A 56,127-nucleotide genomic window follows, 5' to 3' on the forward strand; every position below is an offset into this window, starting at 1 on the left:
TCGGAGGAGTGGTAGCTCTTTGCGAAGCCTCCATCGGGCCCGGTGACGAGCGTTTCGTCTCCAACCGTTATCTCCCTCTCCCCCAGGGGGTTGCCGTAGTAGTCAATGAGCTTTCCGGAGACGGTGAGGCTCTGGTTCAGAAAGGCGCTGTAGACGTTTTCGACCAGAAAGACGGAGGGTATCTTCCTCACCGTCACGTTGATGGTGTTCGACCTGAGCCCTCCCTGGGTGGCGTACACCGTGTAAGTCCCGAGCTCCCTGAACCGGTACATGGTGGCAAAGAGCCCGTTCTGGGGGGTGACTATGAGGAAGGACGTGAAGTTCCCTTTTGTGATGACCACTGTGACAGTCTCGTTGCCCGGACAGGAGCCGAAGATTGTGACTGACTGGTAGAGCATCGGCTCTGAATCCGAGATCCCTATCTCGAACTTCCCGCTGGGGGGAGTCCTGGAGACGAGTTTATCTATCTCGCCGAGGTACTTTCTGACCTTCTCCGTATTGAACTTCAGGATTTCGGTCCCGTTCATCAGTTCCAGAGAGTCTATCTCATCCAGGAGGGACTCCATGTTGAGGACTGTGCCCCGGATTCCGGCTGTAACCGCGGGTGTTGGATTTTTGCGGAACTCAAGTATGAGCTCGTTCAGAATCATCAGCTCTCTGGAGAATTCGTAGAACGGCTGGATAACTTTCATCACCGTGGGGTTAACTCCTTTCTCCTGGTAGTACAGCGCCTCCAGGTGGATGAGCTCCAGCTCGTTTAGGGTGGTGTTGGCGAGAGTTAGGCCGTAGCTCTCGTTAACCAGGACGTACTTCAGGGAGTCCTCAAAGCGGAGGATAATCTTGGAGAAGTACTCATAGAGAAAAACATCCCTCTGGGTCGGCTCCTCAACGGCCTTCCCGGAGGCGAGTGGAACGGAGCCGACGATTAGAATTAGGGTTATTATTAAAAGCAACGCTCTCCTCATCGCCATCGCATCCATAAGGCATAAAAACCTTATTAAGTTTATTCGTTCCGGTGTTAGAATGGGGAGGATTTTGGGAAGTATCCTTTTAGCGGCTGGAATCGTCCTGTGGTACCACGGGGGCGTATCTGGAATAACATCTCTGGTCAACCTGGGAATCGGGGCGATAATTCTTGGTCTGGTAATGGCTGCTATGCCTTCCAGGAACCACGTTGACAGGGAGGCCCTTTTCCTAGCGTGCGAACCTTCATGTGAGTTCGTTGAAAAGCTAAGGAATGACCTCGAGCTCAGGGGGAAGCCGGTGATCATACCGCCCTACGAAAACCTCCCTAAAGGTGGCATCTTCCTCCCCAAGTCCGAAGCTGTCTCCTTTAGCCTTGGAAAGCTCGACGAGGGAACCGTATTTGTTACGGGCACCGAGGAGGAGAGCGGCGTTCTGATAAGTCCTCCTGCTGGATGGGCGCTTGTGAGCTACATTGAGGAGAACGTCGGTGGGCTCTCCGGGACGGGCCTCGGATACGCTTCCTCGGCCGTTTCCTCCGGCTTAAGCGCCCTGGGCCTCGGTTCGGCGGAGGCCTTTGAGAGGGAAGACGGGACGATAGAGATCTTCGTAAAGCCCCTCTGCGACGGCCCTGTCTACGCTGACCCCGTTGCCTCGGCCGTTCTCCTCGGAATCGCCGCCGGAATGGAAGAACTCCTGAGGATAGAATCCGTTGAGAGCGTAAAGGACTACGTCAAGGTGATCCTTGAGCGGCTCGGTGGGATCGAGAGATGGCTATGAGGGAGAACGTCGTCCTGTTCCTTGCGTTGTGGATAATCACGGCCGCACTCGTGAGTCCGTCAGTGGAGATATTCCTGACCATAGCCCTTATTGGGATATTGATAACCCTTGAGATAGGTGAGTTTTATCTGCCGAGGGACGTCAAAAGCTCTCTGAAACTCTCCGCCTATCTGCTCCTTCTCGCCTTCGCCTTCATAGTGGCAAGAAAAGTGTATGAAGTGATAAAATAAGTCAGATGGTTGAGAGAAGCTCCCTAACCGTCCTCCTTACGGCTTCGTAGCTGTTGAGCTTCGGCTCCCAGCCGGTTTTCTTCGCTTTCTCTATGCTCAGGCGCATGAACTTGACGTCGCCCTTCCAGCCGCGGCCACCGTCGACTCCACCTGTGAACCTGAAGGCTGGATTCAGCCCCATCTCCTCGCTGACTATCTCGGCGATTTCCCTGACGGTTATCCAGTCGTCGTTTCCGAGGTTGTAAGCGTCGTAGGTTTTGCCTTCCTTCCTGAAGTGCTCGAAGATGTGGAGCATCCCATCAACGGTGTCGCTCACGTGGAGGTAGCTCTTCCTCTGGGTTCCGTCGCCCAGAATTTCCAGTTCATTGGGGTTCTTCCTGAGCTTGTTGATGAAGTCGTAGATGACGCCGTGGTTGGAGCGCTCGCCTATTATGTTGGCCAGCCTGAAGACGAGAGCTTTGAAGTCGAAGGTGTGGGCGTAGCCGCTTATCAGGGCTTCAGCCGCGAGCTTCGCCCCGCCGTAGACGCTTATCGGCTCGAGCGGGGCGTAGTCCTCTGGAGTGGGGATGACCTCGGCGTCGCCGTAGACCGTCGATGACGAGGTGAAAACGAGGTATTTGACCCCGGATTTCCTCATTGCTTCAAGGAGGTTGTAGGTTATAACGACGTTGGTCTCGTAGAGCAGCTCCGGGCTCTGAGAGCCGATCCTAACCTCCGGATTGGCGGCGAGATGGAAGACCACCTCTACGTCTTCAACGGCCTTCTCCACGATTTCCCGATTTCTCATGTCTCCCTCTATGAACTCGAACCTCTCATGCTTGAGCCAGCGTTTAAGGTTGTCCAGACTGCCGGCGCTTAAATCGTCCAGAACCCTGACCTCGTATCCGAGCTCCATGAGCCTGTCCACAAGATGGGAGCCTATGAAGCCTGCACCGCCCGTGACCAGAACCTTCATTCATACCACCACCCATGATGAAGCGAAATTATTTAAATATGTTAGGGGTAAACCCTGTGGTTGAAGTACGTTGGAACGGTGAGCGCCATGAAGGTTCTGATAATGGCCGGCGGCTACGCGACGAGGCTCTGGCCCATAACCAAAGATAATCCTAAAGCTTTACTCCCTGTCGGGAACAAGGTGATACTGGACTACATTCTGGAAAAGGTCGACGAGCTTGGTCTCGAAGCCTACATATCGACCAACAGGTTCTTTGAGATGCACTTCCGTCCCTACGCTGAGAGGAATGGCATAAACCTCATCGTGGAAGACACCCTCCACGAGGAGGAGAAGCTCGGAACGATAGGGGCTATGAAAAAGGCCGTGGAGGAGCTCGGTTCAGATGACTACCTCATCATAGCCGGCGACAACCTGTTCTCCTTCAGCCTGGTGGACTTCCTGAAGGCCTACGACGGGAGGACCCTCATAGCGGTCTACGACGTCGGCGACCTAGAGCTGGCCAAGCGCTACGGTGTGGTCGTTCTTGAAGGCGACAGGGTCATCTCCTTCCAGGAGAAGCCGGCCGAGCCGAAGTCGACTCTCGTCAGCACGGGCGTTTACATCTTCCCGAGAAGGGTAATGGAGAAAATCGATGAGTACCTCTCCGACGGAAACAAGGATTCACCGGGCTACTTCATCCAGTGGCTCTTGGAGAAGGGTGAGGACATCAGGGCCTACCGCTTCTCCGAGTACTGGTACGACATAGGAAGTGCGGACAGCTACCTGGAGGCCCTCAAGACTCTCCTCAGAGAGAGCCACGTCGAGGAGATTCAAATAAGCCCCTACGCCAAGATAATCCCGCCGGTGGTCATAAAGAAGGGCGCCAAAATACTCGGCAGGTCGATAATAGGGCCGTACGCCTACATAGGCGAGGAGTGCGTCATAGAGAACTCCGACATCAGCGACTCGATAGTATTCAGAAAGACCATAATCAGGAACTCGACGATATGGCGCTCCATCATCGATGAGAAGTGCGAGATAAGGAACCTTGAACTGAGAAAGAGCCTCGTCGGGGGTCACGCAAAGATACAGAGGGGCGAGTGAGGCTTGCGTGGACATGAATTTCCCTGCTTATTATTATTGCCAAAGATTTCGGGGAGGTTCAATATGGAGCCCCGCGTTCATTCCACTTTGTGAGAGCTGGGATAGTGGACTATTTTTCTTTTTCCTATTGAACTATCATTTCCCTGTCTTGGAAGGGACTTCCTGCCCATGCGGTTAAACTTAGAGAATTCACACCCTGCCTGAAACAGGTGGGGTCTCAATGCTTTTTGACACCAGAATACTGGGAGCTAGTTGAGAAAATCGAAAACGGAAGGAACTTCTTTGTCATAACTGGTCCAAGGAGGATTGGAAAAACTACCTTCCTCACAGCTGCACTGAATGACCTCTATGAGAAATACGAAATACCACACATAATCATCGACGCAAGGACCATCTCAACCGTTAACTCGAAGAACCCTCAAGGGCAAATTGTGAGAGAAATCCTTTAGCATTAAAAAGCATTCCAAAAAAAGGCCGCTCTCAAAAATAACAGACTCCATTGACAGCATCACTATCAAAGGAGTTAAACTAAAGCTCAAGAAGGACACCGAGTATACCTTGCCAGACATTCTACGGGAGCTCAACAACTCCAACGACGTGCTCATCATAGCGTACGACGAAGCGCAGTACTTCAGGTATGCAAACGAAGACTTTACAAAAATCCTTGCCTGGGTTTACGACAAGCTCCCCAATATAATCACGATTGTGACGGGCTCACAGGTGGGGGTTCTTGAAAACTTCCTGCGCTTTGACGACTACAAAGCCCCCCTTTACGGCAGATACCACGTGAAAATACCGCTAACGAGGTTCACTCCCTCCTAGAGTTTCGAGTTCCTTGAGAGAGGTTTTGAAGAGTATGGATTGCCTGTGAATCCAAAAGATATACTCTCGGCCATCAAGGCTCTTGATGGGGTACCTGGCTGGCTGACGCACTACGGGGCAAGCAGAATTGATGGAAAGACCCACTGGGACGCTATTCATGACGTTCTCACTGAGGCTGAAGGGTACATTCGTTCGGAGTTCGAAGAACTTGACAGGGCTTCTCCGAGGTACAGGCGGATTATGGAGATTGTAGCAAGTATCACTTCCCGGAAAGACTCTGCCTCTTGGACTGAGATAAAGAACGCCCTTGAGCTCAGGGAAGGTAAGGAGATTGATGACAAAAATATTAACCTACTCCTTAAAAAGCTCGTTAACTACGGTTTCCTTGAACATGTGGGAAGGGAATACAGTATTCCAGACCCAGTAATCAAGAGAATCTTCCAAACCTGACTTTTTCCTTAGCCCTACTAAGTTTTGAATCAGTGATATGAGAAGAAGTGAGGAGCGCCATACAGACGAGTCTGGAGTGAAGTTTCACTCTTGACAGACCTCTCCCTGCTTAATAGTGGCCCATGACCCTCTCGGATCATGGAATCACTGTTCGGGTTAGGTCTGCCTGGGGTGAAGCTTTCGCTTCAGTCTCCCCTGCAGGCACTCCTCATATAGTATTGGGTGTTTTAACTATATAAATCTTTGCTTTTATTTAAAGCAAAATTTTTTGACAACTCCTTGAAATAATTTCAACCATGCTGGGATCTGAGTTGGAAGCGGAGGGTATTCATGTAAGAATAGAAATTGAATCAGGCGCGAGAAGATAGTGAGGAGCACCTTGAAATCGGGACCTCGGCGAAAATCCCATCCTCAAGGAACGCCAGGCTTGTGACTCCAGCCCTCCGGACTTGTGGAACACGTTAGGCTTAGCATCCATCAAGGGTGAAACTTTCGCTTCGGTCTCACCAACAGGGCACTCCTCATATAGTATTGGGTGTTTTAACTATATAAACCTTTGCTTTTATTTAAATCAAAATTTTTTGGCAACTTTCCGAGATAATTTCAATCAGGTTGGGAATTCGGTTTGAGATGGAGTGTTTAGTAGTTAGCTAAAATGGAAATCGAATCGTACATTGAAAAGACGGAGAAATAGAATTTCCTGCTTTTTCAAACCCAACCCTTAAATTCTTCGAGAACCAAAAGTTAATGATGGGGTGTGGGTAATGGGTGAGAAATTAATTAAGGTGCTGACGGTTCTCGTGGTTGTTCTGCTTGTCTTCAACATCGGCATGGTCTACGGTGCACTCAAAGCCAGGAGCATAGCGCTGGAGGAGATAGAGGGCGTCATAACCCTTGTGGATGGCATGAAGAGCGAGAGGATAACAATCCAGTATCCGTTCGACCAGGAGATACAGGTCCCTCTCCGGATGAACCTCAGTGTTCCTGTTTCCATGGTGACGAGGGTTCCGGTAAATGAGGAGATTGCCGTGAAGGTTCCTCTCGATACCTACGTTGACGTTCCCGTAAACAAGACTGTGAAAGTGCACATCGCCCAGAACATAACCACCACCGTCGAAGTGAACGGCAAGCAGGAGACGGTGATAATTCCGCTTGATACCTACGTCGATGTCCCGATAGTCACGACGGTTAGGGTTAGGGTCAGGGACGTTGTAGACACCACAGTGCCGCTCAACATGACCCTTGAGGTGCCGATAAACCAGACGGTTGTTGTGCCGATAGACGAGACGCTGACCGTTCCGATTAAGATGAACCTCACCATCAAGACGACGCCGGAGGAGATGGGCCTCGGAGATCTGATTGATAGGGTTGTTAAGATGCTCGAGGGGATGAAGGCGGCGATTGGGTGAACCGGCCTGAGCATAACGTTACATTTGGAATCCTATTCATCCACCCTCTGAGGATGTTGGCCGTTACGACGGCCACGATAAGTTTTTATTTTCTGGGATAGTATTGACGGCGGTGGATGATCATGAAGGCCCTTATTCTCTCCGGAGGTCACGGAACCAGGCTGAGGCCCCTCACCTATTCCCAGCAGAAGCAGCTCATCCCAGTCGCGAACAAGCCCGTCCTGTTCTACGCCATTGAGGACGTCATCGAGGCCGGCATTCACGAGATTGGGATTATCATCGGCCCAAACAAGGAGCAGGTGATGGAGACCGTTAGGAGCGTTGATTGGGACGCTGACATAGAGTTCATCTACCAGGGCGAGCCGAAAGGTTTAGCACACGCGATAAAGGTCGCGAGGGATTATCTCGGTGACGATGATTTTGTGATGTACCTCGGTGACAACATCCTCAGGGAAGGCATAGTGGAGCACCTGAACCACTTCAAAGAGGGAAACTTCGACGCCAGCATTTTGCTCTGTGAGGTTTCCAATCCCCAGCGGTTCGGTGTGGCCGAGCTGAGTGAGGACGGAAAGACCATCAAACGGCTGGTTGAGAAACCCAAGGTGCCGCCAAGCAACCTGGCGCTTGTGGGAATCTACTTCTTCAAGCCCGTCATCCACGAGGCAGTCGAGAACATAAGGCCCTCCTGGAGGAACGAGCTTGAGATAACCGACGCGATCCAGTGGTTAATCGACCACGGCTACCGCGTTGGGTGGACGAAGGTCCAGAACTGGTGGAAGGACACCGGAAAGCCCGAGGACATACTCGACGCCAACAGGCTCATCCTGGACGACATCCAGACGGATATACGGGTCGAGACGAAGGCCAGAATCCATGGAAGGGTGGTCATCGGGGAAGGAACCCGGATCGACGGGAACACCGTCATAAAGGGCCCCGCGATAATCGGCAGGAACTGCATTATCAGGAACGCCTACATCGGCCCCTACACGAGCATCGGCGACAACTGCATCATCGAGAACACGGAGATTGAGGACTCCGTTATTCTTGAGGGAAGCGAGATTAGATGCGGCGGCAGGATTGTGGAGAGCCTCATAGGGAAGAACGTGAAGATTTTAGAGGGGAACAACCATCCCATTGGGAGGAAGCTGGTCGTCGGTGACAATTCCCAGTTAATGCTGTGAGGTGGAATGATGAGACTCTTAGTGACCGGTGGAATGGGCTTCATAGGGAGCAACTTCATCCGCTATATCCTGGAAAAGCACCCTGACTGGGAAGTGATAAATCTCGACAAGCTCGGCTACGGGTCGAATCCGGCAAATTTGAAAGACATCGAGGACAATCCGCGCTACACCTTCGTCAAGGGAGACATAGCGGACTTTGAGCTCGTTAAGGAGCTAATCAAGAAAGTTGATGCGGTAGTTAACTTCGCTGCTGAGAGCCACGTGGACAGGAGCATCTCAAGCCCTGAGCACTTTCTAAAGAGCAACGTCATCGGTGTTTACACGATTCTTGAAGCAATCAGGAAAGAGAACCCCGAAGTTAGACTAGTTCACGTGAGCACCGATGAAGTCTACGGCGATATCCTGGAAGGCTCGTTCACCGAAAAAGACGCGCTTATGCCCTCATCCCCATACTCCGCTACTAAAGCTGCCAGTGATGTTCTCGTGCTTGGCTGGACGCGGACTTACAGTCTGAACGCTTCCATAACGAGGTGCACCAACAACTACGGCCCCTACCAGTTCCCGGAAAAGCTCATCCCCAAGACGATAATCAGGGCCAGCATGGGGCTTAAGATTCCGATATACGGAACCGGCCAGAACGTGAGGGACTGGCTCTACGTCGAAGACCACGTCAGGGCAATTGAGGCCGTTCTGCTCAAAGGGGAGCCCAGGGAAATCTACAACATCTCCGCCGGCGAGGAAAAGACTAACCTGGAGGTCGTTAAGACAATCCTTGAGCTCATGGGCAGGGACGAGTCGCTTATAGAGTTCGTCGAGGACAGGCCCGGCCACGATTTGAGGTACTCCCTCGACTCGTGGAAGATAACGCGTGACCTCAAGTGGAGGTCAAAGCACAGCTTTGAGGAGGGTATTAGAAAGACTGTCAAATGGTACCTCGAAAACGAGGCCTGGTGGAGGCCGCTGGTCAACGAGAAGGTCCTTCATCCAACGCCCTGGAAGCTGGGGTGGTGAGAACATTTAAATATGTGCATACACATAATTATGTATGGTGATGATATGCCAACTATGACCCTTTCAATACCTCCGGAGCTCTACCGCAAGATGAAGAAGCACCCAGAAATCAAATGGAGCGAAGTGGCGAGAAAAGCCATAGCCGAGTACCTCAGTGAGCTTGAGAACTCCCGAACCGAGATGTCCATGTTGGAGTTCAGAGAACTTCTGGGGGATGAGACCCTCAGGGAGATGGAGTCCATTCCGGACGAGGCTTACGAGGAATACTACAGGAAAATGAGGGATCTGGAATGGGAGAGGACAAAAAGAAACTCTACGACACGAACGTCCTGATCGACCTAGTTAAAAGCGGCGAGAACCCCGGGGACGGCTATACAACGGCGCTGAATCTTGTGGAATACCCAAAGGGAGTCTCTCTGGATCTGGGAGTCCTCATACCATCGCCCAAAGAATACGCTCTGGCTGTTAAGCTCTCAGAGAAACTTGTAAAGGCAGGCACCCCTGTTCCCGCCGTGGACGTGATAATCGCCGCCGTTGCAATATCCAGGGGGATGACCCTCGTGACAAAGGACAGACATTTCTCGCGGATAAAGAAGGTTGCCCCCGAGCTCAGACTCGAACTGGTTGAATAAGATGGGTTATTAATCACTTGGCAGTAAGCAAAAGGTAATTAAGTTCCGCGAGAATGTTTAGGATGGTGAACGTGATGGAGGACGCTTACAAGCTCTTTCAGCAGCTCCCAGATGACCTCAAGGAGGAGGTGCTGGACTACATCGAGTTTCTCCTGGAGAGGAACGCGCGCAGGAGACGCTCCCCCATGAAGTTTGGATGGCGCGGGGGGCTGAAGGAGCTCAGGAAGAAGTACACTTCCGTGGAGCTTCAGCACAAGACCCTTGAATGGTGGGGCTGATGTATCTAGTTGATACCAACGTGTTCCTTGAAATCCTTCTTGATCAGGAAAACGCTGATAACGCGGAGAGGTTCCTTAGAGAAACTCCACCCAGCGAGCTTGCCGTCTCGGATTTCTCGGTTTACTCAATAGGGATAATACTCTTCAAGCAGAAGAAACACGGGGTCTTCCGGGAGTTCGTTGAGGACGTTCTCCTGCGCGGTGGGCTCTCCCTGCTGAGACTCACTCCCTTTGATTTTGAATCCCTGGTTGAAGCCTCCCGTAAATTCCACCTCGATTTTGACGATGCGTACCAGTACACCTTGGCCCGTAAATACGGCCTCCGCATAGTCAGCTACGATTCAGATTTTGATGCAACCGATATCGGTAGGGTTACGCCACTTCAGGCGATGAGGTGATGTTATGCCGTTCGAATTTAAAAGGCTGGAAATCCCTGATGTTATCCTGATCAAGCCCAAAGTCTTCGAGGACGAGAGGGGCTTTTTCATGGAAACTTACAAGAAATCAGATTTTGAAAAGGCCGGAATCAAAGGGGAGTTCGTCCAGGACAACCACTCAAAATCGAGATATGGAGTGCTCAGAGGCCTGCACTTCCAGCGCCAGCCCTACGCCCAGGCCAAGATCGTGAGGGCCGTTAGGGGAGTTATTTACGATGTGGCAGTTGATTTAAGGAAAAACTCGCCGACCTTCGGCAGATGGGTCGGTGTCATACTCTCGGAGCACAACAAATATCAGCTCTACATCCCGAGGGGCTTTGCCCACGGATTCCTAGTGCTGAGCGACGTTGCCGAGGTCGTATATAAGGTGGATAACGTCTATGCACCGGATTATGAGGGCGGAATCATCTGGAACGACCCGGATATAGGCATAGACTGGCCGATTGATGGCCCCATAGTATCAGAGAAGGACAGAAAGTGGCCAACGCTGAAGGAAGCCATCGAAAAGGGATGGGTGTTCTGAGACACTACTATCGCAAAACATTTTATAACGCTATGATAAAAAATACACCGACGGTGGTTGGATATGGGAAAAATCGCCATTGAGCTTAACATCCCTGACGAGATACTGAAGACGATTGACCTCAAGCGGCTGAAACGAATCGTTGAGAGGGAGGTTATTATAGAGTACAGTGTCCAGAAACTTCACGGAAAGTTCAAGGACATGGATCTTAAAAAACTCCTCAGAGAGGTCGAAGAGGAATGGGCCATCTGACGGCCTTCGTGGACACCAACGTAATAATTGAGCACCTGGGAGGCAATATTGACCTCCTCGACTTAAGGGAGAGGTTTGACGTCCTGTATTCTAACAGCATAGTGTTCAGTGAGGCGCTTATGGTGTACCTAAGGGCATTAACTGGCGAACGCCCGTATACACTCAAACACAACCCCGATATTATCAGGAACCTGAGGGAGGAGCTCCTGGACTTCTCAAGGCTTTTTGAACTTTTCCTTGATCTGGAAATAAACAGGACTGTTGAAACCCTTGCCGTTGAGTACATGATAAAATACGGCCTGCTGCCGAATGATGCACTCATTCTCGCAACCTGTAAGTTTTACGACGTCAAATATCTAATTTCGTTTGACAGCGATTTTGCCAATGCCTGTGAGAATGAAGGGATATCTCTTCTCAGTGATCCAGAGGAGATAACTAGGCTTGGTGATGTCCCGTGAGGGTAGCAATAATCGGGGCCAGCGGCCAGCTCGGAACCGACCTGGTGAAGGTCTTTGGGGAAGACCCGTCTTTTGAGGTCATCCCACTGACCCACAGAGACCTTGACGTTACCGTTCCCGAGACCCTGAGGGTGCTGAAAGAGCTGAAGCCTGACGTCATCATCAACACAGCTGCATATGTGAGGGTTGATGACGCCGAGATTTATCCGGAGAAGGCTTTTGCGGTGAATACCATCGGCGCGCTGAACGTTGCCAGGGTTGCCAGCGAGATTGATGCCATCAACGTCTACATCAGCACGGACTACGTCTTTGACGGCGAGAAGGGAGAACCATACACTGAGGACGACGTTCCGAACCCGATAAACGTCTACGGGGCGAGCAAGTACGCCGGCGAGATTTTCACGAGGAATTATTCTAGGAAGTACTACATCATCAGGGTTGCAAGCCTTTATGGGAAGGCGGGGGCGAGCGGAAAGGGCGGAAATTTCGTCAACTGGGTCATTGAGAAGGCAAAGCGCGGGGAGGAGCTGAGGATAGTTGACGACCAGTTCATGAGTCCGACATACACGATGGACGTCGCTAGGACTCTGAGGGAGTTTCTGGAGATTGGGCCCGAGTGGGGCGTTTATCACATGGTCAACGAGGGATACTGCTCGTGGTATGAGTTCACCAGAGCGATATTTGAGATCCTGGGCTGGGACGTTGAAGTGAAGCCTATAAAATCGAGCGAGCTCAACAGGCTGGCGAGGAGGCCGAGGTTCTCAGCATTGAGGAATGAGAAGCTGGAAAGAATTGGGTTGAGGATGATGGATTGGGAAGAGGCGTTGAGGGAGTATTTGTGGGAGAAGGGATATATTCAGTAGTCCACCTAAAGAGATATTGGAGGAACTCAAATGAACACCGTCCAAAGAATAGCAAAGAACATGGCTGTGCTATTTCTTGCCAGAATCGTTAGTATGCTATTTGGATTTTTCTATGTGGTGTATACTGCGAGATACTTGGGACCCGCAAACTACGGTATTTTGTCTTTTGCCTTAGCCTTGAATGGTATATTTGGAGTTATCACTAATTTTGGCCTTGATCCTTTGACCGTTAGGGAGGTTGCAAGGGATAAAAGCTTAGCTGGGAAGTATTTAGCTAATGGGATTGTTTTAAAACTGCTTTTTGGAACTCTGACCTTTTTGATTGTCTTTGTAGTGGTGAATCTCCTAGGCTATCCAGAAATCACGAGAAAGGTTGTATACATAATAACCCTGTCTACTATCATTGCAGGACTAAATAATCTGTTCAATGACATCTATCAAGCGTTTGAGAGAATGGAGTTTATGTCCATCGGGCAGATTCTGCAGAGTGTGCTTTCTTTGGTTTTTGCAATAACTGCGATAAAGCTCGGCTTGAATGTGGTATATTTTGCAATGATTTATTTAAGTGTGAACTTGATTATTCTGGGATATCACGTTGTTGTAACAACATGGAAGTTTTTGAAGCCAAAAATTGAGGTTGATTTCAGCTTTTGGAAAAGCGTTGTAAGAGAGGCGTGGCCATTTGCACTTACTGCTATCTCAATATCACTTTATTTATGGATTGATTCTGTTATGCTTTCCTATATGGAGGGGGACAGAGCGGTGGGTCTGTATAATGCTGCATATAGATTAGCGTTAATTTTTTTATTTGTTCCCACCATATTCAATACAGCCATTTTTCCACTAATGTCTAGGTTATATATTGGCTCTAAAGAGAATTTAACGAAAATTCTTGAAAAGCATTTTAAATATATGGTGATCGTTGGTATTCTTATTGGAACATGGATAATATGTTTACCTGGAGAATTTATTGTGATAGTTTTTGGTAAGGACTACCTTGGTGCGACTAATGTTTTGCGAATATTTGGGTTAACCCTGATATTCATCTTTTTTAGAACTGCTTTTGAGAGAGTGCTAGAAGCGTCAAATAGACAGGCAATTGTAACTAGGACATTTGTAGAAGGCGCCGTTTTAAATATTTTTCTTAATTTAATTTTGATACCAATATACAGTCTAAACGGGGCTGCAATAGCTACTCTCATTACTGACATTTTTGTTTTCGTAGTTCTCTATTTGAGGGGTATGAAACTTGGATATAGACTTCGGAGAAGCTCTTTTATTAATGTAATAAAAATAGTAGTGTCCGGGATAATCTTATCAGGATTTCTAACTGTATTTGCTCATATAAACTTAGCTATATTGCTTAGTATGTCAAGTTTACTGTACATTGGATTATTAAGATTGTTAAAAGTTATTGATACAGAGGATTTGATGATAGCCAAAGGGGGATTGTGAAAATGTTGGAGGATCAGTATGTTTGTAGAATCTGTGGCAACTCTCAAAACAATAAAGTATACAAGGTTAAAGAAATGATGTTTGGTTTTGGTGACGAGTTTATATATTTTGAATGTTCTAAGTGTGGAGCATTGCAAATAGCAGAAATCCCAAAAGATCTTGGAAAATACTATCCCAAGAATTATTATTCTTTTAACCAAGGACATAATGTTAATCCTCTAAAGCAATTTTTAAGAAATAGACTTGCTAATTATCTGATATGGAAAAAGGATATGATTGGAAGGTTTCTTTCTTTGTTTTTTATAGTAGTAGATTAGCTAGTATTGGGATGGTCGAGGGAATAAGTAAAACATCAAAAATTCTAGATGTTGGATGCGGAAATGGAGATTTATTGTTTATTTTACGGGATATTGGGTTCAGGAATCTTTTGGGTGTTGATCCATTTATAGAACGTGATATAGTTGATAATGGTGTTACTATACTAAAAAGGACAATTCATGAACTCCCAGGAACCCAAAAATTTAATTTAATAATGTTTCATCATTCTTTTGAGCATCTTCCTGATCAGTTGGAGACTCTAAAAAAAGCTAAACAATTATTGGCAGATAATGGCACAATATTAATACGAATGCCAGTCAAATCTGATGAGATATGGAAAAAATATGGAGTAAACTGGGTACAAATTGATGCTCCAAGACATGTTATTGTCCATACTGTAAGAAGTTTCGAGATTTTGTCTGAAAAAGCAGGATTAAAAATCAATAAAATCATCTTTGATTCTACTGCATTTCAATTCTGGGGGAGCGAATTATATAAACGTGGCATTCCTTTAGAGATTGGAAGAAGGAATCTAAAAAAGTACTTCAGCTACAAACAAATCAAAAAATGGGAGAAAGTAGCAAAAGAGTTAAATAAAGCCCAAAGTGGCGATCAGGCTATATTTTACCTAAAAAAACGGTGAGGGATATGAGATCTCCAAGGATTTCAATAATCATTTTAAATTGGAACGGCTGGAGAGATACGATTGAGTGCTTGGAGTCACTTTATAGGATAACGTACCCGAATTATGATGTTATTGTCGTGGATAACGCTTCTCAAGATGATTCAATAGAGAAAATTAAAGAATATGCAGAAGGAAAGATTGAAGTAAATTTAAAATTCTTTAAGTATAATCCAAATAATAAACCGATTAAGGTTTTTGAGGTTAGTGAGGATGAAGCTAGGCAAGGAAAGTTTAATAGGCCGCTTTACGAGAAGTTTGATGTTGATAGAAGAATGATTTTAATCAAAAAACAAGGACAACTATGGATTTGCTGGTGGGAACAATGTTGGAATAAAGTTTGCTTTAAGTGTTTTGGATCCAGAATACGTGTTACTTTTAAACAATGATACTGTAGTTGATAAGAGATTTTTAGATGAACTTGTTAAGGTCGCAGAAAGTTATGAGAACGTTGGAATAGTTTGCCCTATGATTTACTATTATGACAAGCCTAAAAATATTCAAGTGGGAGGAGCTAAGATATTTTGGCAATTAGGAACTCCAATAGCGTTAAATCCAGATAAAATACACATTCAGATATATGATAGTGAATTTGCTTCGGGTGCAGCTATGTTTATAAGAACAAGTATTTTTAGAGAAGTGGGGCTACTTTCTTCGATATATGGCATTGGGGGGTGGGAGGATTATGATATCTCTATAAGAACCCTAAATAAAGGGTATAAAATTAAGTACATCAAATTATCCAAAATTTGGCATAAACATTTTAGATCAAGAAAAAAAAGTATATCATACTACAATATGGTACTCTACTAAAAAATAAAATAATGTTCTGGAAAAAATATGCCCCAAGGTCATTTAAGATAATTGGTCTTCTATTTGTAATACTTTTCGAAATTATTGCCATGATCAGAGTGTTTAAGCGTTTGAAAAAAGGGAAAATAATCCAAGAATATGTATCTGCTATACTGGCTGGATTGTTTGATAGTTGTTAAAAAATTTTAAATTTGTTGCGACGTTAAATAGTAATTATAACTACTACTGACTACTTACACTTCTATTATGATTATATTCCTTGAGTCATATATTCTATTTAGTCTAAAATCGCTGTCAATAACTTCTAAGTAATACTGCCAAGATTTAGTAGTTACCCATGCATCAAATTCGAGAGTATTTAAACGTATGTTTAGTATATAGTACGCGCTTTTCAATGAATCGTTTTTACCTTTTTTAACCACAGATAATACATATGCGGGATCAGACCAAAAATAGGAATATATAGACGGCAGTTTTTCTCCTTTCTTAATGATATTATGGCAAATATGTTCCCAGAAAAAGCTTTTGGTAAGTACATCTGTTAAACCAATTTTACTGTCATCTTTGTATTCCGAATACCATCCAGCACTTATTTCAACATATTTATAATATCCCAAATCTCTGTTTATTAAGTCCTCACTACTTAATACTAAATAATTTACTGAATTGGCACACACTATAATAACTCCTATGAGTAGTAAACTAACTCGTCTTTTATAATCTTTAAAATGTCTATAGATAAAACAAAGACCAACTATCCCTGGAAGAAATAGTGAGCCAATGGAAAGATATCCAAATGGAAGACGAGCTATAAGATACCCAATATTGGCTATTAGTATCGCCAGGAAAACCATGGTATATGAGTTTAAGTTTCGCGAAATTTTAAGCTGTTTAACCATATATACTATTCCGAGAAAAATAAATGTTAATAGAATTCCATATTTTATAAGCCCCAATATGCTAATAATTTTCGGATAAGCAATAAGCATATCTTTCCATGGAAACCCAGACTTCTCCTGTGATATATAACTTGCAATAAACTTTTCAAAACCAGTAATACCAACCCTATAATAGACCGTTTGCTTTACAAATATATCATAAACATACCCATGCATACCCAACAAGACTGTAAGCATGTAAATAAGCACAATAAAAAATCCTTTGGATAATACTATATTTTTGTTAATAAATAATATGAAGAATATGATGCTAATAAGGAACAGTAGCATACCAAATGTCACATCGTAAGAGGTGTATATTAGAGATGTTGCTACTATTAGTATAATGATAGTTATTTTAGAGTCTTTTGTAGTGCCTCTTAGCATTTTAATTATGAAGTATGTTATAATAAAGAAAAATATACTTCCAATACCATGCATCCAGAAAAAGAAATATTCTACATTTGCAGTAGTAGCATAGATAAGAGATACTAAATTAGCAATAGCCCTACTACCAGAAATCTTCCAAAATAAGAGGTAGATAGTTAGGATAAATGGGAGAAGTTGTAAAGGTAAAAACATAAGAGTTCTGGCAGAAATTCCCGCGATTAAGGATATTATGGATCCTAAAGAATAAAACCCAGGTGTCCTAGTATTAAATGATTCTCCCCCGTGCCCGTAATAAATCGCCTCATATATAGGTACAACGTGCAAAGGTGCAAACGGATTAACTAATCCACTATATAAGAGAATTGGTAACAGCAAACTAAAGATCAATAGTAAATACGATAGCAATTGTTTTTTATGCCTCCCCATTCTTGCTCACCTTTGCTCTCCACTTCTAAGTTTGTGGTAAATTTCAACATATTTTTCAACAACATTTTCAAAACTATACTTTCTTGCTATATCTCGGCATCTCTTCTTTATTTCTTCGTTATTTTTGTCAATGTTTTCAATAGTCTCTATTAATGCTTCTGCAAAAACTCTTTCGTCAGTATATGTGTTAACGACTGTGCCTAGGAGAGGGTCCGTAATTATTTCCTTAACATCCCCTACATCAGTAGAAACTACTGGAATACCACACGCTAGTGCTTCTCTTACTACAGTAGGACTTCCCTCAGATAAAGATGGGAGAGCGAATACGTCCGCAAGATTATAACTCTCTGGTAACTGCTCGCGGGAAACTTCACCTAAAAACCACACTTTCGACTTAATTTTTAACTCTTCAACTAACTTTTCTAAGGAGGACCTCAATGGGCCGTCTCCCACGATAAGTAATATAGAGTCTGGATATCTCTCTTGGACGTATCTAAATGCTCTTATTAACAAGCCAATGTTTTTCCTTTCTTCTAGCACTCCCGCAAAAAGTAGAACTTTGGTTTCCTCGCCTATGTCGTATTTTTGTCTTAGGTAATCCTTATCTAGTGGTTTGAATTCATCCATATCCACTCCTACTGGGAGTACAATGATTTTATCCGATATGTTTTTATGAACATTTTCAAAGGACTCTTTCACTTTGTTAGATACTGCTACAATGACATTGGCTCTTTTGAAAATGAAATATTCTAGTATTCTATAAATTGCTTCAATTAAAGGGAATGCTTTTTGATATTTCACTTTTGCTGTTGCTAATCTCTCTCCGTGTAGTGTGAGTACCACAGGATTCTTTCGTTTTGAGATTATAAATGGTAAAACATATTCTATGCGATGCACATGGATTACGCTTTCTTTTGGTATTCTCATGAAAGGCAATCTAAAAGTTAATTTGATCAAATACCTCCACCATGTGGCGGACGATTTAATTATCGGCACAAATGATATCTTTAGAGTATCTAATTCATTTTCTTGGCATTTACCGGTATCAACTCCGAATAATGTCACTTTAATGCCTTTCCTTGGCATATACTTTAAAATATTATTAATATATCTAACAACACCACCCTTTCCTTTATCACATGGGTCATGATGGTATACTTGTACCACTTGTATAGTATCCATATGTTTATCCCCCTAAGCTCCTTTGAAATCACGTAATATAATAGGCTCTTCTTTTAATTTGAACAAGCTCTTGAAGTTATCAAACACATAAATATCTAGTGGAAATCTATTAAACGTTGCCCAAGTCCTTTCTTTCATCACGAATATACAAGCTCTCACGCCATTAATAAATCCGGGCTTTCTTATAAGCCTAACGTCTAAATCAGATGTCTCTTTGAATTCTCCTCTTACGAGGCTACCATAAACTCCAGCCCACACAATGCTTGGTTCGTTCTCAAGCTTTTGTTGAAGCTTCTTTATGTATTCTTCAAACTTTTCCTTTGGTGTGCGAATATTCCCAAAGGTCTTAAAAAGCCCAAATAAATTGCTATTGAATAGCCAGTTAAAGGTATGTGCTAATATAAAAGCAAAAACCAAGGAAATAGCCGGATAAAATTTTATCGAGATTATTGGCCAGAATACTGCCATGAGGATAAGATCAAATAGAATTTTGAACATTTTCTCAGTTTTGTCCATATATAAGATTCCCTGAAAGGTCCAGTTTATCCCTATTATTATTAGTTTTTTGATAAGCACAGGTATGTAGGGAAAGTCTAAGATTCTTTTATAAAGCGGATTCATTTTCTCCCACCACTATCTCCACTATTTGGTTATGAACCTTCTCGACTTCCGAAGATGCATCTATAGTTACCAGTTGTGGAAACCTTTTTTTAAGCTCCATATATGTCTCAATTCTCTTTCTTAGGTATTTATCAAATTTTAGGTCTTCCCTCCGTTCTTTAATTTTTTCGTATGGTGCTATTAGCAGTATTGTTAAACAGTCTCTTGGAATCAGCTTCAAAAATTTCTTAGCTGTTTTGGAGTTATCAAACTCTATGTTATCTAAGTCTATCGTCAGATCCACTAGAGTATCATAAATAAACCTATCACAAACAAGCCTCTTTCTTTGAACCTTTAGCGGAATATAAATCTTGAATATCATCGCCAAAAGCATGTCTAAATATAATGTGATTGGATATACAGTAGAAATCAACTTAGATCTATAAAAATGATGATATCCAATTTTTCTACCGTCTGGCAAAGTCTGAATCTCTGTTAGTCCCATGAGTCTCGCAAGCGCAAGCACTGGCAGGGAGATAAAATGGTGGAACCGCATCCACCTGTACTCGTACTCATACCCCATCTCGCGAAGTTTTTCAATTAACATCTTAGCCTGGGTTGTTTTTCCTGTGCCATCCGGTCCAATAATGCAGATAAGCCTAGGCGGATCCATGGACCCTCACCCTATCAGCTTTAAAAACTCCTCCACAACGTCATTCCATCTTCTCCACTGATTAACGTATTCCTTGGCTGCCGTTTCTAGTTCATATTTTAGCTTCTTATCTTCCAATACTAATAACACAGCGTTGGCCAACTCTTTGGGGTTATTCGGCCTGACTATGAGTCCTTTGTCTTTCAGTATCTCTGGAATTCCATCAACATCAGTACCGATGACAACTTTTCCTAGAGCCATTGCTTCTAATATACTCAGCGGGACATCAGAAAGCACAAGTTTAAACGGAAGCACCACCACATCAGCCGAACTTACGTACGCTTTGACGTCCTCGAGTGGCAGATGTTTTGAAATTATCACGAGATTTTTTCTCACGTTCAGCTTTTCTGCCAGCTTTCTGAGCTTCTGTTCCTCTTTTAGGACACTCCTGTAATCGGGTCTGGAAAGAATCAACAGTTTAACTTCTTTTTCTTTTAGAATATGGGGCAAAGCCCTAACTAGCGTATCCGTTCCCCTTAAGGTTAACGGGGAAGTGTAGTACATCACGACAGGAGCTCCATCTGGACTGATTTCAGACCTAATGCGCTCAATTGTTTCTCGTTCAGGAAGCTCTAGGAACTCTTCATCTATTCCTGGAGGTATTACAATAACCTTATCCGCTGGAACTCCTTTTTTGATTAGTCTCTCCCGGTTACGTTGACTCAGAACGATTATATATTCAAATTTCTGCGACCATTTTCTCACGAGAAAGCTAGGTACAAGCGAGTTTATGATGTGAATGACTGTGTATCTGCGATAAGCTATCGAGTCTCTAATCCCGACGTTTCTTATCAGCTCCCCCAATGAGTATACTGGGCTTGTGAGAACGCCTATGACTGGCTGTTTGATCTCAAAGTGAGTTCTGAGGAAGCTTGTCAGCCCTAAGAGCATGATTATCCTGTCGGGATTTTCCCTGTCTAAAACCTCTAGGACTTCTTTTGATTCTCCTTTTAGAGGAATGAACAATTTGCCGACACCAAAAACTCGTATTCCGGCGATATCTGTCTCATTGTTCGAATTAGTGACTATGAAAACTTCATGTCCATTGGATTTAAGCCCCTTTGCAATTTCATACACATATCTCCAGGGTTGCTTTCTGAGGTTTGACTCCTTGAAATCGAAGCAGATTATTGCCACTTTCATAGTTCTATCACCTTAGCTAGTGGCTGACTCGTAAATTCTCTCAAATTTCCTGCCTATCTTGCCCCAGGTGAACTTTCTCTCGATGGTTTTTCTTGCGTTTCTCCCGAGCTTTCTTTGGAGCTTCTCATTTTCAAGGAGTGTTAGGACATTCTCAGCTATACTCTCTGGAGAGCCCCTCTTCGAAAGAAGGCCGTTGTGTCCATTTATTATGACATCCCTATGGGCGGGAATATCACTGGCAACAACTGGAAGGCCGGAGGCCATAGCCTCAAGGACCACCGTCGGTAGACCCTCGTAATGAGATGGGAAGATGAAGACCTCCGCGTTGCGGTATAGCCACAGGAGTTGTTCCCAGGGAACGTGACCGAGGAGTTCTACGTTGTCTAGGTTATCCCTGGTAATCATTGCCTTGATTTCATTGTACAATGGTCCTTTGCCTACAATGAGAATTTTAGTGGTCGTGGTGTTCTCCTTTAAAATCTGGGCCGCTTTTATGAGGTCAATCACACCTTTTCTGTAGTCAAGCCTGCCCACGTAGAGTAGGTAACCACCCTCTCTGCTGTCTGCCGGGTAAAACTTGCCTTCATCAACCCCATTCCCTAAGATTAGCGGGGTTCTGCCGTAATATTCTTGGATCTCCCTGGCCACCGCGGAGGATACCGTTGTCACTACATCGGAACTCTCTAGGAGCTCCATTGTCAGAGGATATCCCACTGCATACGTTGTTAATTTTTGTCCCATAGCGTTCAAGTCGTGGACTTGGTAGTGTTTTATGTCCTCAATTAGTGAGGTATGGACAGTAGAGACGATTGGGATGTCGTTTAAAGGGTGTTTGATGAAGGGAGAAAGCGGCGAATGTATGTGGATAACATCAAAATCTTTCCCCAATTTTCTGAAGAACCTCTCTATAAACAGCTTGTGAATATGAACGTGGAGCGGATAAACCGGAAAGAACTGAGGCTTATACACTTCGATTCCATCGAAATAGAAGTGCTCGATGTTTCTGGGGCTTCCTCTGGTTATTACCGTAACCTCGTGCCCTCTTTCAATTAGCTTCTTGGAAAGGTTATACGTATAATACCCAATCCCTTCCTCCGGTGGAAACGGCGTTGAGATTAGCATTGCTATCTTCATGTTTCGAGCCCTCGCACGTATTCTTTCAGGAAATTGACAAGCTTCCTGTTTCTCTTAAGTGGCCTGAATTTCATCGACATGGCCCTTTTTAGTGCATCCTCTAACTTTTCAATATCATAAACAGCTATTGCCTTACCCATACTCTCCAAAGCTTCAGCCAACTCTAATTGCTGGTCATCGACATGCTCTCCGAACTTTTTCAATCTTGGGACAACAACTATTGGCTTACCAAAAGATAAAGCCGTTAATAATGTTCCAGCCCCTGCGTGAGCTACAATAACATCGGATTTTTTGTATAATTCTAGAATATCTTCTTCCCTTTCTAAAAATCTAAACCACTTGGCATTTTTGGGTTCGTACTGTGTAAATCCAATCTGCATTATGACTTCATCACTTATTCTACCTGCTATCTCATCCATCTTCTTTATTAACCTCTCGAACCCCTGGTAATGGGTACCAACGGTTACGAATATCATACAACCGCACCCACGTGCTTTGCCCTCTTCCCGTAGAGCTCCAGTAGCTGGGGCCATTGAACTAGAAACAAATCTGAGAGATAATAAACAATCTTTCCTGTCCCAGATTTTGTCTTTATCCTGCACCAGCTTTCAATAAAGATCGTTTTAATCCCCAATACCTTGGCGATAATGAACACAGGAATCGCTATTTCCGAGCCGGTGCTTATTACAACACTAGGTTTCTCCTTGGCCAGTATCCTTCCAATCTGGAAGAAGGCCTTTATCATCTTGATTGGATTTGTTCCTATATTCTCGAGTAGATATTTTGGATAAGGTAAATCTCTCGTTCTGAAATTGTCATAAGTTACAAAAAACACCTCATGCCCCCTAAATGCCTCCATTAAGTAGAGCATCTCCGTCAGATGCCCTCCATGAGAGCACACAAGAGCTATCTTCATCCTGCTATCACCCTGTAGTTCCATTCGTAAATCCTGTTGGCGATTCTTTTAATAATCCTATCAATTGGAGTGTAGGATAGCTGGTCATCGGGGATTTGGCTATCCAGTCCTTGGAGTATCCCTTCACCTGCTTCAATCTTATCCACTTCAGCTTTTAAACCCTCAAAAAGGCCCTTAAGCTTGAATTTTATGCCCGATGGCCCGTTCAGTACCGCGTACCCCCAGGTCAGTATCTCACTCATAATCAGAGAGGGCAGGATTGCAAGCCTCTGGCGTGCCGTTAAGTACTTCCTCAAAATAATGTACCTCCCTTTCTCCAGATGGTATATTTTCTTCGGCGGTACTTTAAGGGTGTAGTCGTGATAAACCACCGATGTCGGCACGTACAGGATTTTGAAACCCTTGGCATGGGCCCTCCATGAGAACTCCCCGTCCTCGTTGTACGCTAAAAAGTTCTCGTCAAACCCTCCCAGTTCAAGATATTCGTCTCTCCTCATGGCAAAGCATGCCCCAGAAATGCCGCTGAGGTATTCTGGCTTGTTGTACTTCTCAGGAGGCTCCAAGTAGCCCCTGGTGAACGTGAGTCCGGTAAAGTGAACAATGTTTCCAACTGTATTTATAGCTGAGCCATCATAAAGGAGTATCTTTGGGGTCGTTATCAAACGCCTACTTTTAGACAGTGGCCTAACGAGTTCCTCGAGCCAGTTCTCCCCAACCTTCGTGTCTGGATTGAGGATCACCACGTATTCTCCTTTTGCATGTCTAACTCCTAAATTGTTCCCTCCTCCATAGCCTAAATTCCTTGGACTCCTTATGACCTTAACCTCTGGAAAGTTCTCTTCAATGAACTCGGGAGTTTTATCCGTGGAGCCGTTATCGACAACAATGACCTCTAACGGATCATTGGCTAGAACGGAAGTTAAACAGTCCCCCATGTATTTTTTGTGGTTGTACGTGACTATAATTACACTTGCCTTATTTGAAAGACTCATATCTCACTCCCTCACCATCTTTGCCAGCACGTTCAGCGTCAATCCAGCAACGAACAGCTGGATCCCGATTATCGCGAAGATCCCCGAGCCGATGGCGGGGGTGAGGTAGACGGTGCCCTCCTCGTAGTAGGGCAGGAAAGCGAAGTATCCAAGAACGATGGCAGTGAGGAATGAAATAATGCTCAACGTCCCGAAGAGCAGGAGCGGTCTCCTGTATCCTATTAGGCTCACAAGATCCGCCAGCACTCCAACCCCATGGCTCAGCGGGTTCTTCTTGTGCTTGTTCGGGACATCATAGCGGACGGTTATCGGCACCTCCTTGATCCTCACGCCCTTCTCGGCCAGGTGCACCAGCATATCGCTCTCCACGCTGTAGCCGTTGCTGTTTATCTTCATCAGTTCACCTAGGGCTTTTCTGTTCATCGCCCTGAAGCCCGACTGGGAATCGGTGATCTTCAGAGTCCCGTTCAGGCTCACGTTCGTGGTGGCGTTCAGAATCCACAGACCGAACCTCCTGTAGAAGGGTATGTTCTTCTTAGCTCCGTCCAGGAACCTTGACCCTATGACCATGTCGGCTTCATCATTAAGAATTGGCTCAAGGAGTTTGGGTATCTCCTCGGGGTTGTGCTGCCCGTCGGCGTCCAGGCACACCACAATATCATAGCCTTTTTCTGCCGCATACTTGAAGGCCGTCTTAAGGGCCTGGGCCTTCCCCATGTTCCGAGGGTGCTGTATAACGTGGGCCCCGGCAGAAATGGCGATGTCATAAGTCTTGTCCTTACTACCATCATCGACTACCAGAACATCACCGTACTTTCTAGAAAGGGTTACTACGTACCCTATCGTCAGCTCCTCATTGTACGCAGGAACGATTATTAAGATGTTATTGGACATAACTCCCACCGGTGACATCGTTGCAGTATATCCAAATTTTAGCAATACTACCAATAATTTAAAGCATATGTATACCAGGAATCCAAGTAACTTCTATTGTCTGTCCCTTTTAAGTTTTTCTCACCATGGGAGATATTTTGGTTCGCATGTAGAACGTTATTTGATGAGAATCGTCCCGGAGAGTGTCAGACTAGAACATTTCTTTAACATTATGGTACTTGAAGGCCACCATTCATACTGAAACCTGAATAATGTTCCCCCTGGACATCCAAAGGGCATCTTAATGACGTTCGGATCATCAACTGTGGCTGGAATTCTGCGCTGATTTATTTCAATCTCTCCCCCTGTAGTATCATGGGCATCTGCCAGTGTCTGGGTCACTGTTCCCATCACCGAAAACTTTTTAAATCCTCTTCCCTCCCTAATTTCGGACACGCCCCGGTGGTGTAGCCCGGTCAATCATGCGGGACTCTCGATCCCGCGACCCGGGTTCAAATCCCGGCCGGGGCACCAGAACCTTTCTCGCGGGCCCGTGGCTCAGCCTGGTCAGAGCGCCCGCCTGATAAGCGGGAGGTCCGGGGTTCGAAGCCCCGCGGGCCCACCAGTTCTACAAACTTCGCCTGCGCGAAGTTTGATCAAGGTTGGGGATTCTTCTCTAAAAGGGCCATTTTGGCTGGATTTCTCATTAAAGTTACTTTTTTAGGGGGATTCGTTTTGAAGAGCGTTTTTTGAGTAGGTTCGACTTTTTAGCGCCCCGAAGGGGCGCGTTGAGAGTGAACCCCTCAAGAGGAACCCCTCCAGTGAATCCCTCCTTTAATATTCCAGACCTACATGAAATCCTATATGCGTTCAAGTCTCATGAAGAATCACAAACTTTGATGAAACTTTGCCAGGCAAAGTTTCCCAATGTAAAAACAGGGTTCCCATGATGGGTTTTGGATGTGGGATACGATTTAGGGATTCATTGACGGTTAAGCCCTGGAAATCTTATGTACATCTTTGGACGTCCCCCATAATGGGGGGCCTCTCATTTCTTCGAGAACTACCCAAGGGGACAAGGTAAACTTCCGGGGCGAGGGGGCGGAGCCCCCCAGTAATTCAAATAAAACCGGGGTGCGGGGTGGAACCCCGCATCTCACCATATCAAGTGAGTGGTTATAGAATGCCATATGTTACACCCCTTTAACCTCGTTCCGAAAATTTTATTAAGAAAGTTACCACAGTGGTCACTATATGCAGAAAAATTACTACCTTACAAAAACTGAACAGGACATAATTAGGGCGATACGAGGGACTGATATAGTGAGTGCTGACGAGATTAGAGAACTCTTTCCAGGTCTCAGCAGGGAGATGGTTAAAAAGGTCCTTTCGAGCCTCTCAAAAAAAGGATACCTCACAAGGCTGAAGAAAGGCCTCTATCTCGTCAACGAACAGCCAGGAAACCCCTCAATAAAAAACCCCTATCGGATAGCCCTCGCCCTGTTCCCAGGATACATAGCTTTCTCTTCCGCCCTGAGGCTTTATGGCTTACTCGAGTACGAGCCGTTCACGATATTCGTGGCCACACCGAGAAAATCCGGTGAGAGAACCGTTGGGGAGTACACGATCAAGGCCGTTGCCCTGGGAGAAAAGGCCACTGGAATGACGCTTAAGGATGGCGTCTACACCTCCACCCTCGCGAAGACGTTCTTTGACTGCTTCTACAAGCCGAGATACTGCGGGGGCTACTCTGAGATAACCAAGGCCCTTTATGAGGCTGGAAAGCTTGACTGGGACGAATTCTTGGGCTACTTCGAACGCTTTGCCAGCGACTCCCTCTGCCAAAGGACTGGCTATGTTCTGGAGCTCCTCAAAAACGAGTTGGGGGTCGACATCCCCGAGGAAGTTCTTAACTATCTAAGGGGCAAGGTTAGAAGCTGGACGAAGCTCGTTCCAACTTTTCCCTCCCGCGGGAGAAGCATAAAAGAGTGGAAAGTGATAGACAACCTTGGAAAGGAGAAGATACTGGGGTGGGCGTATGGATGAGGAAATGCTCCGGTATCTGGCAGCGAAGACTGGGCTGGGCTTGAACTACATTGCCAAGGAGGAGAGGATTTCCTTCCTGCTGAGTCAGCTATGGGAAATCTTCGGCGAGAAGGCGATACTCAGGGGCGGCACTGCCCTCAACAGGGTTTACCTCGCAAAGATTGGAGCGGCAAGGTTTTCCGAGGACATAGACATTGACTATTTTGACGGCGACATTGGCAGGGCAGCTGAGGAGATAAAAAAGGGCATGAAGCTCGTCGAAGGATTTGACATTAAGGGGCCGAGGATTCTGCACAGGACTTTTCGGTTCGATTGCTATTACAGGAATCCTCTAGGGAATAGGGATAGGGTCAAAGTTGAGTTCTACCTCAGCAGGCCGCCCTACGTTGAGGCCGGAATTGAGCTGGTTAAATCTCCCTTCGTCAGTGAGTATCCGACCATGTTCAGGGTCTATTCCTTTGAGGACCTGCTCGCTAAGAAACTCGCTGCCCTCTACAACCGCACTGAAGGCAAGGACATCTACGACTCCTTCCATGCCCTCAACATGGAGTTTGATGAGAAAAGGTTGGAAAATGCTTTGAAGCTCACTCTTGAATTCTATCACATCGAGGATGAGTTTTGGAGAGGTTTGATTGAGAAGCTCGATTACGCAAAGAAAAATGCCCGATACATCGGCAACTCCACCAACCACTTTATCCCCAAAAGCTTACGTCCAAACTGGGAAGAGATGATAGAAAGCCTGAAGCTCAGAATTGAAGAACTGGGTCGGGTGCTTTCATTGTAGTTCGCGCCTTTTCCCAGAGAAAGGTTTATAAGCCAACTCCCTCAATGCCCACCAGTGATTAAAAACCACCTTTCTTGGAGGTGTTCGCAGTGGAAGCCAAGTTCGAGATACCCGTATGCACATCATGCGGAAAGGAGATAACCCCAAGGGAGCACGCCACTCACTTCGTCTGCCCGAACTGTGGCGAGGAGATCATCTGGCGCTGTGAAAGCTGCAGGGTCCTCTCAGTCCCCTACAAGTGCCCCAAGTGCGGCTGGGAGGGGCCGTGAAGTTTAGGAGGTGAAAGGAATGGCTGACTACAACCTTGTTGGCGTTATAAAGGTCATGCCGACCGATCCGGATGTCAACCTCGACGAGCTCGAGGAGAAGCTCAAGGCCGTCATCCCGGAGAAGTTCGGCCTCGCCAAGGTCGAGCGCGAGCCTATAGCTTTTGGTCTCGTTGCCCTCAAGTTCTACGTCCTCGGTAGGGACGAGGAGGGCTACTCCTACGACGAGGTTGCCGACCTCTTCAGGCAGGTCGAGAACGTCGAGAGCGCCGAAGTTGAGACCGTTTCGAGGATCTGAATCCTCTTCTCTTCCTTTGATTTGGAGGGCTTCTGTTTTCTTGTTCTGTACTCGCAGTATCTAACATTGCTTGTTATGAACGCCGCTGAAAGTACCCTCATTCCGAAGGGATGTGCCAAAAATCAAAAGGTTTTTATAAAATCTTTAACAATTTTGACACGATGATTAGCATGCTAACCCGGGCAGAGCTCAGAGTTCTCTCAGTCCTGCATGAGCCGGCCACCCTCAAAGAACTCTCTGGGCAGCTTGGGGTTTCCCGCTCTCGCCTTTCGATAATCGCCCGTTCCCTAGAGCAAAAGGGCCTTATTGAGCGGCAGAAGGATGGAAAGGAGATTCTACTCATTCCTTCCAGCTCCAAGCCCCTCGAACTCTTCCACGAGCTTCTAACGAGGTTTCCCCATGTTAACTTCATCTCTCTCTTGGCAGGTAGAAAGCTTAAGGTCATAGGCGGAATGGCCGTTGAGGAGCCCAGGCCGGTGTGGGAAATCTCCCTGAGATCCAACGTTAACCGCTACACGGTGCATCACGTCCTAACGGAGCTGATGGAAAGGCTCATCGTCGGGAAAAACGAGAAGGGGTATTTTATTGCGGAACGGTTTTCGCTCGTCAAAGAGTTCGCCGACGAATACTTTCGCCTGCAGAACTCAATAAAGGCAAAGAGCTTCAGCCATGATTCGGTAGTCCTCTGGAGCGGCGTTAATGAGTTCATCCTCGCTACGAGAAGATTCAGGGGCTTGGCGGTAGATTCCTTCCAGCTCACTGGCCCCTCCCGCTTTTCAAGCTATGGTCTCAGCGTAATCTCGGGAGGAGTCTACCACTATTACTGGCCTTCCAGGGAGATAACGCTCGAGGAGGTCATTGTTCATACCCTGGCAGTTGGAGCTGGTGCGAGGGAGCTCCTCTACGTCGTAACCATCCTAAAGGTCAAGGGATTTAACGTTGAGCGGCTCAGACGTCTGGCCATTAAGTTTGATGTCCTCGGAGTCGTTGACGAGATTATCGAGTATCTTGGCGGAAAAGAGAAAGGTTATCCGTTCCCTTCCAGGGATGAAGTTGAGGAGCTCTGCCGTCAGTACTTTGGAGGCCCCGAAAATGATAACGAGGGAAAGATTGGTTGAAGAGTTTGCTCTGCTGGACGAGAAAGCAACTCTATTGGCCTCTCGGGGAGTTATTCCCGAGGAAATAAGGCTTTACCTTATAGGTGGTGGCAATCTTGCATTGAGGGGCATAAAAGACGCCACCGCAGACGTAGATGTGGTGGTTGAGAATGTTCGAGTTCTGGGATTCCTTGATGAGGTTCTTACGAATCCCTCACCTGAACTTAAAGTAGGTCAGGGTGTTAGGGTTATCTACGTGAAGAAGGTTGAGCACGAATACAAAGTTAAACTGGGGGCCGTTTCGGTTTATAGAAAGCTTGACCCGGAGATGCGTGATTTCAACATGGATGTCTTTGTGAAGAGGGTTCTAAGAGGGCTCACACTGTCGGAGGGTATGAAAAACCGCTCGGTACTTCCCAGCGAGTTTGAGGATTTCGAGACTATTAAGGTTCGACTGGTGTCCCTTGAGGACATTTTCCTGTTCAAAGGGGTTACGTCTCTCGGCAGAGCCAAGGACATTGATGATTTGCTTCGCTTGATTGAGCATGGTGTTGATTTTGAGGTGATGCTCGGCGAGCTCAATAATCAAAGAACGATCATTGGGTCGGAAAGGTTTGAGTGGCTCGTGGGGCTCCTTTATGAGAAGTCATTGATCCTCAGAAAGATACTCGCGGAAAAAGGACTCAAAAGCAGGTCCTTGGATAAGTTCATTAAGGAGCTGGAGCTCTCTTTCGTTTAAATGAAAAAGAAACTCAGAGCCCCAAACTCAGGCTCAGCTTTGGCTTCTTCCACTCGTCGAGGATTGCTTTCAGATCCTCGTTCTGAACCTTGGCGTAAAGCTCGTCGAACCTTTTCTTCGCTTCCTCGTCGCCCTCCCTCCAGCGGGCGAGCTCGCCTATAGCTCTGAAGAACTCCGCCGTGTCGTCCTCGAAGACTTCAACAAAGAGCCCGATGTTCTCGTGGATGTCCTCGTAGGCCTCCTCGTTGAACAGTCCCTCGATGAAGTCAACGAGCGTGTCGAAGACGAGGCCGAAAATCTCTTCGTTCGTATCGACGGCCTTCAGGAGCGCGTCGCGGAGAGCCCTGAAGGCCTTTCCGTAGTCCTCTCTGCCAGCCCAGATCTCAGCTTCTACCAGCTTGGCGTTTATCTCTATCTCGTTGTCCCTCGGGTTCTTGAGAACCTCGTTTATCAGCGCCTCGGCCGTGTTATAGTCTCCGAGTTCGTATCTGAAGTGCGCCAGGTCGAGGAGGCTTATGAGGTAGTTCTTCTCGTCGCTGAGCCTCTCGAATATGTCCCTCGCGCGCTCCATGAGCTCTATGGCTTTCTCGGTCTCGCCGATCTCGTCGAGGTTCACCGCAATGTTGGCCAGCGTCAGCGCTATCTCCCTCTCGTTCTTGAGGACTTCCTCCTCAAGCTTGAGCAGCTCCTCATAGGTCTCTATCGCCTTCTCTGGCATGCCGAAGTGCTCGTAAGCATCGGCCAGGTAGTAGAGCGCCGTCGCGTACTCCTCTGGATCTTCCTTCTTCCTTTCGGCTATCCTCTTGTAGAGCTCAATGCCGCTCTCGGCGTCGTCGAGGTGAGCGTAAACGTGGGCTATCTCATGCGCTAAATCGTAGGGGTCATCACAGCCGACAACAACTTCCTCAAGCCTCTTCAGCTCCTCCCTCAGCGTCTCCTCATCTTCGATGTTCTCGATGTAATCGTCAAACAGCTCGAGCAGCTTCTCGCAGTCCTTCTCTTCCAGAGCCTTCTCCCACTCGGCCTTGATATCGCTCATTTTTTCATCACCAGTTCCGCTTCTCTGAACGGGTTAAAAAGGTATGCTTTATATACACTGATGATATTTAGACAGGTTAGTCAGTTAATTTTTGCAGTTATGCCAATCACCTGCCGGTGTTGTGGTATGAATTGAAATTCACGTCCCACCATAGCTGTCTTTTTGATTATAGACGTTTTATCCATGTAGGTGGCTAGACCATGTTCTGGGGGATTAGTTGTCTCATCTTCAACACCTGCGGGGAAAGTGTTATATCCCTGGGGTGCTCTTTCTAACTGTTGGATAAATTATCCAGGTGGTTGAAAATGGAAACTGTGAGGAAGGACATTATCCAGGAGTACGCAAGGTGGGGGAGTCTCGACGTTCTCGAAAATGCAAACCGCTATCCCGGGCCAACCGGCTTCTTTGCCTACGTGATGGAAGAAGCGCTCAAAGAGCACCTCTCGCTCATCCCGGCGGAGGGCAGGGAGGCCCACTTCAGCGGCGATATCTACATCCACAAGCTTCCCTACAGTCTCTACATTCCTTACTGCACGGGCCACAGCACGGCGAGGCTCCTTGAGAAGGGTCTAAAGACGCCAACGATAATATCGAGGCCGGCCAAACACTTCGACACCTACGTCGACCACATAGCCAACTACCTCATAACCATGCAGCACTACTTCAGTGGCGCTCAGGCCCTCTCAAGCGTCGAGTGGTACGCGGGGCCGTTCATAAGGAAAGAGGGCCTCGACAGGAGAAAGATACGGCAGAACATTCAGAGACTGGTCTACAACCTCAACTATCCGAGCAGGGTGGGGATGCAGACTCCTTTTACCAACTTCACCGTGACCCTGGACGCCCCGAAGGAAATGCTCGAAGGCGACCACGCGGTTTACGATGGCAAAAAGCTCGAGCCTCTCGGAGAGTACGAGAGAGAAGCCAAGGAGTTCTTCATAGCCCTGACTGAAGTGCTCAGAGAGGGTGACGCGATAGGTCAGCCCTTCACGTTCCCTATCCCCACCCTGATGGTCACCGCCAAAATGCTCTGGGACGATCCAGAGGTCTTCGAGGCCGTCTTTACAACTGCTGCAAAGCGCGGAAGCTTCTACTGGCTCAACACGAACGTCGTTGACCCGGACGCAAGCTTCTCGATGTGCTGCAGGCTTGTAATAGATAAAAACGAAATGAAAGATGTTTTTAGCTTTAATGCGAGTAATACAAAAGAGCAATGGCTGAATGAAGTTGAGAGGCAGCGCTTCGGCGGCCTCTGGGCGATGCCCGACGTCACTGGCTCTGTGAACGTCACGACGGTCAACCTTCCTAGACTTGCACTCAAAGCCAATGGCGATGACGATAAGTTCTGGGAAGAGTACGAGCGCGTTCTCCAAGTCGTCCGGGAAACCACCGACTGGTTCCGTGAGCGCTACGTGAGACTGATAACGAACTACCGCCAGATGTATCAGATGATCCACCTCTACCTCGAGGAGTTCCCGTCGAGCCACTTCAATACAATAGGAATTCTTGGTTTGCCAGAGGCGGCTGCAATTTACCTCAACGAACCTGGACTCTGGACTGAGGGCACGAGGAAGGACTGGCTCAAAGCTGCAGAGCTGATAAAGGAGATGGTCGAGTTCGCCACGGCCAGGGCAAGGGAGTGGATGAAAGAAAGTGGGACGCCGTGGAACGTTGAGGAAGTTCCGGGAGAGAGCGCTGCGGCAAAGCTTGCCATAAGGGATCTCCGCGAGTTCCCCTGGCTAAAGGACTACCTGAGCGACGTTGGCAATCCAATTTACTCCACCAGCATAGCGCCCTACTACGGCTCGCTTGAGCTGGGCGACAGGATACGCATAGAGGAAAAGGTTCAGAGGAGCTTCACCGGTGGAGTGATGATGCACATCTTCTTAGGAGAAGAGCCGGACCCGGAGGCTTTAGCGAAGCTTACCAAAAGGCTCATGAAGACAGACCTCGTCTACTGGAGCTACACACCTGCAGTGACAGTCTGCAACGACTGTAACCACTCAACTACGGGCCTTCACACCCACTGTCAGCGCTGCGGAAGCGAGAACGTCGAGATATGGAGCAGGATTATCGGCTACTACCGTCCGCTCAAAAACTGGAACCCCTTCAGGAAGAAGGAGTTCTGGACGAGGAGGCACTACACCTCCTGACACCTTCTTTTCTCTTGGGGGTGATTCGATGCTCACAAGTGGCTGGAAAGCCGTCAGCATGGTGGATGTGCATGGAAAGGTCACCTTTACGCTCTGGCTGTGCGGTTGTAACTTGAAATGCCCCTTCTGTCATAACTGGCGGATAGCTGGGGGAAAAGGCTGCTTCGAGCTGGAACGGGGGGCAATGCTTGAGGAGCTTGAGGTGAACTCCTTCCTCATCGATTACTTCCACGTCACCGGTGGCGAGCCGCTGATGCAGTGGGCCGAGCTTTCATCGCTGTTAGCCAGTGTGAAGGCTCTTGACGTTCCCGTCAGCCTCAACACGAACCTCACCCTCGTTGGGCCGCTTGAAAAACTCCTTAATGCCGGGCTCGTTGATCACATCGCGACCGACCTGAAGGCACCCCCGGCTGCTCTCTATGGCCTTCCCGAGGAAGCCAGCGAACGGCTCTGGAGGCTGTTCTTGCGGGGACTTGAGCTGGTATCCAACTACGGTCTTCCCCTTGAACTTCGCATTCCCGTTCCCAAGGGCTTTGACGTATGGCCATGGATCGAAGAAGGGCTCGGACACCTCGATACGGAGTTTTACGTCGTCCTTAATCCTCTTGTTGGAAAACCGCTGACGAATCCTCGCGACGAAGCATGGTGTTCCGCCCACTGCTGGCCGGAAGATGAAGTCAGAAATCTTGGAGAGAGGCTTGATGAGCTTGGTATTGAATTTCACGTAAACAGGTGGGCTTAATTCTTTTCGTTTTGGTGTTATCAAAACCATAAGTTATGAACCTACTGTTTTAAAAAGTGTTAAAAATCAGCAATATCCTTCCGGTTTTGTATTACTAAATTAGAAATTAGTAGCACAATGGCGGTGAGCACAATGAAATCCCGCGGAAAGACATTCACCCTGTTTCTGGTCGGCGTCTTGCTCCTCGCCGTCGTGGCGAGCGGCTGTATAGGCGGCGAAACTACTACAACGACCATAACCGCGTCCTCTCCCGGCCCAACGGAGACGGCTTCGTCCCCAACAACCACCACTGCCGCTCCCAAGTACCCGATAACCGTCACGGACTTCGCGGGAAGGACAGTCACCATAGAGAAGCCGCCCGAGAGGGTGATAGTGCTCTCCGGCTACTGGGCGGAGATACTATGCGTCCTCGGCGTCCAGGACAGGATAGTCGGCATAGGCAAGTACGTCCCCTACGACCCCTACCTCCCAGATGATGTGAAGAACAAGACCGTCGTTGGCAGCAACTTCAAGGGCCTCAACTGGGAGACCGTCGTCGGTTTGAATCCAGACCTCATAATAATCGACTGGTACGGCGGCAAGTACGCCGACGCCGAGACGATACAGAAGGCGGAAGAGCTCGGCATACCCGTCATAGCGCTCACTGCTAGGACCATCGGGGATAACGTGGAGGTCGTTAATCTCCTTGGAAAGGTGTTTGGTGAAGAAGAGAAGGCCGGTGAGCTGGCAGGGTGGATGAAGGAGAAGCTCAGCGCCGTGAAGGAAACCGCCGCCCAGATTCCGGAGAGCGAGAGGAAGAACGCCCTCCTCATAAGCGCCCCCAAGGACATCGCTGGCCCGGTCACTGTCTACGCCAACGGAAGCGCGTGGGCGAGTATGGTGGAGCTCATCGGTGCCCACAACTTAGCTTTCGACATGACATTCGACACCCAGTGGCCCAAGCTCGACCTCGAGAAGATAATCGCCTACTGGGGCAACGACACGGACGTTTTAATCCTGACGTCATTCAGCCAGGACAGGCTTGAGGACGCCATGAACGGCATTAAAAATGACTCAAGGTGGCAGGAAATCAGGGCCGTGAGGGAAGGACACGTCTACGGCATCCTCGCAGGTTCAAAGGGCTACCTCGACTGGGGCCCGAGGATAATAGTCGGCCTCTACCAAATGGCCAACATGGTCTACCCCGACCGCTACCAGAACTGGGAGTCGGTCAGGGACGAGCTGATTGAGAAGTTCTACAGCCCGTTCTACCAGGGTGGGTGAGCATGGGGAAGGCCCTCCACCTTTCCTTTTTGCTCTCCCCAGTTCTTGCCCTCATCGTAAGCCTGTGTATAGGGACCTATCCAATTCCTCCCTCCGCCGTAGTGAGTATGGTGTTCCTTAAAGGGGCTCAGATCATCTCCGAAGTTTTGAAAACTTTAACCCTCGGGAAGATATCCTTCTCCGTCACAATTCCCTACCCGAGCGTTTACCAGACAATACTCTTTGAGATACGCCTTCCCCGCGTCCTGATGGCCATGCTCGTCGGCTCGGCCCTTGCCATCTCGGGCGCTGTCCTGCAGGCCATATTCAGGAACCCCCTCGTCAACAGCTACATCCTCGGCATCTCTTCCGGGGCTGCCTTCGGCGCGGCTTTAGCTATAGGCCTCTCCGTTGGCGTAGGGGTGACTCCTTCAGCGTTCGCCTTCGCGCTCCTCGCGGTCTTCATAACGACCTCGCTGGCGAGGGTCGGCGGGAGGATAACCCCAGTCTCGCTGGTTCTCGCCGGAATCATAGTCAACGCCTTCTTTTCAGCTTTAACGTCCCTCCTCAAGTTCCTTATGGAGCACGACAAGCTGGCGAGCATCGTCTACTGGCTCATGGGGAGCTTCGCCAACTCTGACTGGGGCTCGGTCAGAGTGGCCTTCCCGGTGATCCTCGCCGGCTGTTTCCTGATATACTCAATGCGCTGGCAGCTGAACGTGCTCTCCTTCGGCGAGGAGGCCAAAATCGTGGGTGTTGAGACCGAGAAGCTGAAGTTCGTCTTCATAGTCATCGTCTCCATGATAACGGCCGTTTCCATAGCCTTCTGCGGTATAATTGGGTGGGTCGGGCTGATGATACCACACATAGTCAGGATGGCCTTCGGCCCGGACCACAAGACCCTGATACCCCTGACGATAACCCTCGGGGCTTCGTTCATGGCCCTGGCCGATACGCTCGCGAGGTCTGTGGCGACCTACGAGATCCCGATTGGTATAATAACGACCCTCCTTGGAATTCCCTTCTTCGCTTACCTGCTCAGAAAGACGGGCGGTGGATGGGATGCTTGAGGTCAGAGGCCTGTCGTTCAGCTACGGTGATTTCAGCATCGAAGGGGCCACCCTCGAGGTGAAGGAAGGGGAAGTCGTGACGCTCCTTGGCCCCAACGGGAGCGGGAAGACCACCATACTGAAGGCCATCTACGGGCTGCTGAAGCCAAAGGAGAGGTGCGTCTTCATTGACGGCCGGGACTTCCACGGGCTGCCCATCAGGGAGAGGGCCAAGCTGGCCGGCTACGTCCCACAGTCCCACACGCCGCCCTTCCCATACACGGTTCTGGACGTGGTCGTCACGGGTTTGGCTTCCCAGCTCGGCCCCTTTGAGAGCCCGAGAAAAGAGCACTACGAGAAGGCCCTCGAAAAGCTCGGGCTCCTCGGGCTCGAGCGCCTTAAGGATAAACCTTACACCCAGCTGAGCGGCGGACAGATGCAGCTGGTTCTGATAGCGAGGGCCCTCGTCCAGGAGCCGAGGGTTCTGCTCCTCGACGAGCCAACGGCTCACCTCGACTTCAAGAACCAGGTCAAAGTCCTCGGGATAGTCAAGAGGCTCGCGCGGGAGGAGGGCATCTCGGCCATCATGACGCTCCATGACCCCAACTTGGCCTCCCTCTACTCCGACAGGATAGCCCTCGTCAAGGATGGTAAAATCAGGGCCGCCGGGAGACCGCATGAAGTCCTGCGGGAGGAGATGCTCCGCGATGTCTACGGTGTCCCCGTGTGCGTCCTTGAGTTCGACGGCTTCAGGCTCATACTCCCCAGAACGGAGGTGATTCAATGATATGCTTCATCCTGGGATACGGCGCGAGGCCCCTGCCCCTGCTGAAAGAGATACTTGGGGAGGAGAGAATAGATGGGCTCGTGCTCACCGACCAGAACTGTGAGAGAGAGCTGGATAAAGTAGAAAAGTCGGATGTAATCTTCATCTACGCCCATGAGCTTCCTGAAATAGTGGAGGAGAGGATTAAAGAAAGCAGGGCTAAAGTCATTGCCTGCGCCGGCCTGGAGGGCCTGGCAAACGTCCCGGAGGAGGTTCTGATAAAGGCCAAAACTTACTACGTCCTCGGAGGCGAAAAGAACCTGAGAAACCTGGTCAGGTTCCTTGCGAGCCTCACTGGAGCGGAGATTGATTACGAAGATCCCCAGGAGGTGCCGATGCACGGCATTTACCACCCCGAGCTGGGCCTTTTTGAAAGCCTGGACGAATACTTGGAGGTTTACAAGAAGAGGCCCCTCATTGGAGTTCTCTTCTGGAGGAGTGCCTGGCTTTACAAGGAGTTCAGACTAATTGGGGAGCTCATCAAGGCCCTTGAGGAGGAAGGTCTTGGTGTAATCCCTGTATTCACCTACGGAAAAGACTCAAGGACGGGGCTTGGAAGGGAGAAGAGCGAGGCCGTTGAGGAGTTCTTCATGAAGGACGGAAAGCCAGTTGTAGAAGCTTTGGTTAGCTTAATCTCCTTCGGCACGGTCGAGCTGAAGAACCTGGAGAGGCTCAACGTCCCGGTCTTCGCTCCGATAAGGTCCTACTACCAGTCCCTCGAGGATTGGAAGAAAAGCGAGAAGGGCGTTGACTACATGACTCAAGCCTATGGGGTAATAATTCCAGAAGTTGCGGGTGCAATTGAGCCGATTTTCATAGCCGGAACCAGAAACATTGAGGGCTACAAGAAGGGCGAGCCCTATGAAGAGCACATGAGGTACCTGGCCAGAAGGGTGAAGAAGTGGGTCGAGCTCAGGAAGAAGCCGAAGAGTGAAGCCAAGATAGCAATCGTTTTGATAAACCCGCCGTGCAAAGGCCTTGAGGCAAACGTTGCCGTGGGCCTCGGCCTGGATGTTTCCGAAAGCATCGTCAGACTTCTGCACAGGCTCAAGGAGGAAGGATACTACGTTGGCGAGGACCTGCCGGAGAACGGTGAAGAGCTGATAAAGCTTATCCTGGAGAGGAAGGCGATAAGCGAGTTCAGGTGGACGAGCGTTGAGGAGATCGTCAAAAGCGGTGGGGCGATTGACTTCGTGGGCCTGGAGGAGTACCTTGAGTGGTTCAACGAGCTGCCGGAGGACTTGAGGGAAAGAATCGCCAGGGACTGGGGAAGACCTGAGGATGTTTTGGCTGGAAAAGTGGACAAAGCCCTTGTTGGAATGGTCTATGATGGAAAGTTCGTCGTCCCGGGGATAAGGTTCGGAAACGTCCTCATTACGCCCCAGCCCAAGTTCGGCTGTGCTGGGGCTAGGTGCGACGGAAAGGTATGCAGAATTCTGCATGACCCAACGATAACCCCACCTCACCAGTGGTGGGCCGTTTACAGGTGGATAACCAGGAAATTCAATGCTGATGTAATGATTCACTTCGGAACCCACGGCTACCTTGAGTTCCGGCCCGGAAAAGGCGTTGGACTATCCCCTTCATGCGTTCCTGAAGCTTCTTTGGACGACGTTCCCCATTTATACGTTTATGCTGTCTCCAATCCAATGGAGGGAGTCATTGCCAAGAGGAGAAGCTACGCAGCGCTTGTAGACCACATTTATCCCCCGATGGGGATGGCGGAGGTTATGGACGATTTGGATTCCCTCCTGACCCAGTATGCAAAGGCTAAGAACCTGGGAGATGAGGCAAGGAGAAAGAAAATTTACGAGCAGATTCTTGAGAAGGCCAAGGAAAACAGGCTGAGAATAGCGAACCCTGAAAATGAGGAGCGGACGATAGAGGAGATACACCGCTACGTTGAGCTGATGAGGGGCTCCCAGATAAACCTTGGCCTTCACATCTTCGGCTGTCCGCCAGAGAAGCCCGAGAGGCTGGCGGAATACGTTGCCACTGCAATGGCCTATGATTCCTACGCTTCTCCTTCGATTAGGAGAGTCATAGCCGAGGCAGTGGGCCTGGACTACGATGAACTAAAAAAGAACCCATTGGAAACCACAAATAGGTTTACGAACAGGGAGCTTCTGGAGATTTTTCACAGGATAGCAGTCAAGAGCCTGGAGCGTTTGCTTAAGGGGGAGAGCTTTGAAGTTATTGGGGAAGAAATTGAGAAGTTTGGATTTAAAGTTAAGGAGAAAGAGAAGCTTGAAGAAACGTTTAGAAAAGCCCTTGAAGTTGCAGAGAAAATAATCGGGTGTAAAAAGGAGCACGAAGGATTCTTGAAGGGATTGAAGGGAGAATACGTTGAACCCGGCCCCTCGGGAGCGATAACGAGGGGGAAGTTCGAGATTCTGCCGACGGGGAGGAACTTCTACGCAGTTGATCCAAGGACTCTGCCGACTAAAGCGGCGTGGCAGATAGGGGTTGAAACCGCGGAGAAGCTCCTGGAGGAATACATGAAAAAGCACGGAAAATACCCGGAGAGCGTCGGACAGGTTCTCTGGAGCATAGACGGCTATAAGGCTGATGGAGAGCAGATAGCCCAGATTCTGTATCTGATCGGAGTCCGGCCGGTTTGGAAGGGGGACGTGGTTGCCGGTCTTGAAGTCATACCTTTAGAAGAGCTCGGAAGGCCGAGGATTGACGTCCTGGTGAGGATAAGCGGAATAGTGAGAGACACGCTGCCGAACTACATCTACCTGATTGACGAGGCCATAGAGAAGGTCGTTACGCTGGATGAGCCCTTGGAGATGAACTACATTAGAAAGCACTACGTTGAGCACATCAAAAAGCTCATTGAACTCGGAAAGAGCTTTGAGGAAGCGCAGAGGTTCGCAAGGTTTAGGGTTTTCTCGGCCCCGCCGGGTGCCTACGGGGCTGGAGTGAATTTAGCGGTTGAATCATCGGGCTGGAGGAGTGACGAGGACTTGGCCAAGGTGTGGATTCAGTGGAGCGGCTACGCCTATGGAAAGGATACCTTTGGCGTTGAAGCATATGACTCGCTGGTCTTGAACCTGAAAGAGGTGGACGTGATTAACAGAAACCACATAAGCGACGAGCACGACCCGACTAACTGCTGCTGCTATTTTGCTCATCATGGAGGGTTTAAGGCAGCCGTTGATGCCCTAACCGGCAAGAACGCTGAAGTGGTTCAGACGGACACGAGGGACATAAGCGATACCAAAATCGTTGAGGTGAAAGTTGAGCTTGAAAGGGTCGTCAGGGCAAAGCTCCTCAACGAGCGCTGGATTGAGGAGATGAAAAAGCACGGCTACCGGGGGGCGAGCGAGCTCTCCAAGAAGATCAACCACCTATACGGCTGGGAGGCAACGACGAAGCTCGTTGAGGACTGGGTTTTTGACGAGATAGCAGGGAAATACGTTCTGGACGAAGAGATGAGGAGATGGTTCGAGGAGCACAATCCCTATGCTATTGAGGAAATTGCAAGAAGATTGATTGAAGCCTATGAGCGCGGCCTGTGGGAGACGAGCGATGAGCTCATTGAAAGGCTCATGGAAGTTTATTCGGAAATCGAAGGAATTCTGGAAGAAAGCCTTGGTGAAGGAGATGTTCAAGGTGGAACGATTGAAATCTACACTGCCCAAGATGATGAACACTGGAATGAAAAGATTGAGGAGGTGGATAAAATATGGAGCCTCGTGAAAAACGATTAGTCTTCCCGTTCTCTGCAATAGTCGGGCAGGAAAAGGCCAAGCTGGCACTGCTGGCCGTGGCCGTTAATCCACTGATCGGTGGTGTCCTGCTTAAGGGTGATAAGGGTACGGGAAAATCGACCCTGGTCAGGGCTCTGGCCAACGTTTTGCCCGAGATTGAAGTTGTGGCGGACTGTCCCTTCAACTGCAATCCTAAGAACCCGCTGGAAATGTGCGACAGCTGCTATGAGAGATACGAAAATGGGGAAGAGTTGCCCATAGCAAAGAGGAAGATGCGCGTTGTGGACCTGCCCCTCAGTGTTACCATAGACAGGCTCGTTGGAACCGTTGATGTGGAGCGCTTTTTAAAGGAGGGCAAAAAAGCTCTGCAGCCGGGAATACTAGCGGAAGCAAACAGAGGGGTCCTTTACATCGATGAAGTCAACCTCCTGGATGACTACATAGCCGATTCACTATTAGATGCTGCTGCAATGGGATGGAACACGATAGAGAGGGAAGGAATCTCTTTCAGGCATCCGGCGAGGTTCATCCTGGTTGGAAGCATGAACCCTGAGGAAGGCGAGCTCAGACCGCAGATCCTCGACCGGTTCGGTTTATGCGTTGAAGTTTCAGCACCGATGAACCCTGAGGAGAGGATAGAAATAGTCAAGCGCGTTGAAGAATTCCATGAAGACCCCATAAGCTTCTACAAAAAGTATGAGAGCGAAGAGAAGAAGCTCACGGAGAGGATCGTTAAGGCGAGGGAGATTCTGCCGAAGGTCGAGATAAGCGACGATTTGCTGAAGCTTTTGGCTGAAACGGTCGTTAACCTGGGAATCAAAACCAACAGAGCTGAGATAGCCACGATAAAGACGGCCAAAGCTATAGCTGCACTAAACGGAAGGAGAAGGGTCTCACTGGAAGACTTAGAAAAAGCTATGGAATTAGCTTTACCGCACCGCCTGAGGGACAGGCCGTTCCAAAACCCACCCCAGATGAGGCCCCCGAAGCCTAAGGACGATAGCAAGCAGGATCACGACCACAAAGGCGACCATAAGCATGAGCACAAGAAGGAAGAAAAAAGTGAAAGGAGAAACCAGGAGTCTCGAAGTCAGGGGATCGGGAATTTGGAGCAGAATTTTCGCTCAAGCGAAGCTAAAATCCCAAGGATAGAAAGTAAAAACTTTGATGGAAGCGAATTCACAGGATACCGCTCCTCAAGAGATGTCAGCGTCACAGTGGTAAACTTTCCGAAAGGCATTCCCGTCTCTTACGTTCCCCCTAAAGGTGAAATAAGGGATGTTGATTTTTACAACTCGGTTATTTGCGCCATGTTGAATGGCAAAAAGCCTCCAATAAAGCTTGATTTAAACGACCTTCGCGTTAGAGTCAGGAAGGCAAAGGCACCGACGCTCTGGGTTCTGCTCCTGGATTCGAGCGGAAGCATGGCAGTGCAGAAGAGGATAAGCATCGCGAAGGGAATAGCGGAGAAGCTGGTTGAGAACGGCTACATCAAAAAGTCAAAGATGGCCCTGATCGTTGCGAAAGGTAACCAGGCGGAGATATTCGTCCCACCCACCAAGAACTACTGGGAAGTGCTTGAGAAAATAGAGAGCGTTCCGACTGGAGGGAGGACACCTTTAAGCTCCGCCCTCTACAATCTTCTGCTTTTGGCGAACAGGGAGAGGATGAAGGACAGGTCGGTCAAGGTGAGGGCTTTTCTAATAACCGACGGAAAGGCGAACGTGCCGCTCTTTGGAAAGAGGATTAAGGAGGAAATAACGGAGCTGGCCAGGGTGCTGAAAAAGAGGGATATTGAGCTCACGGTTTATGACACGAGAGGAAGGGGGATAAACCCGGGCCTGTCCTACGTCCCCATCCTGGAGCGGGTTGCGGGGGCGAAGGTACACAAAGTTTAGCCCTCTGAATCGCTCTGTAGCTGGGAGAACGGCTGTGCTGGTGTACGGGGGAGCCGGGCCAGCCGAGGGCTTTAGGTTTCTGAAACTTTCGTCTCCGGGCGTACCGTGGTGCCATATGGTGCTGCCAAGAAACCGAAAATTTTATAAATAGTCCAAAGGAACGATAAAACGGATGCACTAATTGTAACTAAAAGTCCTCCGTCAATAAAAACAAAAACGGGCGGAGGTGAGGGGAGATGGCCCAGCTCGCGGGACAGCCAGTTGTTATTCTGCCTGAGGGAACCCAGAGGTATGTTGGAAGGGATGCCCAGAGGCTCAACATCCTGGCCGCTAGGATAGTCGCCGAGACCATCAGGACCACCCTCGGTCCGAAGGGTATGGACAAGATGCTCGTCGACAGCCTCGGCGACATCGTCATCACCAACGACGGTGCCACCATCCTCGACGAGATGGACATACAGCACCCTGCTGCTAAGATGATGGTCGAGGTTGCTAAGACCCAGGACAAGGAGGCCGGTGATGGTACCACCACTGCCGTCGTCATCGCTGGCGAGCTCCTCAGGAAGGCTGAGGAGCTCATCGACCAGAACATCCACCCGAGCATTGTCATCAAGGGTTATGCTTTAGCTGCCGAGAAGGCCCAGCAGATCCTCGACGAGATCGCCAAGGACGTTGACGTCGAGGACAAGGAGGTCCTCAAGAAGGCTGCAGTGACCTCCATCACCGGTAAGGCCGCCGAGGAGGAGAGGGAGTACCTCGCCGAGATAGCTGTCGAGGCCGTCAAGCAGGTCGCCGAGAAGGTCGGCGACAAGTACAAGGTCGACCTCGACAACATCAAGTTCGAGAAGAAGGAGGGCGGCAGCGTTAAGGAGACCCAGCTCATCAGGGGTGTCGTCATCGACAAGGAGGTCGTCCACCCAGGCATGCCGAAGAGGGTTGAGAACGCTAAGATTGCCCTCATCAACGAGGCCCTCGAGGTCAAGGAGACCGAGACCGACGCCGAGATCAGGATCACCAGCCCGGAGCAGCTCCAGGCCTTCCTCGAGCAGGAGGAGCGCATGCTCCGCGAGATGGTCGAGAAGATCAAGGAGGTCGGCGCCAACGTCGTCTTCGTCCAGAAGGGTATTGATGACCTTGCTCAGCACTACCTGGCCAAGTACGGTATCCTCGCCGTCAGGCGCGTTAAGAAGAGCGACATGGAGAAACTCGCCAAGGCCACCGGTGCCAAGATAGTCACCAACATCCGCGACCTCACCAGCGAAGACCTCGGTGAGGCCGAGCTCGTCGAGCAGAGGAAGGTCGCCGGCGAGAACATGATCTTCGTCGAGGGTTGCAAGAACCCGAAGGCCGTCACCGTCCTCATCAGGGGCGGTACCGAGCACGTCGTTGACGAGGTCGAAAGGGCCCTCGAGGACGCCGTCAAGGTCGTCAAGGACATCGTCGAGGACGGCAAGATCGTCGCTGCCGGCGGTGCTCCGGAGATCGAGCTCGCCATCAGGCTCGACGAGTACGCCAAGGAGGTCGGTGGCAAGGAGCAGCTCGCCATCGAGGCCTTCGCTGAGGCCCTCAAGGTTATCCCGAGGACCCTCGCCGAGAACGCCGGTCTCGACCCGGTCGAGACCCTCGTGAAGGTCATCGCCGCCCACAAGGAGAAGGGCCCGACCATCGGTGTCGATGTCTTCGAGGGCGAGCCAGCCGACATGCTCGAGAAGGGCGTCATCGCCCCGGCCAGGGTTCCGAAGCAGGCCATCAAGAGCGCCAGCGAAGCTGCCATAATGATCCTCAGAATCGACGACGTCATCGCCGCCAGCAAGCTTGAGAAGGACAAGGGAGACAAGGGCGGCGACGACTTCGGCAGCGACCTTGACTGAAGGCTTTGAGCTTTAGCTCTCCTACCTTTTCTGTTCTCCAACTTTTGGCTGGGCTTCCCTATGGCAAGCCTTTTTTAAAGAACCTTCCATTCTCAACTGGAGATAAACCTAAGGGTGTTTTCCATGAGGGTCATAGGCGTCGATCCCGGAACGAAGAGCTTCGACGTTATAGGGCTTGAAGACGGGAGGATAAAGCTTGACCTTACCTTCCCGAGTGAAGTGGTCGCAGAGGCACCTGAAAAGATTGTCAAGGCCATTGAGGACTTCAATGCCGATCTTATAATTGGGCCCTCAGGCTACGGAGTCCCGCTGAAGCACATAAGCGAGCTGACAGACAGAGACCGCTTCGAGATGACGCTCGTGAGAGAGGAGGAGATGAAGGAAATCCCTGTCCTCATCGGGTTACAAAAGATGGTAAGCGAGATGGCTGAGAAGGGCATGAACGTCTGGTTCATCCCTGGCGTTATCCACCTCCCGACGGTGCCGGAGTGGAGAAAGTACAACAAGGTTGACATGGGAACGGCCGATAAGATGGCGATAACAGTGCTCGGTATCCACGACCAAGCGAAAAGGTTCGGAACCGAGTACAGTGAAGTTTCATTCGTCCTCCTTGAGGTAGGTTTCGGCTACAACTACGCCGGAGCGGTTAAAGGCGGAAAAATCGTTGATGGCATCGGCGGAACCATTTTCCCCGGTCCGGCCTACGTGAACAGCGGCGCCCTCGACGGCGAAGTTGCCTACCTTATGGGAGGGGTCAAGAAGTGGCACCTCTTCTGGGGCGGAGCTACGGTAATAGCCGCCAACGAGATACTCCCGCCGGAGGAGTTTGCCAAGAGGCTCGACGAAGAACCGTTCGCAAAGGCTTGGGAGGCCATGAAGGACGGCTTCTTAAAGGCCGTTGCGAGCGAGCTGGCCGTTGTGGGCAACGCTAAGGAGATAATTCTCTCCGGCAGGCTGATGCGCATAGACGAGCTCAGAAAGGACGTGGAAGACCTCTTCGAGGAGCGCTTTGGACTTCCCGTCGTCAAGCAGAGGGGTCTTGAGGGCAGGGCTAAGGAAGCCGCCCAGGGGAGCGCGATAATAGCGGACGGCCTCGCCGGCGGAGGGTTCAAAGGCTTAGTGGAGCACGTTGAGATAAAGAAGAGCCGCGGGAGTGTTCTTGAGTACGTGAAGCTTCCGCTGGAGGTCTGACTTTACCCTTCTTTTAGGGCTCCTATTTCACTATTTAGGTATGAGTGTCCCAGCTCTGCCCCACGTCCTTCTCATTACTACTCTCCTCGTTATGCGCTTTGGTTCGGGCTTCCAGGAATAGTCCTTGGAACAATCTCATTCTGACTGTAGATCTTTGGGATAGGATTCTACCTGGAGGTGAGGATGAGGGAGCCCGTTGGAACTATAAAACTCTCCAACATACCTGTGGCGGGTCTACTGTGTTCTTTTGTTCAGTCTTTTACTCTCCCTTCTTTTGACTCACTCTCGTCGTTTTGAATATTGTTGGAAATTGAAAATGATGACGAAAAACGGAACTGATTCAAATGACAGGGGACAACTCCAGCTTAACATTACTTGGGTGAATCAAACAATAGACTTCGCGAACTTGACGAACTCTTCATGCTCTTGTTATAATTCAAGCTCTTGCAGTGCTTTGAACTTGACTGCTGACCTCAACGTTTCCGTGGTCACGTTTTATAACATGAGTGAAAAGCACGAGCAGTTACTGTTCTTTGGGGTTAGTCTCTACAATGAGACGTTTAATTACACGATGTACGCGCTCGTTTACAAGGCCGAGAGGAGTCAGTATAACTTCACTTTGGTCACGAGAATCTTCACTGATTCTGAGACTGGTGAGTACAAGGTCTATCTAACTGGAATGAATATAGCTCCGAAGGATGAGGATAAAGCTCTTCCTGTGGGGGACACAATCCTCACTACTGACAACCTGACCCTTTCGGAGTACTACTGGACGCTGAACAAGGTTCTCGTGAAGCTTAGGCATGGGGACGAGACGAACTGGATCTGGGACAGAACTGCATACGAGCTAAGACACTTATCGCACTTGGTGAGGCTTAAGCTTTCGGAGTACAATGGAGAGGCAAACTTGGGATACACCATAGTTCTTGACGACTATTCAGCATGCGTTCACCTCTGCGACTTAGCATGTACAGCATCTTTCACACTTGTGTGTATAGCTGCGGCGGAAAGCGGAGGGGTGCTCTCACTCATATGCTTTGCAGGAGGATTTATATGCTCGGGTCTTTGTGGCTATATGTGTGGACAAGGCATTAGTAGTATATTTGCGGGAGGATCTTGCTCTACCGTATGCTCTAAGGGGCTAGAAAAAGCTTGTGCAAGTAGATGTGGAATACTGGGAAGTGTCTGCGCAGATGCCTGTGGAGCAGTTTTAGCTCCTGTGTTTTGCCCGCAATTCTGTGATGCTCTACCCTACATCATTAAGGCTTTATTTTCGTGATATTCTCCCAACTTTTTAAATTTCAATTTTTTGAATAGGTAACGAGGGGATTTAAAATGAAGCCCGGGCGGAAGTTGGTGCTGGAAGCTGTCTTGGGTCCTTTGGTGTTCTGGGTTATTATGTGGGGGTTGTTCTACATTCATCCAACTCCCGACCTTCGGCGGGAGAATTTCAATGCTCCTTGGTTGATGACGTCGGTGGCTTCATTCTTCGTTGCTCTGACGATAGCCCTTTTCATGCTCAAAAGACGATTGGAGAAGGAGCATAATTCCAAATTCGGATTTAGAGAGCTTCCCCGGGTTATCGATGAGACTGACCCTGAGGTTATCCGGGACTTGACGAAGGACATCAGTTTTATCATTCTAATGTGGGGCCCCTTTGCCTCGGCTGTCCTGGATATGGGGGTTGAGAGAGGTGTGGTTTATTTCCTTGACTTCGCCGTGCAGTGTGTAATGGTTTGTGTTCCCCTGTTTCTTGCGATAGGGGTGCTGTTTATAGACTTCCCCATCTTTCTCTACGCACGTTTCATTGGAAAGGACTCCTCGCCGGGTTCCAGGGAGATTCTCCTCGGTTCCCTCATCTCACTCGTTTCTCTGGTTGCGGTGGGTGTGGCTACCAGCTTCAACGTTCGCGTTGAGGCAACACTCCCCATTCTGAATCTTCCCAGTGAGGACCCAGTAGAATATAGGTACGTTCTGTTGCTCTCGGGCTTGAACGTGCTTTACAGCCTCTTGGGAATGCTCGTCTATCCCAAGAAGAGAAAACTCGGTCTTTTACTCTCCCTTCCCATCGTCCCACTCATCGCGTACACTCTGCTGAAGACGCTCGTGTGGATGCAATCTCATTAAGGGCAAGTGGCGTTTATAACTTCTCGACCTCTTCCTCCAACCTCTTCAGCTTCCCCTTAAACCTTCTCACCTGCTCGTTCGCGATGTCCACGATTCTCTCGATGTAATCCTCGCTCACCCAGAGCTCGCCATCCGCGCCGAGCGGAACGTCCATTCTCTCCGTCGAGCGAATCTCAACGAGCAGTTTCTTGTGGCTCACGCTCTTGATGTTGCTGTACTTGAAGCCCAGTCCGATGGCAAGGTTTAGTAGTTTAACCGCGCCCTCCATCGTCCTCGCGCCGACGTGCAGGATAGGGCTCCTTACGAGAAACCAGAGCTGACCGCTGGAGTGCTTTTTGATAGCTTCAAGGACTTCCCCGAGCTCGACTTCCCGGTGCCACTTGCCGAGCCAGGCGGCGTTGACCTTGTCTCCAAATTCGGGCATCTCCATTACCGAAATCCTTCCGGAGCAGGAGGACGTTGTGAAGTAGTTCTCAAGCGAGTTTATCTTCTCCAAGAGCGGAATTATGTCCTCATCCACCTTGCCCTCTTCCAGTGCCTTCCTAAGGCCTGCCATCGCCCTGGCCTTCTGCTCGTCGAAGTTCTTGGTAAATAGGAACATGGCTCCTCATCCCCCGTTGGTCTTAAAATCATTTCCAATCTCAACGAACCTACCCTCAGCTTTCACGAACTCGATGAACCTTTTGTAAGTTGAATGAACGCTTAAAGTTTCGGAATCCCCAACCACTATCAGCTTCCTCTTTGCCCTCGTCAGCGAGACGTTTAATCTTCTCAAATCCTTCAGGAAGCCAACCTCGCCCCTCTCGTTTGAGCGCACGAAGGAGAGGATTATGACTTCCTTTTCCCTGCCCTGATAGCCATCCACGGTTCTGACCTCTATCTCCTCGGGAACGAGTGAGCTGATTAAGTCACGCTGGTCGTCGTACGGCGTTATCACGCCAATCCACTCTGGCTTGACGCCCATCTCGAGGAGCTTCTCAACGGTCTCGGCCACTATCCTCGCCTCAAGTGGGTTCTCCCTGCTTTCGCTCCCGCGCCTCTGCCTCTCCCACTTCTCCGGGTGTTTGGATGTGTCTATAAAAACGAGCACATTGCCCGCTTTCAGGATTTCATCCCATGGTTCCCCAAAATTGGGGCACTTAATTCCGAGATCTGTGAGAGTGATGCACTTAACTCCGGGTGCTGCCTTTATTTTCCCATCGTAGAACTCCCGGTTCGGAAATTCCATCAGCCTCTCGTTCATCCTGTACTGAACGGTCAGCATAGCACTGTCCTCAGGATAGCGCTCAATCAGTCCCTCAAAAAGTGTCCTGCTGAGCTCCCGCGCCTTCTCACTCAGTATTGTCGGCGGCAGCTGCCTGTGGTCGCCCGCTAAAACGAAGCGTTTGGCACGGTTTATAGGTATTAGCACGCTTGGTATGGTCGCCTGGGTCGCCTCATCTATGATGGCCACATCGTAGTCTGCGTAGCCGATTACCTCCAGCCCGGCCGAAGCGTTGGTGGTGAGAACAACGTCTGCCTCCTGAATTATCTCTCTGGCTATTCTCTCCTCCAGCTTTCTGGCGTCGTCGAAGGCCTTCTGGACGAGCTTGTTGAGCTTTATCCAGTTGGCCATCTCCCTGATGAGTTTTGCCGGTACCCCTCTCGTGCCCCGCCTCCTCCTCGACAACGCAAGGATTTCAATGTCGGTCAACCCGCGCCTGTACTTCGGCAGGGGCTTTGTGAAGGTGTCACGCTTTTCCGCGAGGTTCTGTGCCGTGACTCGGAGTTCTCTCAGCTCGCTGTATAGGTCATGCTTGGTCATGAGATATGCAAGAGTTGTCTCGTGGAGGTGTTTGGAAACGCGGCTTGGGTGTCCAATCCGGACGATTTTCAGGCCCGATTCTGCTAATCGCTCAACGAGGTTGTCCACAGCCACGTTGCTCTCTGCCGTTGCAAGAACCTTGTGGCCGCGCTCCACTTCCTGCCTTATCAGCTCGGCCAGCGTTCTGGTTTTGCCCGTTCCAAAAGGCCCGTGGATGAGGAAGAAGTTGGGGCTCCCGAGTGCCTGGCTGATTGCTCTCCTCTGACTCGCGTTCAGGCTTTTATCGATCGGATCAAACTCGACCGGCTCACTTTCTTCCGGATCCCTTAGGCCGAGATAGAACTCCAGTGCCCTCTTTCCGCCCTCATGGAGGTGTTCAAGGTTTTCAATCCAGCGCTTGAATGTGATATCGTTGGCGTAGAGGTCTAGCCTTATCCCCTTAAGCGCCCATTCCGGGACAGTTTCAAGGGCGACTGTAATGAATCGCTTCCCCTTCTCTACGACGGTTCCAACTAGATCGCTCTTCAGGGGATCGCGTTTGCTGATAACCACCAAATCCCCTACGCCTATTTCCGTCTTAATTTCCCGATCTCGACCGTATTTTACCAGGAAGTAGCCGAGTTCTTCCCCGATTATTTTGCCGTTCAGGCCAAGGATTGCTCTGCCTACCTTCTCACGCTCTCTGCCGCTTAGCCTTTTCATCTCTGCCCTCATGGCTTCTATCTCGGCCTTTCTCTCGTACTCTACGAGAACCTTGAGGTGGTTGATGAACTTCTCAAGCTCCATTCTCGCTCCCAAGCGGAGGAAAGAAGAACGTCTTAAAAGGTTGAGGGTTGGTCAGCCCATGCGAGTTTCCTCACCGCTCGGACGAAACTTCCCTCATCATCCCAAGAAGAGTAGAGAAAGGGGGTTAAAAAGCTAAGCCTTCTCAAAGGAAATTACTGCGATGATATCCCTCTGGAAGGATTTCACTGCCTTCATGTGCCTTTCTTCAACGCGACCGCAGCAGGCGACGCGGTTGTAGAATATCTCCAGCTCCCTGAGTAGATCCGCGAGCTCCCTCTTGGTGCTTTCACTGTACCCGTTGTTCAAAAGCTTGCCCCTCAGAAACGGCATCACTTCCGACGGCCTTCCGAGGGCCGCCCAGAAAAGGCCTTCCTTCAGTATTTCACCTAAAATCTCCTCAAAACTAAAGCTCCTCACATTCAAAATCTTTTCCTTAGCGATGGGTTTGGTACTCCCCCCTCATTGTGAAATCACCCACATGAATGGTTGTCTGGAAGTATTTTGGCTTTTCGGTGTAAGTATTGATGTGATGACAAAATGTAGGGAAAAAAGGTCTAAATTTTGGATGAACCTCTTTGTAGTCCTATGTTCTTTGTCACATCGCCAGGGCGAGGACCCCAAGGATGAGCAATATCGGTGCCGCGTAGGATAGGGCTATTGCGAGTCTTTTCATAGATGCCACCGTGCCCAAACGTACACATTTGTTTATAAAGTTTACGTTTGTAAAGTTGTCAAATGTAAAGCCATCGGTTCGAAGCTGTACATTGAAACCGTGGTTGAGTTCGATCCTCGAGGTGAAAACCCTTAAAAACCCTTAACAGGTTCAAGTTAAAAAGAGTGGGGAGGTTCGCGAATTATGGGGAAATTTGAACAAAAACTTGTCAATGCAATTAAGGGCTACACCTTCGACGACGTTCTTCTGGTTCCGCAGGCAACCGAGGTCGAGCCAAAGGACGTTGATGTTTCGACCTGGATAACGCCGAGGATTAGACTCAACATCCCGATTCTCAGCGCGGCTATGGACACCGTCACCGAGTGGGAGATGGCGGTAGCGATGGCCAGGGAAGGCGGCCTTGGAGTGATCCACAGGAACATGAGCATCGAGGAGCAGGTCGAGATGGTAAAAAAGGTCAAGCGCGCAGAGCGCTTCATCGTCGAGGACGTCATAACAATCGAACCCGATGAGACCCTTGACTATGCGCTCTTCCTGATGGAAAAGAACGACATCGACGGCCTTCCGGTGGTCGGAGAGGACGGAAGAATTATTGGAATCATCACCAAGAAGGACATAGCGGCTAAGGAAGGCAGGCTCGTGAGGGAGGTCATGACCAGGGACGTCATAACGGTTCCGGAGGACATCGCCGTCGAGGATGCCCTCACCCTTATGGTCGAGAACAGGATTGCCCGCCTCCCCGTGGTCGATGGGGACGGTAAGCTGGTCGGAATCATCACAGTGAGTGACCTCATGATGAGGAAGAAGTACAGGAACGCGGTAAGAGATGAAAACGGCGACCTGTTGGTTGCCGCCGCGGTTGGTCCATTCGACTTGGAGAGAGCCAAGGCCCTTGATGAGGCTGGAGTTGATGTTATAGTCATTGACACGGCCCATGCCCACAACCTTAAAGCGATAAGGGCGATGAAGGAGATAAGGAGCGCCGTTGATGCCGAGTTAATCGTCGGAAACATCGCCAATCCGAAGGCCGTCGATGACCTAACATTCGCCGATGCCGTCAAGGTTGGGATAGGACCAGGAAGCATATGCACCACACGCGTTGTCGCTGGCGTCGGCGTTCCGCAGATTACCGCTATAGTTATGGTTGCCGACAGGGCACAGGAGTACGGTATTCACGTCATCGCCGACGGAGGAATACGCTACTCCGGCGACATCGTCAAGGCAATAGCCGCTGGAGCCGACGCTGTTATGCTTGGTTCGCTCTTGGCTGGAACCAGGGAGGCCTCTGGAAAGGAGGTCGTCATAAACGGCAGAAAATACAAGCAGTACCGTGGAATGGGCTCCCTCGGAGCGATGATGAAGGGAGGGGCTGAAAGGTACTATCAGAAGGGCCACATGAAGACGCGCAAGTTCGTCCCCGAAGGAGTCGAGGGGGTCGTCCCCTACAAGGGAAGCGTTGGAGAGGTTCTCTACCAGCTCGTCGGTGGCCTGCGCTCGGGAATGGGCTACGTCGGGGCGGGGAACATCGAGGAGCTCAAGGAGAGGGGCGAGTTCGTGATAATAACCCAGGCTGGCGTTAAGGAGAGCCATCCGCACGACATCTTCATCACCGATGAGGCTCCAAACTATCCGGTCGGGAAGTGAGCTTTTTTCCTTTGTTCTTCTATGCCTGATTCCAAAAACCGTTATAAACCCCCTTTTTGAGCCCCATTGGGGGAGAACATGACCAAGATTGGAATCATCGGCGATGGTGCAGCTGGTTTAACGGCTGCCATAGCCCTGGCGAAGAGAGGTTTTGACGTCACGGTCATAGGTAAGGGGTTCAAAAACACCAACTCATATTTAGCCCAGGCTGGAATAGCCTTCTCGATTCTTGAGGGAGATTCACCTAGGGCTCACTTCCTCGACACGGTTAGGGCTGGCAAGTACCTCAACGATGAGGAAGTAGTCTGGAGCGTTGTGAGCAAAGCTCCCGAAGCGTATGATTTTCTAATCTTGCTCGGCCTTGAGTTCGAGGCCAACGAGACGGAGGGGGGACACTCCTTCCACAGGGTCTTCACGATAAGGAACGAGACCGGGAAGCACCTGATGAGGAGTCTCTATATTGCCGCGAGAGAGCATGGGGTAAACTTCGTTGAAGGTCTTGCCGAAGAGCTCGCGGTTAGAGACGGTATCGCCTACGGCGTCTTTCTCGATGGGGAGCTGCTGAAGTTCGACGCTACCCTTCTGGCCACGGGCGGTTTCGCCTCGCTGTTCAAGTACACCGCCGGCTCGCCCCTCAACCTGGGGACGCTGATAGGCGATGCCGTTATGAAAGGTGCTCCCGCGAGAGAGCTGGAGTTCGTCCAGTTTCATCCCACGGGCTTCATCGGAAAGGAGGGTGTCAGGCTCATCAGCGAGGCCGTCAGGGGAGCCGGGGCCAGGCTCGTGACGGATGACGGCGAGCGCTTCGTGAACGAGCTCTCCACGAGGGACATCGTGGCGAGGGCCATATACCGTCAGATGCAGGCTGGAAAGAGAGTCTATCTCGATGCAACTGGCATAGAGGACTTTAAACGTAATTTCCCTCAGATATATGCCTTCCTCATCAGGGAGGGCATAGATCCCTCCAAAGACCTTATTCCAGTCTTTCCAATAGCTCACTACACCATCGGCGGAGTAGCGGTCGACCCCTGGTATCGTACGGGCATCAAAAACCTATATGTTGCTGGGGAAGCCATGAGCAACGGCTTCCACGGTGCGAACAGGCTGGCGAGCAACTCCCTGCTGGAGTGCATTGTGAGCGGACTTGAAGTTGCCAGAACCCTATCGAGAGATAGGCCGAGGCTTGGCGAGGTTCCAGAGGTTCCATACACCTTTGACTCTCTGGGTGATGTTGAAGCCCTCAGGGAAATACTGTGGGAGCACGCTGGAATAGTAAGGACTGCCGAAGGCCTGAGGTTTGGCTTGGAGAAGCTTAACGGGATCGAGGTTGATGGAAGGCTTAAGCTGCTCGCGAGGGGTGTTCTTGAGTGCGCTTTGGCAAGGGAGGAGAGCAGGGGGAGCCACTACCGCGAGGACTTTCCCGTCATGAGGAAGGAGTTTGAGAGGCCGAGCTTCTTTGATGGGAGGTGCAGGCTCTGAGCCCAAACATTTAAATTCTCATCGAATCCTTATCATACCCGGTGAAACGGGTGGAGCTCCTCTACCTCATAGCCTCCTTCGCAGTCATCATCGCTCTCATCTGGCTTAAAATCAACATCGGTGTCTCTATATTCGTCGGCTCACTTGTTCTGGCCTTTCTGTTTGGCATGAGCCCTTCCGATGCGGTTATGGCCCTCTACCACTCTGTCGTCTCCTGGGAGACCATCAGGCTCGTACTTATCATCGCCTTCATAATGGGAATGACCTCGGTGTTCTCACAGATCGGCTATTTGAAGGATATGGAGGCCGCCGCGGGCAACCTCTTTCCCAAGGCCAAGTACTCACTGGCAATGCTTCCGGCCCTCATAGGCCTCATGCCGATGCCCGCTGGCGCCCTCGTTTCGGCCCCCATGATAGACCCCGTCGCGGGCAGGCTTGAGATGGAGCCCGAAGAGAAGACGCTGGTCAACTACTGGTTCAGGCACATATGGGAGCACTCCTGGCCGATGTACCAGGCCATAGTAATCGCCTCCGCCATCGTCGGGATTTCCATAAGGGAGATAAGCACCAAGATGTTCCCCCTGACGGTTCTTATGACCATCATCGGCTACCTGATGCTGATTCGGCCCCTTCCAGATGACGGGGGTGGCGAGGGCGACTTCAGAACCGGCCTAAAGCTCCTCCTGAAGAGCACGTACCCCATACTGGTTATCATACTCGTTTCAATCGTTCTGGGCATCGACATGGTCTACGGTGCTTTTCTCGGATTCCTCTCGGCTCTCATTCCCAACCTGAAGAGGGTGAGCCTGAAAGAGGTCATTGCTCATGCCCTCCAGCCCAAGATAGTCTTCCTCCTCGTTTCGGTCATGTACTTCAAATACGTCCTTGAAGTTACGGGGGCTGTGGAGGCCCTTCCAAAGGCCATGCTGGCCATGAACCTCCCGGTAATCCTTGTCCTCATGGTGACGCCCTTCGTTGTCGGCCTGATGACGGGCATAAGCTTCGCCTACGTCGGCATGACCTTTCCGCTGTTGCTCCCCTTCTTCACGAGCTTTGACAGGGTCGCCCTTGCCTATTTAAGCGGCTATATGGGGATGCTCTTCAGTCCCGTCCATCTCTGCTTAGTTTTCTCGGCCGAGTACTACGGGGCCGAGCTCCGGAGGGTCTATTTGAGGCTGCTGGTTCCCGCTCTGGTCCTCTTCCTGCTCGGGCTTCTTTACATCGCCGTTGTGCTTTAGAACAAGCTTTTATACCCCCGGGCATAGCATTCTCTAGGTGAGAACATGAAAATGGAGGAGCTCGTTAGGGAGATTGAACGCCTCAAAGAGGAGAGAAACGCTATAATCATGGCCCACAACTATCAGTTGCCCGAGATTCAGGACATAGCTGACTTCCTCGGCGACAGCCTCGAGCTTGCGAGGAAAGCTGTTAACGTTGATGCGGACGTCATAGTTTTTGTGGGTGTCGACTTTATGGCTGAAACTGCCAAGATTCTCAATCCAGAGAAGACCGTTCTGTTGCCAACGAGGAGGGCAACCTGCGCGATGGCCAACATGCTCAAAGTCGAGCACATCCTCAAGGCCAAGGAGCAGTATCCGGACGCGCCGGTGGTTCTCTACGTAAACACCACCGCCGAGACCAAGGCCTACGCCGACGTTACGGTTACCTCTGCCAACGCGGTCAGAATAGTTGAAAAGCTCGACTCGGACGTCATAATCTTCGGCCCGGACAAGAACCTCGCGAGCTATGTGGCAAAGAT

At 49.4% G+C, this 56,127-nt stretch carries 60 protein-coding genes and 2 tRNA genes (2 of these 62 only partly in view); 45 read left to right on the forward strand and 17 right to left on the reverse strand.

The window, feature by feature from the left end; translation table 11 throughout:
• Positions 1-971, reverse strand: the 5' portion of a protein-coding gene (locus TON_RS09340) for a DUF4129 domain-containing protein (protein WP_238516401.1). 778 nt of this gene lie to the left of the window's left edge; 971 of the gene's 1,749 nt are visible here — the first part of the coding sequence; it begins with the start codon at positions 969-971; the stop codon falls past the left edge of the window.
• Between the two features lie 52 nt (positions 972-1,023).
• Here TON_RS09340 and TON_RS09345 point away from each other — a divergent pair, with 52 nt between their 5' ends.
• Together TON_RS09345 and TON_RS09350 are read left to right on the forward strand one after the other, a co-directional pair.
• The gene (locus TON_RS09345) at positions 1,024-1,743 is read left to right on the forward strand and encodes a hypothetical protein (RefSeq protein ID WP_012572796.1); all 720 of its coding nucleotides are present in this window, start codon (positions 1,024-1,026) and stop codon (positions 1,741-1,743) included.
• The gene (locus TON_RS09350) at positions 1,734-1,973 is read left to right on the forward strand and encodes a hypothetical protein (RefSeq protein ID WP_012572797.1); all 240 of its coding nucleotides are present in this window, start codon (positions 1,734-1,736) and stop codon (positions 1,971-1,973) included. Before TON_RS09345 ends, TON_RS09350 begins: the two co-directional genes overlap by 10 nt.
• A 1-nt stretch (position 1,974) precedes the next feature.
• On the opposite strand, the gene TON_RS09355 is transcribed toward TON_RS09350, so the two are convergent.
• On the reverse strand, positions 1,975-2,928 hold the full coding sequence (locus tag TON_RS09355; protein ID WP_012572798.1) for an NAD-dependent epimerase/dehydratase family protein: 954 nt from the start codon (positions 2,926-2,928) through the stop codon (positions 1,975-1,977).
• 87 nt (positions 2,929-3,015) lie between these two features.
• Between TON_RS09355 and TON_RS09360 the strand changes: the two genes are divergently transcribed.
• From TON_RS09360 to TON_RS10695, 20 genes are all read left to right on the forward strand, one after another.
• Positions 3,016-4,011 (forward strand): sugar phosphate nucleotidyltransferase, encoded by a 996-nt coding sequence (locus TON_RS09360; RefSeq protein WP_048055123.1) that lies wholly within the window; start codon positions 3,016-3,018, stop codon positions 4,009-4,011.
• Positions 4,012-4,238: 227 nt separating this feature from the next.
• Positions 4,239-4,460 (forward strand): AAA family ATPase, encoded by a 222-nt coding sequence (locus TON_RS09365; protein WP_012572800.1) that lies wholly within the window; start codon positions 4,239-4,241, stop codon positions 4,458-4,460.
• Positions 4,461-4,569: 109 nt separating this feature from the next.
• On the forward strand, positions 4,570-4,833 hold the full coding sequence (locus TON_RS10165) for an ATP-binding protein (RefSeq protein ID WP_012572801.1): 264 nt from the start codon (positions 4,570-4,572) through the stop codon (positions 4,831-4,833).
• A gap of 45 nt (positions 4,834-4,878) precedes the next feature.
• Complete coding sequence (locus TON_RS10170; protein WP_012572802.1) at positions 4,879-5,283, forward strand: ATP-binding protein; 405 nt, start codon at positions 4,879-4,881, stop codon at positions 5,281-5,283.
• A gap of 764 nt (positions 5,284-6,047) precedes the next feature.
• Entirely contained in the window at positions 6,048-6,692 is a 645-nt protein-coding gene (locus TON_RS10175) for a hypothetical protein (RefSeq protein WP_012572803.1), read from the forward strand.
• Between the two features lie 122 nt (positions 6,693-6,814).
• Positions 6,815-7,873, forward strand: a complete 1,059-nt coding sequence (locus TON_RS09380) for a glucose-1-phosphate thymidylyltransferase (protein ID WP_012572804.1) — start codon at positions 6,815-6,817, stop codon at positions 7,871-7,873.
• A gap of 9 nt (positions 7,874-7,882) precedes the next feature.
• Positions 7,883-8,884: a dTDP-glucose 4,6-dehydratase gene (gene rfbB / locus TON_RS09385; protein WP_012572805.1), complete on the forward strand. Its 1,002-nt coding sequence runs from the start codon at positions 7,883-7,885 to the stop codon at positions 8,882-8,884.
• 45 nt (positions 8,885-8,929) lie between these two features.
• Positions 8,930-9,217 (forward strand): hypothetical protein, encoded by a 288-nt coding sequence (locus TON_RS09390; RefSeq protein WP_012572806.1) that lies wholly within the window; start codon positions 8,930-8,932, stop codon positions 9,215-9,217.
• A complete protein-coding gene (locus TON_RS09395) occupies positions 9,175-9,516 on the forward strand; it encodes a type II toxin-antitoxin system VapC family toxin (protein WP_012572807.1) in 342 nt (113 codons plus the stop codon). Before TON_RS09390 ends, TON_RS09395 begins: the two co-directional genes overlap by 43 nt.
• Positions 9,517-9,590: 74 nt before the next feature.
• Complete coding sequence (locus TON_RS09400; RefSeq protein ID WP_012572808.1) at positions 9,591-9,794, forward strand: DUF2281 domain-containing protein; 204 nt, start codon at positions 9,591-9,593, stop codon at positions 9,792-9,794.
• Positions 9,794-10,192: a PIN domain-containing protein gene (locus tag TON_RS09405; RefSeq protein WP_012572809.1), complete on the forward strand. Its 399-nt coding sequence runs from the start codon at positions 9,794-9,796 to the stop codon at positions 10,190-10,192. The genes TON_RS09400 and TON_RS09405 overlap by 1 nt, the downstream gene beginning before the upstream one ends.
• A gap of 4 nt (positions 10,193-10,196) precedes the next feature.
• On the forward strand, positions 10,197-10,754 hold the full coding sequence (gene rfbC, locus TON_RS09410; RefSeq protein WP_012572810.1) for a dTDP-4-dehydrorhamnose 3,5-epimerase: 558 nt from the start codon (positions 10,197-10,199) through the stop codon (positions 10,752-10,754).
• A 63-nt stretch (positions 10,755-10,817) separates the two neighbouring features.
• On the forward strand, positions 10,818-11,006 hold the full coding sequence (locus TON_RS09415) for a hypothetical protein (protein WP_012572811.1): 189 nt from the start codon (positions 10,818-10,820) through the stop codon (positions 11,004-11,006).
• Positions 10,994-11,464 (forward strand): type II toxin-antitoxin system VapC family toxin, encoded by a 471-nt coding sequence (locus TON_RS09420; RefSeq protein WP_012572812.1) that lies wholly within the window; start codon positions 10,994-10,996, stop codon positions 11,462-11,464. Before TON_RS09415 ends, TON_RS09420 begins: the two co-directional genes overlap by 13 nt.
• Positions 11,461-12,327 (forward strand): dTDP-4-dehydrorhamnose reductase, encoded by an 867-nt coding sequence (gene rfbD / locus TON_RS09425; RefSeq protein WP_012572813.1) that lies wholly within the window; start codon positions 11,461-11,463, stop codon positions 12,325-12,327. The genes TON_RS09420 and rfbD overlap by 4 nt, the downstream gene beginning before the upstream one ends.
• A 30-nt stretch (positions 12,328-12,357) precedes the next feature.
• Positions 12,358-13,782 carry a flippase gene (locus TON_RS09430; RefSeq protein WP_012572814.1) on the forward strand — a complete coding sequence of 475 codons (1,425 nt, stop codon included), beginning with the start codon at positions 12,358-12,360 and terminating at the stop codon, positions 13,780-13,782.
• Positions 13,779-14,099 carry a hypothetical protein gene (locus TON_RS10410; protein WP_148202389.1) on the forward strand — a complete coding sequence of 107 codons (321 nt, stop codon included), beginning with the start codon at positions 13,779-13,781 and terminating at the stop codon, positions 14,097-14,099. Before TON_RS09430 ends, TON_RS10410 begins: the two co-directional genes overlap by 4 nt.
• An 11-nt stretch (positions 14,100-14,110) precedes the next feature.
• The gene (locus TON_RS10185) at positions 14,111-14,743 is read left to right on the forward strand and encodes a class I SAM-dependent methyltransferase (protein ID WP_187146227.1); all 633 of its coding nucleotides are present in this window, start codon (positions 14,111-14,113) and stop codon (positions 14,741-14,743) included.
• Between the two features lie 5 nt (positions 14,744-14,748).
• Positions 14,749-15,171: a glycosyltransferase family 2 protein gene (locus TON_RS10690; RefSeq protein ID WP_012572816.1), complete on the forward strand. Its 423-nt coding sequence runs from the start codon at positions 14,749-14,751 to the stop codon at positions 15,169-15,171.
• Positions 15,116-15,595, forward strand: coding sequence for a glycosyltransferase family 2 protein (locus TON_RS10695; RefSeq protein ID WP_274378404.1), 480 nt, complete (start codon positions 15,116-15,118; stop codon positions 15,593-15,595). Before TON_RS10690 ends, TON_RS10695 begins: the two co-directional genes overlap by 56 nt.
• A gap of 233 nt (positions 15,596-15,828) precedes the next feature.
• Here TON_RS10695 and TON_RS09445 read toward each other — a convergent pair whose 3' ends face one another.
• From TON_RS09445 to TON_RS10310, 11 genes are all read right to left on the reverse strand, one after another.
• Positions 15,829-17,349 (reverse strand): hypothetical protein, encoded by a 1,521-nt coding sequence (locus TON_RS09445; RefSeq protein WP_012572817.1) that lies wholly within the window; start codon positions 17,347-17,349, stop codon positions 15,829-15,831.
• A 6-nt stretch (positions 17,350-17,355) separates the two neighbouring features.
• Positions 17,356-18,531 carry a glycosyltransferase family 4 protein gene (locus tag TON_RS09450; RefSeq protein WP_012572818.1) on the reverse strand — a complete coding sequence of 392 codons (1,176 nt, stop codon included), beginning with the start codon at positions 18,529-18,531 and terminating at the stop codon, positions 17,356-17,358.
• 12 nt (positions 18,532-18,543) lie between these two features.
• Complete coding sequence (locus tag TON_RS09455) at positions 18,544-19,152, reverse strand: hypothetical protein (RefSeq protein ID WP_048055124.1); 609 nt, start codon at positions 19,150-19,152, stop codon at positions 18,544-18,546.
• Positions 19,136-19,804: a nucleoside/nucleotide kinase family protein gene (locus TON_RS09460; RefSeq protein WP_012572819.1), complete on the reverse strand. Its 669-nt coding sequence runs from the start codon at positions 19,802-19,804 to the stop codon at positions 19,136-19,138. Before TON_RS09460 ends, TON_RS09455 begins: the two co-directional genes overlap by 17 nt.
• Positions 19,805-19,810: 6 nt before the next feature.
• Positions 19,811-20,986, reverse strand: a complete 1,176-nt coding sequence (locus TON_RS09465; RefSeq protein WP_012572820.1) for a glycosyltransferase family 4 protein — start codon at positions 20,984-20,986, stop codon at positions 19,811-19,813.
• 12 nt (positions 20,987-20,998) lie between these two features.
• Positions 20,999-22,120, reverse strand: a complete 1,122-nt coding sequence (locus TON_RS09470; RefSeq protein ID WP_012572821.1) for a glycosyltransferase family 4 protein — start codon at positions 22,118-22,120, stop codon at positions 20,999-21,001.
• Complete coding sequence (pssE, locus tag TON_RS09475; RefSeq protein WP_012572822.1) at positions 22,117-22,596, reverse strand: PssE/Cps14G family polysaccharide biosynthesis glycosyltransferase; 480 nt, start codon at positions 22,594-22,596, stop codon at positions 22,117-22,119. Before pssE ends, TON_RS09470 begins: the two co-directional genes overlap by 4 nt.
• Positions 22,593-23,036 carry a PssD/Cps14F family polysaccharide biosynthesis glycosyltransferase gene (gene pssD / locus TON_RS09480; protein WP_012572823.1) on the reverse strand — a complete coding sequence of 148 codons (444 nt, stop codon included), beginning with the start codon at positions 23,034-23,036 and terminating at the stop codon, positions 22,593-22,595. Before pssD ends, pssE begins: the two co-directional genes overlap by 4 nt.
• The gene (locus TON_RS09485) at positions 23,033-24,028 is read right to left on the reverse strand and encodes a glycosyltransferase family 2 protein (RefSeq protein ID WP_012572824.1); all 996 of its coding nucleotides are present in this window, start codon (positions 24,026-24,028) and stop codon (positions 23,033-23,035) included. The genes pssD and TON_RS09485 overlap by 4 nt, the downstream gene beginning before the upstream one ends.
• A 3-nt stretch (positions 24,029-24,031) precedes the next feature.
• Positions 24,032-24,922 (reverse strand): glycosyltransferase family 2 protein, encoded by an 891-nt coding sequence (locus tag TON_RS09490; protein WP_012572825.1) that lies wholly within the window; start codon positions 24,920-24,922, stop codon positions 24,032-24,034.
• A 156-nt stretch (positions 24,923-25,078) separates the two neighbouring features.
• Positions 25,079-25,312, reverse strand: a complete 234-nt coding sequence (locus TON_RS10310) for a hypothetical protein (protein ID WP_148202390.1) — start codon at positions 25,310-25,312, stop codon at positions 25,079-25,081.
• Positions 25,313-25,357: 45 nt separating this feature from the next.
• Between TON_RS10310 and TON_RS09500 the strand changes: the two genes are divergently transcribed.
• The 8 genes from TON_RS09500 to TON_RS09535 all read left to right on the forward strand — a co-directional run bounded on the left by TON_RS09500 (position 25,358) and on the right by TON_RS09535 (position 30,131).
• Positions 25,358-25,435, forward strand: a tRNA-Glu gene (locus tag TON_RS09500).
• A gap of 13 nt (positions 25,436-25,448) precedes the next feature.
• Positions 25,449-25,526: transfer RNA gene (locus TON_RS09505), tRNA-Ile, on the forward strand.
• A gap of 629 nt (positions 25,527-26,155) precedes the next feature.
• A complete protein-coding gene (locus TON_RS09510; RefSeq protein ID WP_012572826.1) occupies positions 26,156-26,947 on the forward strand; it encodes a type IV toxin-antitoxin system AbiEi family antitoxin domain-containing protein in 792 nt (263 codons plus the stop codon).
• Positions 26,940-27,731: a nucleotidyl transferase AbiEii/AbiGii toxin family protein gene (locus TON_RS09515; RefSeq protein WP_012572827.1), complete on the forward strand. Its 792-nt coding sequence runs from the start codon at positions 26,940-26,942 to the stop codon at positions 27,729-27,731. Before TON_RS09510 ends, TON_RS09515 begins: the two co-directional genes overlap by 8 nt.
• A gap of 89 nt (positions 27,732-27,820) precedes the next feature.
• Entirely contained in the window at positions 27,821-28,000 is a 180-nt protein-coding gene (locus TON_RS09520) for a zinc finger domain-containing protein (protein WP_012572828.1), read from the forward strand.
• Between the two features lie 19 nt (positions 28,001-28,019).
• Positions 28,020-28,295 carry an elongation factor 1-beta gene (locus TON_RS09525; protein WP_012572829.1) on the forward strand — a complete coding sequence of 92 codons (276 nt, stop codon included), beginning with the start codon at positions 28,020-28,022 and terminating at the stop codon, positions 28,293-28,295.
• Positions 28,296-28,456: 161 nt separating this feature from the next.
• Positions 28,457-29,413 carry a MarR family winged helix-turn-helix transcriptional regulator gene (locus tag TON_RS09530; protein WP_238516403.1) on the forward strand — a complete coding sequence of 319 codons (957 nt, stop codon included), beginning with the start codon at positions 28,457-28,459 and terminating at the stop codon, positions 29,411-29,413.
• Positions 29,388-30,131: a hypothetical protein gene (locus TON_RS09535; RefSeq protein ID WP_012572831.1), complete on the forward strand. Its 744-nt coding sequence runs from the start codon at positions 29,388-29,390 to the stop codon at positions 30,129-30,131. The genes TON_RS09530 and TON_RS09535 overlap by 26 nt, the downstream gene beginning before the upstream one ends.
• 13 nt (positions 30,132-30,144) lie before the next feature.
• On the opposite strand, the gene TON_RS09540 is transcribed toward TON_RS09535, so the two are convergent.
• Positions 30,145-31,170 carry a tetratricopeptide repeat protein gene (locus tag TON_RS09540; protein WP_012572832.1) on the reverse strand — a complete coding sequence of 342 codons (1,026 nt, stop codon included), beginning with the start codon at positions 31,168-31,170 and terminating at the stop codon, positions 30,145-30,147.
• 305 nt (positions 31,171-31,475) lie between these two features.
• On the opposite strand from TON_RS09540, the gene TON_RS09545 reads away from it, so the two are divergent.
• The 11 genes from TON_RS09545 to TON_RS09595 all read left to right on the forward strand — a co-directional run bounded on the left by TON_RS09545 (position 31,476) and on the right by TON_RS09595 (position 47,982).
• Positions 31,476-33,320 carry an anaerobic ribonucleoside triphosphate reductase gene (locus TON_RS09545; RefSeq protein ID WP_012572833.1) on the forward strand — a complete coding sequence of 615 codons (1,845 nt, stop codon included), beginning with the start codon at positions 31,476-31,478 and terminating at the stop codon, positions 33,318-33,320.
• Positions 33,321-33,348: 28 nt separating this feature from the next.
• Positions 33,349-34,062, forward strand: a complete 714-nt coding sequence (locus TON_RS09550; protein WP_012572834.1) for an anaerobic ribonucleoside-triphosphate reductase activating protein — start codon at positions 33,349-33,351, stop codon at positions 34,060-34,062.
• Between the two features lie 132 nt (positions 34,063-34,194).
• Positions 34,195-35,325, forward strand: coding sequence for an ABC transporter substrate-binding protein (locus tag TON_RS09555; protein WP_012572835.1), 1,131 nt, complete (start codon positions 34,195-34,197; stop codon positions 35,323-35,325).
• A 2-nt stretch (positions 35,326-35,327) separates the two neighbouring features.
• Positions 35,328-36,374 (forward strand): FecCD family ABC transporter permease, encoded by a 1,047-nt coding sequence (locus TON_RS09560; RefSeq protein WP_012572836.1) that lies wholly within the window; start codon positions 35,328-35,330, stop codon positions 36,372-36,374.
• On the forward strand, positions 36,367-37,140 hold the full coding sequence (locus tag TON_RS09565) for an ABC transporter ATP-binding protein (protein ID WP_012572837.1): 774 nt from the start codon (positions 36,367-36,369) through the stop codon (positions 37,138-37,140). The genes TON_RS09560 and TON_RS09565 overlap by 8 nt, the downstream gene beginning before the upstream one ends.
• Positions 37,137-40,895 carry a cobaltochelatase subunit CobN gene (locus TON_RS09570; protein ID WP_012572838.1) on the forward strand — a complete coding sequence of 1,253 codons (3,759 nt, stop codon included), beginning with the start codon at positions 37,137-37,139 and terminating at the stop codon, positions 40,893-40,895. The genes TON_RS09565 and TON_RS09570 overlap by 4 nt, the downstream gene beginning before the upstream one ends.
• Complete coding sequence (locus tag TON_RS09575) at positions 40,871-42,793, forward strand: VWA domain-containing protein (protein ID WP_012572839.1); 1,923 nt, start codon at positions 40,871-40,873, stop codon at positions 42,791-42,793. Before TON_RS09570 ends, TON_RS09575 begins: the two co-directional genes overlap by 25 nt.
• Positions 42,794-43,029: 236 nt before the next feature.
• Positions 43,030-44,664: a thermosome subunit beta gene (gene thsB, locus TON_RS09580; RefSeq protein WP_012572840.1), complete on the forward strand. Its 1,635-nt coding sequence runs from the start codon at positions 43,030-43,032 to the stop codon at positions 44,662-44,664.
• A 123-nt stretch (positions 44,665-44,787) separates the two neighbouring features.
• Positions 44,788-45,855: a DUF1464 family protein gene (locus TON_RS09585; RefSeq protein ID WP_012572841.1), complete on the forward strand. Its 1,068-nt coding sequence runs from the start codon at positions 44,788-44,790 to the stop codon at positions 45,853-45,855.
• Positions 45,856-46,357: 502 nt separating this feature from the next.
• Positions 46,358-47,134: a hypothetical protein gene (locus TON_RS09590; protein ID WP_238516405.1), complete on the forward strand. Its 777-nt coding sequence runs from the start codon at positions 46,358-46,360 to the stop codon at positions 47,132-47,134.
• A 56-nt stretch (positions 47,135-47,190) separates the two neighbouring features.
• Positions 47,191-47,982 carry a hypothetical protein gene (locus TON_RS09595; protein ID WP_012572843.1) on the forward strand — a complete coding sequence of 264 codons (792 nt, stop codon included), beginning with the start codon at positions 47,191-47,193 and terminating at the stop codon, positions 47,980-47,982.
• A gap of 13 nt (positions 47,983-47,995) precedes the next feature.
• On the opposite strand, the gene taw3 is transcribed toward TON_RS09595, so the two are convergent.
• The 3 genes from taw3 to TON_RS09610 form a co-directional block, all read right to left on the reverse strand.
• Positions 47,996-48,583 carry a tRNA(Phe) 7-((3-amino-3-carboxypropyl)-4-demethylwyosine(37)-N(4))-methyltransferase Taw3 gene (taw3, locus tag TON_RS09600; protein ID WP_012572844.1) on the reverse strand — a complete coding sequence of 196 codons (588 nt, stop codon included), beginning with the start codon at positions 48,581-48,583 and terminating at the stop codon, positions 47,996-47,998.
• 6 nt (positions 48,584-48,589) lie between these two features.
• Positions 48,590-50,572, reverse strand: a complete 1,983-nt coding sequence (locus tag TON_RS09605; protein WP_012572845.1) for an IGHMBP2 family helicase — start codon at positions 50,570-50,572, stop codon at positions 48,590-48,592.
• Positions 50,573-50,704: 132 nt separating this feature from the next.
• Positions 50,705-50,989, reverse strand: a complete 285-nt coding sequence (locus TON_RS09610) for a hypothetical protein (RefSeq protein WP_238516407.1) — start codon at positions 50,987-50,989, stop codon at positions 50,705-50,707.
• A 439-nt stretch (positions 50,990-51,428) separates the two neighbouring features.
• On the opposite strand from TON_RS09610, the gene guaB reads away from it, so the two are divergent.
• The 4 genes from guaB to nadA all read left to right on the forward strand — a co-directional run.
• Positions 51,429-52,889, forward strand: a complete 1,461-nt coding sequence (guaB, locus tag TON_RS09615) for an IMP dehydrogenase (protein WP_012572847.1) — start codon at positions 51,429-51,431, stop codon at positions 52,887-52,889.
• A 78-nt stretch (positions 52,890-52,967) separates the two neighbouring features.
• Positions 52,968-54,368 (forward strand): L-aspartate oxidase, encoded by a 1,401-nt coding sequence (locus tag TON_RS09620; protein WP_012572848.1) that lies wholly within the window; start codon positions 52,968-52,970, stop codon positions 54,366-54,368.
• 50 nt (positions 54,369-54,418) lie between these two features.
• Positions 54,419-55,606 (forward strand): TIGR00529 family membrane protein, encoded by a 1,188-nt coding sequence (locus tag TON_RS09625; protein WP_012572849.1) that lies wholly within the window; start codon positions 54,419-54,421, stop codon positions 55,604-55,606.
• Positions 55,607-55,651: 45 nt separating this feature from the next.
• On the forward strand, positions 55,652-56,127 hold the 5' portion of the coding sequence (gene nadA, locus TON_RS09630) for a quinolinate synthase NadA (RefSeq protein WP_012572850.1). Its footprint extends 433 nt past the window's final position; only the first 476 of its 909 coding nucleotides appear in the window; it begins with the start codon at positions 55,652-55,654; its stop codon lies off the right edge, out of view.

Origin of the sequence: Thermococcus onnurineus NA1 (genome assembly GCF_000018365.1) — an archaeon.
Classification (GTDB): domain Archaea; phylum Methanobacteriota_B; class Thermococci; order Thermococcales; family Thermococcaceae; genus Thermococcus; species Thermococcus onnurineus.

Excerpts from the sequence above, each read along its gene's own strand:
- TON_RS09345 (WP_012572796.1), top strand. The coding sequence starts at position 1,024 with ATGGGGAGGATTTTGGGAAGTATCCTTTTAGCGGCTGGAATCGTCCTG.
- TON_RS09350 (WP_012572797.1), top strand. The coding sequence starts at position 1,734 with ATGGCTATGAGGGAGAACGTCGTCCTGTTCCTTGCGTTGTGGATAATC.
- TON_RS09355 (WP_012572798.1), bottom strand. The coding sequence starts at position 2,928 with ATGAAGGTTCTGGTCACGGGCGGTGCAGGCTTCATAGGCTCCCATCTT.
- TON_RS09360 (WP_048055123.1), top strand. The coding sequence starts at position 3,016 with ATGAAGGTTCTGATAATGGCCGGCGGCTACGCGACGAGGCTCTGGCCC.
- TON_RS10175 (WP_012572803.1), top strand. The coding sequence starts at position 6,048 with ATGGGTGAGAAATTAATTAAGGTGCTGACGGTTCTCGTGGTTGTTCTG.
- TON_RS09380 (WP_012572804.1), top strand. The coding sequence starts at position 6,815 with ATGAAGGCCCTTATTCTCTCCGGAGGTCACGGAACCAGGCTGAGGCCC.
- rfbB (WP_012572805.1), top strand. The coding sequence starts at position 7,883 with ATGAGACTCTTAGTGACCGGTGGAATGGGCTTCATAGGGAGCAACTTC.
- TON_RS09390 (WP_012572806.1), top strand. The coding sequence starts at position 8,930 with ATGCCAACTATGACCCTTTCAATACCTCCGGAGCTCTACCGCAAGATG.
- TON_RS09395 (WP_012572807.1), top strand. The coding sequence starts at position 9,175 with ATGGGAGAGGACAAAAAGAAACTCTACGACACGAACGTCCTGATCGAC.
- TON_RS09400 (WP_012572808.1), top strand. The coding sequence starts at position 9,591 with ATGGAGGACGCTTACAAGCTCTTTCAGCAGCTCCCAGATGACCTCAAG.
- TON_RS09405 (WP_012572809.1), top strand. The coding sequence starts at position 9,794 with ATGTATCTAGTTGATACCAACGTGTTCCTTGAAATCCTTCTTGATCAG.
- rfbC (WP_012572810.1), top strand. The coding sequence starts at position 10,197 with ATGCCGTTCGAATTTAAAAGGCTGGAAATCCCTGATGTTATCCTGATC.
- TON_RS09415 (WP_012572811.1), top strand. The coding sequence starts at position 10,818 with ATGGGAAAAATCGCCATTGAGCTTAACATCCCTGACGAGATACTGAAG.
- TON_RS09420 (WP_012572812.1), top strand. The coding sequence starts at position 10,994 with ATGGGCCATCTGACGGCCTTCGTGGACACCAACGTAATAATTGAGCAC.
- TON_RS09430 (WP_012572814.1), top strand. The coding sequence starts at position 12,358 with ATGAACACCGTCCAAAGAATAGCAAAGAACATGGCTGTGCTATTTCTT.
- TON_RS10185 (WP_187146227.1), top strand. The coding sequence starts at position 14,111 with ATGGTCGAGGGAATAAGTAAAACATCAAAAATTCTAGATGTTGGATGC.
- TON_RS10690 (WP_012572816.1), top strand. The coding sequence starts at position 14,749 with ATGAGATCTCCAAGGATTTCAATAATCATTTTAAATTGGAACGGCTGG.
- TON_RS09445 (WP_012572817.1), bottom strand. The coding sequence starts at position 17,349 with ATGGGGAGGCATAAAAAACAATTGCTATCGTATTTACTATTGATCTTT.
- TON_RS09450 (WP_012572818.1), bottom strand. The coding sequence starts at position 18,531 with ATGGATACTATACAAGTGGTACAAGTATACCATCATGACCCATGTGAT.
- TON_RS09455 (WP_048055124.1), bottom strand. The coding sequence starts at position 19,152 with ATGAATCCGCTTTATAAAAGAATCTTAGACTTTCCCTACATACCTGTG.
- TON_RS09460 (WP_012572819.1), bottom strand. The coding sequence starts at position 19,804 with ATGGATCCGCCTAGGCTTATCTGCATTATTGGACCGGATGGCACAGGA.
- TON_RS09465 (WP_012572820.1), bottom strand. The coding sequence starts at position 20,986 with ATGAAAGTGGCAATAATCTGCTTCGATTTCAAGGAGTCAAACCTCAGA.
- TON_RS09470 (WP_012572821.1), bottom strand. The coding sequence starts at position 22,120 with ATGAAGATAGCAATGCTAATCTCAACGCCGTTTCCACCGGAGGAAGGG.
- pssE (WP_012572822.1), bottom strand. The coding sequence starts at position 22,596 with ATGATATTCGTAACCGTTGGTACCCATTACCAGGGGTTCGAGAGGTTA.
- pssD (WP_012572823.1), bottom strand. The coding sequence starts at position 23,036 with ATGAAGATAGCTCTTGTGTGCTCTCATGGAGGGCATCTGACGGAGATG.
- TON_RS09485 (WP_012572824.1), bottom strand. The coding sequence starts at position 24,028 with ATGAGTCTTTCAAATAAGGCAAGTGTAATTATAGTCACGTACAACCAC.
- TON_RS09490 (WP_012572825.1), bottom strand. The coding sequence starts at position 24,922 with ATGTCCAATAACATCTTAATAATCGTTCCTGCGTACAATGAGGAGCTG.
- TON_RS10310 (WP_148202390.1), bottom strand. The coding sequence starts at position 25,312 with ATGGGAACAGTGACCCAGACACTGGCAGATGCCCATGATACTACAGGG.
- TON_RS09510 (WP_012572826.1), top strand. The coding sequence starts at position 26,156 with ATGCAGAAAAATTACTACCTTACAAAAACTGAACAGGACATAATTAGG.
- TON_RS09515 (WP_012572827.1), top strand. The coding sequence starts at position 26,940 with ATGGATGAGGAAATGCTCCGGTATCTGGCAGCGAAGACTGGGCTGGGC.
- TON_RS09525 (WP_012572829.1), top strand. The coding sequence starts at position 28,020 with ATGGCTGACTACAACCTTGTTGGCGTTATAAAGGTCATGCCGACCGAT.
- TON_RS09530 (WP_238516403.1), top strand. The coding sequence starts at position 28,457 with ATGATTAGCATGCTAACCCGGGCAGAGCTCAGAGTTCTCTCAGTCCTG.
- TON_RS09535 (WP_012572831.1), top strand. The coding sequence starts at position 29,388 with ATGATAACGAGGGAAAGATTGGTTGAAGAGTTTGCTCTGCTGGACGAG.
- TON_RS09540 (WP_012572832.1), bottom strand. The coding sequence starts at position 31,170 with ATGAGCGATATCAAGGCCGAGTGGGAGAAGGCTCTGGAAGAGAAGGAC.
- TON_RS09545 (WP_012572833.1), top strand. The coding sequence starts at position 31,476 with ATGGAAACTGTGAGGAAGGACATTATCCAGGAGTACGCAAGGTGGGGG.
- TON_RS09550 (WP_012572834.1), top strand. The coding sequence starts at position 33,349 with ATGCTCACAAGTGGCTGGAAAGCCGTCAGCATGGTGGATGTGCATGGA.
- TON_RS09555 (WP_012572835.1), top strand. The coding sequence starts at position 34,195 with ATGAAATCCCGCGGAAAGACATTCACCCTGTTTCTGGTCGGCGTCTTG.
- TON_RS09560 (WP_012572836.1), top strand. The coding sequence starts at position 35,328 with ATGGGGAAGGCCCTCCACCTTTCCTTTTTGCTCTCCCCAGTTCTTGCC.
- TON_RS09565 (WP_012572837.1), top strand. The coding sequence starts at position 36,367 with ATGCTTGAGGTCAGAGGCCTGTCGTTCAGCTACGGTGATTTCAGCATC.
- TON_RS09570 (WP_012572838.1), top strand. The coding sequence starts at position 37,137 with ATGATATGCTTCATCCTGGGATACGGCGCGAGGCCCCTGCCCCTGCTG.
- TON_RS09575 (WP_012572839.1), top strand. The coding sequence starts at position 40,871 with ATGGAGCCTCGTGAAAAACGATTAGTCTTCCCGTTCTCTGCAATAGTC.
- thsB (WP_012572840.1), top strand. The coding sequence starts at position 43,030 with ATGGCCCAGCTCGCGGGACAGCCAGTTGTTATTCTGCCTGAGGGAACC.
- TON_RS09585 (WP_012572841.1), top strand. The coding sequence starts at position 44,788 with ATGAGGGTCATAGGCGTCGATCCCGGAACGAAGAGCTTCGACGTTATA.
- TON_RS09590 (WP_238516405.1), top strand. The coding sequence starts at position 46,358 with ATGAGTGAAAAGCACGAGCAGTTACTGTTCTTTGGGGTTAGTCTCTAC.
- TON_RS09595 (WP_012572843.1), top strand. The coding sequence starts at position 47,191 with ATGAAGCCCGGGCGGAAGTTGGTGCTGGAAGCTGTCTTGGGTCCTTTG.
- taw3 (WP_012572844.1), bottom strand. The coding sequence starts at position 48,583 with ATGTTCCTATTTACCAAGAACTTCGACGAGCAGAAGGCCAGGGCGATG.
- TON_RS09605 (WP_012572845.1), bottom strand. The coding sequence starts at position 50,572 with ATGGAGCTTGAGAAGTTCATCAACCACCTCAAGGTTCTCGTAGAGTAC.
- guaB (WP_012572847.1), top strand. The coding sequence starts at position 51,429 with ATGGGGAAATTTGAACAAAAACTTGTCAATGCAATTAAGGGCTACACC.
- TON_RS09620 (WP_012572848.1), top strand. The coding sequence starts at position 52,968 with ATGACCAAGATTGGAATCATCGGCGATGGTGCAGCTGGTTTAACGGCT.